Origin of the sequence: Dyadobacter frigoris, assembly GCF_005280585.1 — a bacterium.
GTDB lineage: Bacteria > Bacteroidota > Bacteroidia > Cytophagales > Spirosomataceae > Dyadobacter > Dyadobacter frigoris.
On the sequence record NZ_SZVO01000006.1, the window covers coordinates 1 to 57,671 of the forward strand.

Consider the following 57,671-nt stretch of genomic DNA (forward strand, 5'->3'; position numbering starts at 1 on the left):
CATTGCCGAACCTGTCAAAGGTGCGTGACCTTGATGGCGATATCATTAATGGGTATAAATCGTTTAATAGCATCGTTATCAGTGATATAGACAAGTCCTTGCACTTGCTTGGGTCGAAGCCCTATTCCAGTTCTGATCCACATTATAAGGTGATAGCGGGTGCAGGGTTTGATCAGGATGAGATCGTTTTGGGTCAGATCAGCGAGTGCGACCGGGCAGTCAAAGCGCAATTTGCCGGACTTCCTGTCCGTCATTTGCTGGATAGGGGTCATGACGACCAGAAACTCTTCGAACACATTAATGATTTGAGCAGTCATTTTGTTGTCCGCTTAAAGTCTTCCCGCAACTCGAACGAGTTTACATTCAACCAAAAAGGGAAGCCGCAGGCCGTCAAATTGGTCGATGCGCAATTGGAACAGGGATTTGAAGAAGTCCTGGATCGTTTTGTACGGAAGAACAAGGTGTATTCACAAGCCCGGATACACCTGGTGAAAGGCAGCTTGACACTGGGAGAAAAAACGTACACGGTCATCAGGGTTCATGTGCTTAACAGGACTCAAAATCCTGTATTCAAAGAGCCCATGATGCTGATAACCAATGAGATTGTCACTCACTTTCAGGAGGGATTTGCCATCTATCAAGCTTATCTACGACGTTCTAAAATAGAGTCCGTTTTTAATTTTTGAAAACAAATCTGGGTTGGGAGGATTTCAGGGTACGGGATTTTTATGTCATCCAGAATTTAATAGCCCTGTTTTTTTTGTGGGCGGGTATTTTTACGAAAACCAGCAAGAGATCACCAAAGACCCGCAGGCCAAGGTCATTTGCTCGCTTGCCAAAAGCAAAGGGAAGGTCACAAGGCATTTTTACCTCGAAGGATTGAAGATCATAGCAAATTTTCTACTGTTTCAGCAATTCATCAAAGATCAAAATTTAACACAACAGGATGTGGATCAGATAATTAAAACAATTTCATGACTTTTACCGAGTTTTCAATATTGTTGATATTTTGCCGTTCTGATATTAACCATGGATCAAACATTCCTCATAATTTCCGATCAAGTCAAAACGAACGCCATTATAGCAATTGTTGGGCTGGAAGTCGGGCGTTATAAGGTGTATATCCGAAGAAAAGGAAAGACCCCACCACAGCGTCGATACTGGCATAAATGCTTATCTGTAATGTGTGAAGGGACTGGTTACGAACTGATTAGTAATTTACTAGGCAATATCTTTTCCCAGCTTCCTGGGGAATCTTCCATTCTAAAGACCCCCTTGGAACCTTTATTTAATTGATGTGCCTGGGCCTCCCCAATTAGACAAAAGGCTTGATTTTACTTCTTCAATATTTCTGTGTTTGTAAATAAGGAGTATTATTTGGATATTTATATCAAAGTTCAACTAGAAAAATTTAGGTGAACAATTCGGGACTCAGGTTTTTACGATAGCTTTAAAATATTGATTTTCAGCTAGATAACAGATAGGTTCAAATCTCTTCCTGACATTCTTTGACACTGCAACATTCCCGGAAATCCCGTTCAAACTAAACGGCTATATGACAGTAACCGGAGACATAAACTTATTCATTGAAAAACAGGCAATATCAATCCGCACCTATAAAGGTTCTGAGGTCGTACACAATTCACTGATGCAGCACCTGCGCAGTTTAAAGGAAATCGTATTGAACCAATGAATAACTACCAGCGAAATATCGAAAATCGTTTGAAAATGTCATTTTGTCTAAGCTGCTGCGCAATACTTTTTTAAGTTTTACTGTATAATTCTCCCAAAATGAGACAGCAGAATCTTCTTAAAAATTAGATTACTTCTACGCTTAAAAATTTCTTACCATATCACTTTGCATAGGTAATTTAATTCCAACCTTGAATACTCCATAATATTCGTTTATTTCATTTCTCCTCAGATCAGTAAATAAATCGCTTGATCCATTTTTCTGATCTGGATAAATGATCAAACAGTCTATAACTTTATCTTTCGATACTCCGAGGAAGTCATATACTTTTCTCAAACGAGCATAACCACTCACCTGGCGAATATCTAAATGGTCTACTTTAGATGTATATCTAATTTTATATTTAGCATCAACAACCATCTTATAATCGTCAGAGTTAAGTAAAAAATCGAGCTTGTTCCCTCGGTTCCCGAATTGATAATTAATGGTGCTGACTTTTGGAAAACGATCCTTTAAAAGTCCTAACACGTAAAGCTCAAACAATTTGCTCATGTCAATCCAAAAGGGAGGAGTTCTGATTTTCTCCGATCGGTCAGTATTATTAATATTATAGCCAAATCTTTTTAGGATTAACTTTGCCAGGGAAATTGCCTGAGTGTATTCTTTGTAAAAGGCACTTATATGGCTCTGTTTTATTTCTGATAAATTTACCTCATCGCTCACTGATACAAATGCCGGCATAATGTAATTGAGCATATCGAGGGAGTACTTGTCGGTGTGCGAGATACTTAAACTCGGCAGATAACGGTTGATAAATATCAATGCTCTTTTCAATAAGCGATTTTCGAGTCCATTCACCCCGAACTCATCATACATGCAAAAAGTATGTAATGGCCTGTTTTTTAGGATATTATGTTTAACCGTTTGCCCAACCATGACTTTACCCTTTACTTTTGCTTGCAAATTATTCGATACCTTATAATACGATTTCCTTAATCCCTTTCTGGTAATCTCTTTTACAATTCGCAAAAATTGCACCACTAGTAAAGGTGTTAACAAGTCCTGTTGTTGTGAAATTTCTATGAAGGGAGAATCAAACTTAACTTCAAATAATTCTTCGGTATGTTGGGCTATATCCGGATGTTTCAATGCAGAAAAAAGCATTTTTAAATAATCTGTCTGCCCGCTTTCTTTATCAAGTTTAGGTGCAACGTACAAAGCAGTCTCGTTTTCGACAATCCAGTCTACGCCCACGAAATAAGACAACTTACAACGATGTCCTAATTGATCCTTCTCGATTGTAAAACAATTCTGATCGCCTTTCTTTTTTAAAAAATCGTATTTGTAAACTTCAGAATTAAGAAAGGGTAGTTGAATATCAACTTTTCCTTCAAAATGTTCAAAATGAGAAATGAGCCTAAACATGCAGTTCTAATATTTTATTCTCAGCGTTTGGCATAAGTAACCCATCTTTTAGATATTCTTTTAGTAAAGGGAGTATTTCATATTTAAGCCTTAACTCTAATTGCTGTCTTACCTCAAAGTCATTCTCTTTTTCAGACATAAAGTAGCTATGGCCAATCCATATATCTTCCGGCCGAAAATCCGCTGCTACGTAAATTGATCGCTCAGGTTTAGGATCATGCCAATTCACCGAATCATAGTTACTTACAAATAATTCTGAAACCGCTTTGAAAAGATCTTTGGCAACCGAATGGATATATTCCGGAGAAGGCAATACATCCACAAAAGCAAAGCGACGTCGGATTGCATAGTCAATATGTCCAACACTGCGGTCAGCAGTATTCATGGTTCCGATAATGAACAGGTTTGGTGGTAATATTAAGTTCCGATTTCCTTCCAGGTCATAAATACTTTGGACAGTTTCTCCTCGATACTCCAAAGCATAAATCAATTCTCCGAGTACTGCAGGTAGGTTAGCCCTGTTTATTTCATCAATGATAAGAACGTAGTTAAGTAGGGTTTGATCAATCGGCTTGTCTTCAAATTGAGACTTCGTTTCTAAGAATTTCCTAAACCTTAGAAGCATATCAAAAATATAGGTTGACCGGTGTTTTGCAAGACCCGATATACCTTCAACTTTTCTCACTTCCTGGCCTTTTTTAATATCACTGAAGTAGGATAGTAAAACATCAGAAAATTTAATCTTGTCTGTCCAACTCGTGCCGGAAATTTGAAAATAATCTGACCCTATTGAGATAACGGAGACTTTTTCTGTAAGGGGAAATTTGCCATCGTTATCAATTTCATGTTGAACTTCCTCGAAAAATAATTCCAGTTCCTCATTAACCCATTTCTCGAATGATAAGGTATGAATGTCTTTCTTGGAATTCTCATAATTTTCCAGGGCTTCAGTTGCAAATTCCGCTAGAATTTTGTTCTCACTTTTATATTCAACGGCAGCTCCGTTTGTTCGGGCAGTGATTCCCCGAACAAAATCTTCATAACTATAAGCAGGATGGAATTGAACAAGTTTAATTTGATCTGTTAAAATCGAATCAGTAAATCTGTTCGAAATGTATTCTGCAATTGCATCCGGATATGCATCAGAACCTTTTTTTGAAACGCTTTTGACTTTTAGACTTTTCACCACTCGGTTGTAATTCAACGATACAATTCCTTCTTTTGGTGATTTAACTGTCATTGTTTCATCTCCTAATTTCGAAATGGTCAAAAAACTTTCAGTACCGTAAGGAATGTGCTCGCCTATGTGGAGCAATGCTTTTATATTCTCAATAGTTAAAACGACCCCTTCATCATTTCTGTTCAAACCTGCCAGTTTGTTAGCAATTTTTTTTGCTGTAAATGTTTTCCCAGTCCCAGGAGGCCCCTGCAAAATAATTTGCTTTTTATATTTGAGTAAATCTATTATATCATTCATACTTTCAGATTCATTTGGAATTACAACTTGATTATTCAACTCGGCATGGAGTGAGGATAAAGAATCGATCTCCTGTAATTTTTGCCAACCAAACTCGGTAGATACTTCTTTGACAGTTCCATAAGGACCGCCAGCTATAGTATCCCCTCCAATACCGTGTAAAGGGATTCCATCCTCAACATTACCAAGATCTTGGAAAAACCATTCTTTGACATCAGTCCACAAATTCCAATCTTCGTCATCGGTCGTTCGATTTCCCAATACCTTTCCATAGGCAACCAGTTTTCTGTCAAATTTCAATAATACTATGCTGCCAGGTTTGATTTCTTCGTATACACCTTTTTGCTTCGCATCCTTGTGTAGAATAAAGGCTGAGTTTGTTACAATCCGGTCAAGATTTTGTCTCGCATAGTCTTTTGTAGGATCTCCAACACTACAGACATAGAATTTAATTGGTTGCTGCATGATTTTGAGATTCGGTAGGGTATTGTTTTCTATTGATTATTGGAGTATGAGAACGCCTTTTCCATTTCTTGCAATTCCAGCCCACCGCAGAATCCCTACAATTGGTGAGATTCTGCGGAAAACGACTTGGCCTACCTGCTTTTGAAAAACTTTCTGTCCAACATATCCCTCTATTGAATCTAAGGGCAAACCAGGATCGCCGAGCAAATTATTCATTGCACTTCCTTTCATCACTGGAATTCCGACTCCGTTTCTGATGAGTAGGTCGATTGCTGAATCGAATACTTCCCAAACCAGCACTGGGTTATTCCCAAGATTGTCAACCCTGATTCCTTCAGTTACCATACTGGCAATAAAATATTTGTTCCTTGTTATCAGCGGTATTTGCTGCTCAACACCAATGGCTCCAAATTTCTTTTTAATAATTTCAACGTATTGAAAATTTTTCATTTTGAGGAGGTTAATAATGTTACTTTTTTCTAAATTATACCGTACCTAATACCCTTTTCAACGAATCAATAAAAGCCATCTTCGTAGCATCGTCTTTTGAAATTGCCCGATATAGGTCAAGTTCATTTCGGCGCTGCTTGCCCATAACTTCTTCAAAAATTCTTCTAAAAGCAAGCTCTCGGTTTTGTAGGTCGGGATTATTTAAATATTTGTCTTCGTAGTCCGGGTGGACCTGGATGGATTTTGCCAGGCTTACAAATTTCACTCGCTGTTCTTCCGGGGTTGCTTCCCAGCCCTGAAACCAACGTTCATTAAAACTGTTGACAATAAGTTCCAACGGATCTTCCGTTGCGTCTGAATCATGAGCACCTCGTGGATTTGGATTTTGAGGATCTAATTCTGTTTCGGCAGCATCCAGGCCGATGGATGCATTCAGTTTTACACGTTCAAGGCCATAAGTGGAAAGGTCAACTGAATCCAGCAATTCGTCGTAGACCTTATCGTCACCAGTACTTATGATGAGTTTTGGAATCAAAAATTTTAGAAACCAAAATAGCTTTTCCCAGTTAACTATTTCATAAGGCAGTATGGATGCCATTTGTCCGTATATTTTAACAAATTGCTTGGCTAATATCTTGATTTGGGCTTTACCATTGTCGTCCAGTTCAAGTTCCGAATTGAATCTTTTGGCGGCAATATCAATAATAGTACTAAGTTGTTCCACGTTTACGCCCTTGAAATATTTATCAATAAAATCCTCCACTTCTGTCCATTCATATACGCCTGTTTCGTCCAATGTACTTTTGATATCATGCAGTACATTGACATCCGTCGCGGAATTGAGTGTCGTTGATGTATAAAAAGGGTCAAAAGCATCCTTAATTTCGTCGGTTGAATTGAAAAAATCTAAGACAAATAAATCCTCCGTTTTTTTACCTAGCTGGTCCGCAGAGCGGTTCAACCTGCTTAAAGCCTGTACTGCCAGAACACTCTGCAATTTTTTGTCAACATACATGGCCGAAAGTTTTGGCTGATCAAAACCAGTCAAATACTTGTTGGCTACCACCAGGATTCGATATTCATCCATGTTAAAGTACCGTGCGATTTTGTCGCTGATGTAACCCGGGTCGGCCGGTTTGGCCGTATCAAGTGTTGTGGGGAAATTGTTGATCGTGTCCTCTGTGTATTCGATACCGTCGACTAACTTCTTGCCAGAAAACGCAATGGCGATACGGAATGGATTTCCTCTATCATCTAATAATTGCTTAAGCGCAAAATAATATCTGACAGCCGACTCAATACTTTGCGTAACTACCATCGCTTTGGCTTTACCTTTCAATTTCTTGGTATTAACTACCTTCGAAATAAAATGATCCAGCATAATTTCCGCTTTGGTACCAATCGTCTGCCGGTGCTGCTCCACGAAACCTTTCAGTTTCTTCTGAGCCTTTGCCGTATCAAACATCGGATTATCTTCTATCGATTTTTCAATCTCATAATAGCTGCGATACGTCGTATAATTAGCCAGTACATCCAAAATGAAGCCTTCTTCGATGGCCTGTTTCATGGAATACAAATGGAACGGTCGGAACCCACCACCTTCTTTGGGCACGCCAAATTTTTCAAGCGTACAGTTTTTGGGTGTGGCTGTGAAAGCAAAATAGGATGCATTACCACGCATTTTTCGCGACCGCATAATTTCAATGATTTTTTCCTGAGGGTCAGGATCGTCTTCTTCATTGGCCGACGTGCCCAGCGCCTGGTTCATATTATTAGCTGCTGTTCCGCTTTGGCTTCCATGCGCTTCGTCAATTATTACAGCAAAACGTTTATCACTCAGATCAGCGATTCCATCAATAATAAATGGGAATTTCTGAATGGTCGTGATGATGATGCGCTTGCCGCTTTCCAGGCTTTCTTTGAGCTCTTTGGAAGAATAGGCTGGTGCAACGATGTTTTTCACTTCCGAAAACTCCCTGATATTTTCGCGCAGCTGCTTGTCTAACAATCGTCTGTCCGTTACTACAATCACAGAATCAAACAGCGGATTATCAATACCCTTACTACCTGGCACCTGATCGTTTTCAGGATAGGTTTCAATCAGCTGATACGCTGCCCAGGTAATAGAATTGGACTTTCCTGATCCTGCCGAATGTTGTATGAGATAGCTTTTCCCAACACCATACTGACTAACATCGGCAATCAGTTTTCGTACCACATCCATCTGATGATAACGCGGAAAGTATAATCGTTTTTTGGTTAACGGATCACTATCCTTGCCATCAAAACGAACAAAGTGCTGCATGATGTTGGCCACACTCTGCCGAGTCAGCACTTCGTTCCATAAGTAGGCAGTTTTGTGTCCGAAAAGATTTATTGGATTGCCTTTGCCAAAATCGTCCCCCAGGTTAAATGGAAGAAAGAAAGTGTTCTTTCCGTCGAGTTTTGTCGTCATATACGCTTCGTCTGTATCAACGGCGAAATGAACGATACAACGGCCAAAATTTAATAACGGCTGCGTAATGTCGCGTTCGTTTTTATATTGATTTTGCCCATGGAATTTGGCATTTTGTCCCGTCCACTGGTTTTTTAGTTCCATGGTGGCAAAGGGCAAACCATTCACAAACAACACCATGTCAATTTCCTCACCCGGTTTGGTAAGAGAATAACGTACCTGACGGGTTACACTAAACTGATTACTTTCAAAATTTTGTTTGATCGCCTCACTGCTGCTGGCAAGGGGCAACACAAATAGAAATGTAAAATGAGCATCTTCCACATCCAGCCCTTTACGCAGAATACGAATGATACCATTCTTTTTTAACATTCTGTCGAGCCGCTCCAATATTTTCAGTTTCCAGTCACTTTGTTTTTGCAACTTAGCCAGCTCATCTTTTTGTGTAGTCTCTAAAAAATCCCAAAGCCTCACCTCATCCACCGCATATCGTGCATTGAAATCACCGGGTAATCCCAAATAATATCCCTGTCCACTCCGGTACAGCGGCCTTCGTTCTTCCAGAGTAGGAAGCGCTGAAATGGGTTTCTGGTATTCTTCTAGGGATGTACCTGTTAACTTTTTTTCAATAGTGGCTTCAAGAGCGGCTTCGTTGGTTTGGCTGGGCATCAGGAGGTTTTAGAAATTACTAAAATTAGGTTATATTTGAAGCTATGAAATTATTTGAAAAATATTCCAAGCTGCGCCAGAAGGCATATGTTACATCCATGGTCACCGATATGGTGAGCGGTAGCATGGCGTTGGAAAATCAGGAAGTTCCCCAGCCACAGATACAGGCAATCGTTATAGCGCTGTTACGTGAAGCAGAATTAAAAGGCCGTGAGTTCATTAAGAATTAGGTTTGTAAGTTCCTGAATATCGCCTCCTTTGTCAGCACTTTGATTCATTTGATTTTTGTGATTGCTATGATTACCTACTGGGTTTATTTGGATTCTCTGGCTTGATCTTCTTGTTGAGTAGTCGTTTGAAATTCAAGCTGGTTTCTCCGAAGCTAATCAGTAATCCTACTTCCAGATTATACGCTTCCAGGTAATTGATCGCCTGAGCAAAATGTACGTCTTCCAGTTTCGTCAAAGCTTTAAGTTCAACGGATATTATACTCTGCACTAAAAAATCAACCCGCCTCGTACCAATATGCTGATCTCTATAATAAATCGGCATCTCAAATTCCCTGTTAAACAAAATCCCAGAAAGTTCCAATTCAATCGCTAGTGCCCGTTGCTAAATGACTTCCTGAAACCCATTCCCTAAGGCCCGATGAACTGTCATACAACAACCAATAATTTTAGAAGTCAGCTCAGAATATTTATACTGCTCATTTATCATGACTCTGATTCGTTTGATTCTTGTGATTGCCTTGATTACACCTTTTGTCTGCACGTTGATTCTTGTGATTTTTTTGATTCCACTGATGACGATCAAACGCCTATCAAATCAAACGCCACTACCCAATAAAATACAAAAAATAATAAAACAAAATCATAAAATCATAAAAATCACACAAATCACAGTTCAGACCTTTATTTTCCCCGTCACCGCACTATTAATCAAAGTTGATTTGTATTCCTTTAACTTTTCAATTTCTTTTTGTTTCAGGGAAATGGCGGTGGCGATTTTTTTACTGACGATTTCTATGAAAGAAACAATTTTTTTCTGCTCCTCAAATGGAGGGAGAATTGTTGTCAATTGTTTAAATTCATGCCAATACAATCTCTTTCTAAAATCCGTTATCCCCTTAGAAACCCGGTTCATTTCCTGAATATAAATGCTTGTTCTGTACTGATATTCAGCATAATTAGCGTCCAGTTTCTTGTTTGGCTTTGCTACAACGTAAGCCGGACTTACCATCCCATCTACACGCACAGCTCCGATAGCTCCTTGCCATGCCCGCATCATGTTAAACACAATGTCGTCAACTTCCACAAGTTTGTAGCTACTTTTGTCTTCAATTTTAACTTTGCCACGGATGTTAGATTCTTCATCCAATTCCTCAGATGAAATTGCAGTATGAATAGAAACAGATAACAACGGAAGCCCTTCTCGCCCAGGCTGATTTCTTTCAGTAAAAAGAACTCTATTTGCAAAAATCTCCCAATGCTCAGGAATCTCCCCGATCCAGCTAATACCCGAATCCTTCATCTTAAAATCCGGATCCAACCCACGAGTTACTGCATTATGAATAAGAATTTGCTTGCGTTCTTTGAGTAATTCTATTTGTTTTTCTTTGATGGAAATGGCTTGGCCAATTTGAGCCGTTTTGCGATCGAGAAAGTTGGCGATGGCGGTTTGTTCGGCGGGAGAAGGTACTGGAAAATAAAAATTCCCAAGAATATTTCTACTAATTCTCTTCATTATTGCGCCACGTGATTCTATCTCAGAAAACGAAAAGTATAGTGGGGAATTCATTAAGTAAACATAATATTTTCGATTGTAGGTGTCATCTGGTCTACAAATAACAACATCTACGGATACAATAGACGGTCGGTCAGTTTTCGGAGCTAAACAACATCTTCCGAGCGGGACGTTTAATCTTGATATTAAAATGTCATTCACTTCAACCTTTGTACATCGAAGTTTTTTAAAGGTTTCTGAGGTAATATAGCTTTGGTCAGAATCCTTGAATTGTAATTCGCCAATATTTCCAGTAGTAAAGTAATTAAAATCATATCCACCAATGTCCTTACTTTCTATCCAGTCGCCATCAATAAATAAAGATTGTTTTTCTTTAAAGAAATTTTTTAATTTTTGAATTTTCCAATTCTTAGGAACAATTCCCAGCCAATCAACACCCGAATCTTTATACTCACTGTATTTCTCAAACATCAGTTCTTTCCATTAAAACATCAGCACCTATACCTAAACCCAAAATCTCCCGAATCAACCCATCACTTTCCACTTCCAAGGCCAATATATCAGCGGCCACATCTTCAATATTTCGCAAAGGTTTGTGGCGGTAGAAATACTTATTGAAACTGATTTCATACCCAATTTTGGTAGCGTCCAGTGTAATCCAGGCTTCGGAAACGTGTGGTTTTACTTCTTTTAAAAAGTATTCGTAAATATTCTCTTTCAGTGGTACATTTTCCGTATCACGCAAATCGCTTTCTGTTTCGTACTGCAGATATTCGCCTTTTTTGCCAGTTGGAAAATAACCGTAATCGGCCAGCTGTCCTTCCTTAGAATCCAAGTAATTCAGTAGCTTTTCCAGTTTTTCGCCGGCGAATTTGGTAATTCCTTTTATTACTTTTTCAGCCGAAGCATCATACCAGCTTACGGCATTCAGGATTGCATTCTTTTCAGAGGAAGTCAGTTTGTTACTTAGTTTTTTAAGAGCCGCATCTACTTTTTCCCTAAAAATATTGAAGTCGCTAAATTCTTCGGTACCAATCATTGCCAACAGTTCCGATGCACTGTTCAACAAATCCAGCTGCTTTTGCCAGATTTCTTTGCTCGTGAGTACTTTGGCTTGTTTAGCATTCAGGTTTAGCTCATTTTTTTCGCAGTATTCCAAAATTGCTTTTTCATGAGCGGCAATATTGGTATACACTTCTTCCCCAAATTCAGTATAAGCCCAGGTCATGGGTTCGCGCAAGGATTTTTCAAAACGGAGGTCTGCTATACGCTCTTCGGTAAACTGCGCTTTCAGGCGCTTTGGCCTGTCAATGGTAACTTTGTAATAACCAAAATCAGCATTATCAAAAATCTGCGACGCAATGCCGCTTTCGCCTTCCCGCTCAATCGCTTCCAGGCTGGTATAAACTTGTACAATCTCTTTAATATGTTCAGGAGCAAATTCACAGTTTTTGTTACCAAGGTTTTTACGCAGCTTACGGTAAAGTTGCCCAGCATCAATAAGCTGCACTTTCCCCTGGCGATGTGGCGCTTTGTTATTGCTTAGAATCCAGATATAAGTCGTAATTCCGGTATTGTAAAACAAGTTATTCGGCAATTGAACAATAGCTTCAAGCCAATCGTTTTCAATAATATACCGCCGAATATTACTTTCTCCTCCACCGGCATCGCCCGTAAATAAACTGGAACCATTATGTACCGAAGCAATGCGCGAACCACTTGCGCTTTTCTCTTTTGATTTCATTTTAGAAACCATTTCCATCAGGAAAAGCAGCTGTCCGTCCGAAGAACGTGGCGTTGCATCGGCGTCATCTTCCACACCCCAGTAATCTTTCAGTCTGATCTGGAAACGCGGATCAATAATATCTTTTCCATCCTTGATATACTTCTGCTCACTCGCCCAGGACTTGCCATAAGGCGGATTGGACAGCATGAAGTCAAAACTCGTTCCGGCAAATTCATCCGTAGAAAGCGTAGAGCCCACCCGGATATTCTCCGGATTGTTGCCCTTGATCATCATATCCGACTTACAGATCGCATACGTTTCATCGTTGATTTCCTTGCCATACAGATACACATCACCTTTGGCCCGGATCCCGCCTTCTTCATCTTTGATAAAATTCTGGGATTCCGTCAGCATACCACCGCTTCCGCAAGCCGGATCATAAATTGTCATCACAGGCGGCAACTTATCTTTAATCGGATCAAAAATGATATGCGTCATCAGGTCAATTACTTCACGCGGCGTAAAGTGCTCCCCTGCTTCCTCGTTATTATCCTCGTTAAATTTCCGTATCAATTCTTCAAAAACATAACCCATTCCTAAATTAGAAAGCGGCTGTAATTTGCGGCCATCCGGATCTACTTTTTCAAAAGGTGTAAGATTGATGTAAGAAGAAGTGAATTTTTCCAGGACGTTCAGTAATACGTCCTTATTGGCCATGTGCCTAACCTGGCTTTTTAGCTTAAACTTTTCAATAATCTCTTTGACATTCGCACTGAATCCATTGAGATATTCTTCAAAATTGCCTTGTAATATTTGCTGGCTATTGGTCGCCGTGTTGTGTAGTCGCTGTAAAGTCCAGGGACTGGTATTGTAAAACACATATCCCGAAGCCTGCATCAGTCCATTTTCGTCCCATTCTGTGAAACCGGCTTCGTCTTTTTGAAATGCCAGTTCTTCCATGACAGCGTCTTTAGTAGGTTCCAGCAACGCATCTAATCGCCTTAATACCACCATCGGAAGAATTACATCCCGGTATTTTCCACGCACATATACATCACGCAGACAGTCGTCCGCGATAGACCAGATAAAAGAAACAAGTTTATTGTGTACTGAATGATTCATTGAAGTTATTTTAAAGGCAATAATTGGCCAGAGGGCACTTGAAGTAAATGTAATAGCTTTGTCCAGCTGAAAAAAGGAATAATATTAGTTTTTACATCACATTGATTCGAATCACTCTTTTCATCGCAAATCATAATCATAGCTAATGTATTTAATTCGTGGCAACTGAATTGCATTTTAGGACTCATTTGCTGACTCAATCAGCCATCTGAGATTAAATTTTCAAATTAAGGTTAATAGTGATCTAAATAATTGTCATAAGCCAAAATTTCTCTCGGGATTATTTTTAAATAAATAGCTCGGAATGGTGGTAAAGTTTTACTGGAATACGCAACGTAGCGGTAACAATAAAAAAATGAATCTTTTTGTTTTATGAATAATTGGATTAATTCTCCACGAGATTAACGCAGTGGACGATAATTATTGTTAATTAATAGCGAAGCGATTTTAGAACTAAAAATCACTCGCATTTAGATACGATGTAATCAATTTTGAGATATTGTACCTTATACACAATTTGGACTGCTTTCTCCTACTAACAATTAGTGTTATAAGTAGAAGTCTTTAATTTTTAGTACAATGAAGTATAGATAAAGGGTTAGGACCATGATATTTCGCTCTTGGTATTAAGCTCCACGAGCTTACCTTTTCTGAAAGTGTGGTTGGGAAGTTTTCCGCTAACATAATTCCCGCCTTCCTTGAAAAAAACAGCATGGGATTTTTTTTGTAAGCTTAACATTTTCATTTTTTAATGATTAAGAATAAAACTTCAACTTACAAAAAACAAGACTCTACCTAATTAAATTGATTATATTCAGTGAATTAAGAGCCTCATGATGATAATATATGTAAATTCTAACCATTCTTAAAAATTGAAAAATCCTATAAATTAATTATTTATAGGATTTTTATTATTAATGTTTTTTTCAGAACGCTTAGATCTTTAATTTTAGATATTCAGCAATCTCATTTTTGTTCTTGTCAATGTATTTAAGTCCGTAAAATGCGGAGCCTATTGCTTCATGGGTAAGTCCGGAACTTTTTATTCTATCTTCTAACTTGTCTTTTGCTATAACCACATCATTTTTATTTAGGATACCACCTTTTTCCAATTCAAGCCAGCCTCCATTACTGGTGTCCACCATTTTGATAGCAGAAGCGCGCTGCTGGTATAGTTGATTACGGGAAAGATTAGTTACAGCTGCAAAAAATAGTTGTGGTTTACCGCCCCTAGCTAATTCACGGCAGAAAGCGACAGGTTTTAGTTCAAGAATATTATTTTTAACTATTCCAACTTCTTCTTCTAATTCTGAATACATATGATTCATAAAATAATTTTCGAAATTAACTTCAACATTAGTATCGGGCCATCTGGCCGCTCCCGATGAGGTACAGTGAATTGCTTTTGGAAATACCCCAATTTTCTCTACTCGCTTTACAAAATAGGGAACTAATTTTCCACTTTCCTGATAGAATACTAAGGTAGCTATTCCAATAGTGTTGGCAAGACGGGTCTCACTAAATGGAGGAAGTTTTCTTGCATACTCTTTATCTAGAATTTTTCGTAAAGTGGGCTCATGTTGGTTGTTAGGATCAGGATGATAATCCAACACTAAATTTGAAAAAGCTTGATCATGGTAATGAGATTGTTGAATTGTTATAGATGTAGCATTCGCCGATACCTCACAGAGACGAATAATTGGTTCATTTGCTTTAAATCGTTTTTTTGCAAATAATGCATCAAACCCTTGTTTACTTAGCTGTTCCCATTCATGGCTCCCCTTAGCAAGAGAAAATGGATCAGGATTGATGGAAATTTTCATATTCTGAATTGGGTTGTTTATGGAATCTACCCAATTTGCTATTTCTTCATAAGGTATAAATGTTTTACCGTTGTGAAAACCTATGCGTTTGTCCAGAATATAGTGGTCATTTAACTCTAGGACATTGTAATTAATAAAGGGATCAGGATTGTTCTTGTAATAATCCACAATAACCTGTCTTAACTGCTTCACGACTAAAGGAACAACTTCTTTCGTCACCGCTGCAACTGTTTGTAGGGCAATATTTAATAAAACATTAATTTCTGTCATGGCCAATTGGAGACAATTAAATTCTAGGATTAATTATTTTAAAATTTTAGTGCATTTTATAAATTTAAATCCTTTTAATAGATTTTATCCTTTTTTGATGAAATCTAATTCCATTATTTAGTTTGTGGGTGATGAGAATTTAATATCAAGAAGTTAATCAAGGCAAATATAGCATTGAAGTTGTTTAGGATTTAGTAAAGGATTCCCAAAGTAATGTGAATTTTGTGGTGTCGAATCATAAAAAGCACTTACGGTGGAAATCCTGGATAAAAATACAATTGAGAAATACATACTACCAAATTTAAGTATTGGTTTGCGGGGGAAAGATTGCGAACCTGATTTTTTGCTTGAAATAATTTCTGCGATTATTTATCGCTTGAAAACCGGGTGCCAATGGAGGCAATTACCTGTAAAACAATTTTTTACTAAAAATATATTAACCTGGCAAGGCGTGTACTATCACTTCAACGAGTGGACAAAAGATGGAAGCTGGACGAAGGTTTGGACAAGTATTTTATCTTCTAATCGTCAGTATTTAGACTTACCCTGTATTCAATTAGATGGCAGTCATACACCCAGCAAGCGAGGAGGAGAAGCAGTAGGTTATCAAGGGAGGAAATCGACTAAAACAACGAATATGCTTTATTTAGCTGATAATCAAGGTCAAATGTTAGCTTGCGCAAGTCCGCAGGAAGGTCAGCATCATGACTTGTTCAACGTTCAAGAGCTTTTTGAAGAGCTTTGTCATATGCTTACAAAAGCTAATATTAATATAAAAGGACTTTTTTTGAATGCTGATTCGGGTTTTGACAGTACAGAACTTCGCCAAATCTGTAAAGACAAAGAAATTGAAGCTAATATTGATGTTAACATGCGTAAAAGCAAAACACATGAAAATCAATCTACTGAATATCAGTATTTTGACGAAGAACTATACAAAAGGCGAACTGTTATTGAACATGCTAATGCATGGATGGACAGCTTTAAAGCATTACTTATTCGGTTTGAAACCAAAGCTGCTAATTGGGTTGCTTTAATTCTTCTGGCCTTTTCAGTACGCTTTTTACTTAAAATTCAAATGAAAACTAAATCCTAAACAACTTCATTATGAGACCTGGTGTATTAAGCAAATAAGAGGCACTTAATTTGGAGAATATTATCGCCTTGCAGAATTACTCGTAAACAAAATCAGAGTGGATAGTATCAAAATGCCTGACCCTTTATGGATCATAATAAAAGAAACTCCGAAACATTTAGGCATGTTAGTCTCCAATAATATCACCAAGAGTTCCGCAAATTTATGGACGTATATTAAACCAGAAAACTAGTACTGAAAGCAGTGCGTGCGTTACGTAAGCTTAATCAAAAAATAGAACCGAAGTCAGACTACGGTGCCATCTAGTCAATTTTATTTCAATATTTACTTCTGCTTTTTCATATCCTCACTTACCTTCACATCCACGATCTTTGCAAACTACTAAGTGGTTTTCAAATGCCTTTGAACAAGAATCTTAGTCACACTTTCCATCAGAACCCCATTGGTCAGTGTGACTATTGTTGCAAAAGTGTGGCGAGCCAAATGACAAATGATCACCTTACTTATCCGACAAAGCACCGCGATCTCCTTTAAGTAAGAATTCGTTTTTTAATTAGAAAGGCCCGGAAGGAGCTGCCCTTTTATTTCGCACTGAGGATCCTTATCATATTTTTTAAGAATGGAAAGTGCCTGGGGAAGCAGCGGGATTCGCGCAGGGGAATCAGTTTTCTGTCTTTTGATCACAAGCCACTTCTCTCCGTCAATCCCGGTTATAATTTCAGACCGGCTCATTTTGTACACATCGATGTAGGCAAGTCCGGTGTAACAGCAGAAAAGGAAGATATCACGCACCTGGCTAAGCCTTTCATGATCAAATTTCTTTTTTGAAATTTTGGCTAGTTCCTCCGCGGTTAAGGCTGTTCTGTCTACTTCCCTTTTGCTCATTTTATAAGCGTGGAATGGATCTCTGGAAAGCCAGCCGTTTTTGATGCAAATGATCACGATCTTTTTAAAAGTAGCCAGATACTTAATCGCCGTATTATGGCCGATATTTCTGACGCTTTTAAGCCAGTATTCAAAATCTGTTATAAACTCGTATTTGAGTTTTAGGATGTCAAGTTCCTGGGTTTTGTATTTCCAGCGGATAAAATATCGGCTGTGATCGAGTGTTGTCTTGTAGCGCATCAGTGTTCCAGTACCGAAATCCTTATAAACAAGGTTTGCTACAACGTCATTGTGCTCCTGGTGGATATATTCATATTTAAGCAATTTGATAGTGAGGTCTCCATAACATAATAATCCTGCTAAAAATAAATTTTAACAGGATTATTTAAAGCTGCAAAAAATTTGAGATCTATTTGAAATAAAACCGTTTTTCCCGAATCGAAAGACTTTCAAATAAATCGGAATTCTACTAACCCTTTGATAGTTTATTCTTTAGTGTTTCCATGTCCTGACTTAATTTGATATCAACAACCTTGGCATATTGCTGGGTTTGCTTAATTGATTTATGTCCGAGCATTTTCGATACGCTTTCAATAGGAACATTATTTGATAGGGTAACGGTTGTGGCAAATGTATGTCTGGCAATATGATAAGTAAGTATCTTCCTTATCCCACATAAGTCAGCTATTTCCTTCAAATATGAATTCATCTTTTGATTACTTAATACCGGAAGCAGTCGATCTTCTGCTAGGCACTGCGGATGCTTTTTATACTTCTCCAATATTTTAATTGCCTGTGGAAGTAATGGAATATTAGTGGCTGTTTCAGTCTTTTGCCTATTGCTAAAAATCCAAAATGCACCATCAATACCTTTCGCTATCTGGTTTCGCGATAATTGTTTAACATCAATATAAGCCAGACCTGTGTAACAACTAAAAAGGAAAATGTCTCTCACTTGAGCAATTCTCTCAATTTCGATTTTTTTATTCTCAATTACTTTTAATTCACCAGCCGTCAGCGGCCTTCGTAAAACCTCCTTTTTCACTAATTTAAACTCCGCAAATGGATCGCTCCGAAGCCATTTTTTCTTTACACATTCCAGGACTATTTTTTTAAAATTGCCTAGATACTTTGCAGTCGTATTTTGATTACATTTTCTTATAGATTTGAACCAAAACGAGTACTCGGTAATAAAGTCATAGTCTAAATCCTTAATTGGAAGATCATCCACCTTGTACTTCCATTGAATGAAAGATCTTGTGTGACTCAAAGACGTTTCGTACCTCTTATGTGTTCCCTTGGCAAAATCTTTTCCAATAAGAGCCTCCATTTGATCATTATGATATTGGAACAAGTCTATTACCATTTTTCGATCTTCTCCTTTCCCAGTTAAAATATCCTTCATTGCCTGGGCTGTAACCTGACGATCATTATCCAAAAGTAGCCTCTTGGCCTGATATGCCTTTTCCTTATATGTATCAAGAAACGCATTTAAAGATTTAGAATCTTCTTTTTTTCCAGCAGCATTTCCCGACTCCTTCGACCATCTCAACGGATGCCACAATCTCTTCGTTGAAATTTCCTTAGAGTCCCCATCCACTGTGATTTTCAAATACACATACCGGGTTCCATCTTCATTTTCGATTTTTGGTTTTTTCAAAAAGAAAAACAATCCAAAGCTTTTTTCTAACATAACTTAATTGTTTAAGATGAACAAAATTCGAATTGCCAAGCTTAAAAATCAAGATGTAAATCCCTTTAACAGGTTATCCATAAATTAGTTACATCATTTTTTGCGCGTCTTTTCTTTAAATAAAAAGACGCTACGAATGACGCACTTTAATTTTGGGAATATTTGAATGTTTTGATGGTAAGTCCAAACAAAAAACCCTGTTTAAATGAATTAAACAGGGTTTTTTATCTTTTTAAAACGTACTCAGTGGAGACGGAGGAATTCGAACCAATCTTGTAAGTAATTAGTAATCAATTACTTACAGAGTTTATTTCCTCGAACTCTATGATTTACGCGCTGAATAATTTTCTACTTTGAAAATTACTCCCGTGGAAGCGGAGGGATTCGAACCCTCGTCCAGAACAGGGAAACCCTGCGCCTTCTACATGCTTATCCGCGATTAAATTTTCGAGCCAGACAAGGTTCACGGCGGACCCGCGTCTTGGCCTTAGGTACTTGGGTCTCGTTGGCTTTCCGTACCACTATGCCAACCAGCACTGATTTGCGACACCCCGGAGCCCAACCATCAGTGCGTAGGTTGGAGGGATGATGGCATTTGCTAGATCCTCCGGATTAAGCAGCCATGGCGTAAGTATTTTCGCCAGTTATTGTTTGAAAGGTATTATTTACGGGAGGTACCCCCAGCTCCCGACATGCTTACACACAGAATCCCAACCCGCTGTCAATTCCAGTCGCCCCCAAAAGCGGCGCAGAAAAAAACGTGTGATGAATCACCCGATTGGCTGCTGATATTAGACAAAAATCCTTTGTCAATGGTTCCGTATGAATTACAAGAAATTATATCAGCCCCTCAATATACTTTCAATTTCCAGCATAACCCTCTCGAAATCAAAACAGTTACTTCTTTAAATAATTTCCTCTCTTTTTTCAAAATTATGCAGGCTATTCAAATTTATAAATCTCCTCTGACCATTTTACCTCGCAATGACCTTTTTGACTTGTATTATTTTCCGGGATGTATTAGCTTACCTCCTAATCACATTTTATGAAAACTTATAAATTCTTCTTTTTCTTCCTGTTTCTTTTACCCTTTACTTCAATAGGGCAAAAGCAAAAAAATTTATCAGATTCTGTTCAGGTCAGGAAAATATTCGACATTGCAGAAGCTATCATAAAAGAATATGCCCCTGATAAACGGACTGCCATTTTCATGATTATGGCAGATAGTGCCGGTGATAACTATTTTGAAACAACAGAACTCAAAGCAGCTCAAAAGTTTTCGGATACGCTTATCAAGGAGGGAATCAAAATCCCGGTTCAGACGTTGCCTGCCAAAAATTTGGGAGAAAAAATCTATGCGCTCGTCAATCTTTCCGTTGTAAATATCCGGTCGAATCCAAAAAACGCTGCAGAGCTTGCCACCCAATCTTTACTTGGAACGCCCCTCGATATTTTGAAAAAGGAAGGTTATTACTATTTCGTCCGCACACCTGATGGCTATATTTCATGGCTGGATGCCGGAGCGATTTCCTTAAAATCAGCTGCTGAAATGGATAACTGGAAGCAAAAAGACAAGCTCGTTTTTATGGATGACTATGGCCATGCTTATTCCAATTCGGATCGAAAATCCCAAAGGGTATCTGATCTGGTTATGGGCGACATTCTGGTTAATGATGGCAAACAAAAAGGATTTTACAAAGTTATTTTTCCCGATGGCCGCGCCGCCTTTATCCCGCAGGAACAAATGACTGACTATAAAAACTGGATTAAAAGACCTTCACCAAACTCTGAACAGATTATCGAAATTGCCAAGACTATGATAGGAGTCCCGTATTTGTGGGGCGGTACTTCTGTGAAGGGCGTGGATTGCAGTGGATTTACCAAAACTGCATTTTTTATGAACGGGGTTATTATTCCCCGCGACGCTTCTCAGCAAGTTATGGCGGGTGAACCTGTTGCTGTATTGAAAAATGACAGATTAAATCTTCAGGAAGCATTGAAAAACTTAAAATCCGGTGATCTGATATTTTTTGCAAGCGGGAAAAATAAATCACCGGACGCCCGTGTAACGCATGTGGCCCTGTATATTGGAAACGGTGAATTTATTCATGCATCCGGAAATGTCAGAATTAGCAGTATGAAACCGGATGCTCCAAATTATGATGATTTTGAAACCCGTACGGTGGTAGCAGCACGGCGGTATCTGGGGAATGTCGGAACTACCGGCATCCAATCTGTTGCAACGCATCCTGCTTATCAAGAAAAGTGATCGTTACTTTCAAAGTTGCCAGTATCTAAACTGTCAATTTTAAAAACAGATAATCCCTCTTTCAAAATTATCGTAATTTCGCCCCGAACAATTTCAGATTTACAATGACAGTTGAAGATATAGAAGGTTTTTTCAAACAATTGCAGGATAACATTTGCGCAGGCATAGAAAATGAAGACGGCGCTGGAAAATTCGAAGAAGATCTCTGGGAGCATCATTCCGGCGGTGGCGGACGTACCAGACTAATCCAGAATGGGAATGTTATTGAAAAAGGCGGAGTGAATTTTTCCAGCGTAAAAGGTGAAGTTCATCCGCGTTTACGTCAGCAAATGCAGCTGGATGATACGGACGATTTTCACTTTACAGCTACCGGCGTATCGATTGTAATGCATCCAAAAAATCCGCTTGTACCTATCATTCACATGAATGTGCGGTATTTTGAACTGAGTGACGGGACTTGCTGGTTTGGCGGCGGTATTGATCTTACACCGCATTATGTTGTGGAAGAAGACGCAAAAATCTTCCATAACCATCTCAAAACAGCATGTGACAAACATCACCCTGATTTTTATCCAAAGTTCAAGACCTGGGCAGACGACTATTTTTTTATTCAACACAGAAACGAAACCCGTGGAATTGGAGGAGTCTTTTTTGATTATCTCAAACCGGATGAAGCAGGTTACGGAAGCAATTTATCGAAAGAAGAACTTTTTGCTTTTGTAAAAGAGGTCGGAGAAAGTTTTGCTCCTGTTTACACTTCTTTCATGAAAAAACATCGTGACGATCAGTTTACGGAACAGCAAAAACAGTGGCAATATCTTCGTCGCGGACGTTATGTCGAATTCAATCTGGTTTGGGATCGTGGAACGAAATTCGGATTGGAAACAAACGGACGAACAGAATCCATTTTGATGAGTTTGCCGCCTCAGGCGAACTGGGAATATAATTTCATTCCCGAAGCAAATTCACAAGAAGATATTACTTTGAAATGGTTAAGAAAAGGGGTTGATTGGGCGGATTGATATTCCGTTCAGTTACACAATTTGTATGTGTGAAATATGATGATAATGTTTCAACACCAGGCATTTTCATCCAAATTAATGTTCCAGGATTTTGATTTGTCATAAAACAAAAACCCATCGTCCGTTTTTAGCGGAGAGTCAATATTGTTATGATAAAGTTGGCCCGTTCCTAGCCCTTGTGGAAGCTGATTGTCAAAAGAAGCTGTAAACTGAGCAATTGCATTTAAACCGATATTGGATTCAAGTGCGGAAGTCATCCACCAGCCGATTGAAAGCCGGTTGGCAATTTCAATCCATTCTTTACAATGCTGAAAACCACCGAGAAGCGTTGGTTTCAAAATAATAAAGGGCGGCTGCGTTTTTTTCAAAAGCGCAAATTTTTTCCTGTAATCAAATATTCCGATCAACTCTTCGTCCAACGCTACCGGAATTGGCGAATTTGCACAAACTTCGGTTAACAAATCCAGCTGCCCGGCTTTTATCGGCTGCTCAATAGAATGCAGTCCAAATTCCGAAAGGCGACGCAATTTCGAGTAAACTTCCTCCGGTTTGAAGGCTCCATTGGCATCAACTCTTAACGTAATCTGATCCGCCGAAAACCGGGAACGTACCGATTCAAACACTCGACATTCCTGCTCAAAATCAATAGCGCCTACTTTCATTTTCAGCGTTGTATAACCGAGCGCCAGTTTTTCTTCAATCTGTTCTGCCATATGATCATACGATCCCATCCAGATAAGACCGTTCATCGGAATTCCTTTTTCTCCTTTTGAAAAAGCATTTTTATATTGAATCCGCTGTCCTCCATTCATAAAATCAAGCAGCGCCATTTCGATCCCGCATCTTACCGAAGGCAAATGTTCAGGAATAACCTGTTGTAAAATGATGGAAAGATTGAAGGGAAATACATCCAGATCAAGTTGATTGAAAAGTTCGCAAACCTCTGTTAACTGTTCCCTGAAATCGGGAATATCGTCAAAACTTAATCCTGGCAGCGGGCCGCATTCGCCATAACCCTCAATGCCAGGCTGTTCTATGTCCGTCACTTTCAAAAGCCAGGAAGTTTTTTGTTTCAGCACCCCGCGCGACGTACCGGCCTCCATTCGAAAATGAAGTGTATAGGGTTGAAACACAATTCTTAAAGGCATATTTTATGGTGTCAGTTTTTTTTCGGGGAACAATATTAACCAAAAAATATGTAATTATGCAGATAAGATGGCAGAACATAATTGGATAAAAATAATATTAACACCTTTTTCACGGGTATATGGTTTGATAACCTTGCTACGGAATTTCCTCTATAACGTCCATATTTTCTCCTCTCAAAAACCTCCTCAATTTACGATTTCAATCGGTAATATCACCGTGGGAGGAACAGGCAAAACACCTATGGTTGAATATCTTACAAAAAATCTGTCCTCAAAATACCAGATTGCGATTTTAAGCAGAGGTTATGGCAGAAAAACCAAAGGTTTGCTGTTTGCGGACGATACCTCCACCGCCTCAGATATCGGCGATGAGCCTTTACAATATTTTTCAAAATATGGGAAAAATATTGTTGTTGCCGTTTGTGAAAATCGCGTAAACGGTGCCTTTGCCATACATAACAAGTTTCCTGAATGTAACTTGCTCCTGCTCGACGACGCCTTTCAACACCGGGCCATTCAGCGGGATGTCAATATTTTACTGAATGATTTCAACCGTCCGTTTTATAAGGATTTACCTTTCCCGGCCGGGAGATTACGTGAGACAAGAAGCGGCGCAGAAAGAGCCGATGTTATAGTTGTCACAAAAAGTCCTGCTGATTTATATGATACTGAAAAAGAGAAAATCAGACGATCCATACAAAAATATAGTCGCCGGGAAGTTCCGGTATTTTTCGCATCAATCCGATATGCGGAGCCGGTTTCTTACAATCAGAGCCCTGTTCTGTTAAAAAATGTTATAATCGCAGCCGGTATTGCTAATCCGCTGCCCTTTACTATATATCTTCGGAGCAAGTATAACGTTGTAGAGGAAATTATTTTTCCTGACCACCACAATTACACGCCAACGGATCTGCAACATCTTATTAAGTACATAAAAAACGATACTTTTGTAGTAACTACTGAAAAGGATATGGTCAAACTTAAACCGCTTGCAGCCGAATCAGGAGTTTTAGATCATTTTACTTATTTGCCAATGGAAATGAATTTCGGAGCCGATGCCGAGCCATTTGATCACTGGATCACTAACCATACTTTGTAACCCTATCCTTAAAATCGGTGGAATTATAGAATCGTTTATGAGAATTTTATTATCTGTTGTTTTTCTTGTTTTATCCGGCTTTTTGCTTTTCCCAAATGCAGCAACCGCGCAGGTTAAACTTCCTGGTGGTATCAGTATGCCAGGCGGTGGAGGAGGTGGAGGCTCAAAAGGGGGGAAAGGCGGAGCACTTTTGGACGACAGTACAAAAACAATCTACGGGCCAAAAACCACGCTTCATTTCTACGAAAATGATATTATAAATAACCGTGATTCCGTGCGTTATCTGGTTGATACGCTTTTACCCGATTTTAACCGGTGGACTCCCGTTGACCGTTCTTATGGAAAACTGGTTGATTTGGGAAATACCGGAACTGCTACGAGAAATCTATTTTTCCAGCCACGTCAGGATATAGGTGCCCAGCTTGGTATGCGCGCCTATGATCCTTATGCGATCCAGGAAGATGAAATACAATATATTGATACACACTCTCAATATACTGACTTAACCTACCGTTCAGGTGGAAGAAAGACAACACTTGGAAAATTTGGTTATTCCCAGAATGTTAATCCCCGCTTTAATTTTGGAATGCAGGGTCAGCGCCTTACATCCAACAAACAATACGGAATTTATGGCGTCAATGCCGCAGCATTGCTTGGACAGAACTGGACTTTCCTTTTGCAGGGACATTATTTTTCCAAAGACAAAAAGTATCTTATTCTTGCTCATTACAGTCATTTGAATCAAAAAGTACGTGAACAAGGCGGAGTCATTCCAGACACCAGTTCCACCGGAGATGGAATTTATACGTATGACGGTCTGGCCAGAATAAGTGACGATGCCAATTCCTGGGAAAGGCGACACGTTTTTCACATTTACCAGCAATACAAGCTAGCAAACGGCTTTCAGGTTTTTGCTCAAACGGATTATAAAAGTACGATCAACCGATACACAGACAAGGCGGCAGAACGCGGGGTTTTATATGGTGTTTATCCGGCTTCCAGATACGACACCTCTGATATTCGCCAGGACATTTTTTACAAATTGTTTGATAATAAAATTGGTATTAAAGGGACTTTTTCCGGTTTTAATTACCGGGCTTATGTCAGGCAGCGTTTGTATGGGATGAATGTGAATGGTCAGTTGCCAAACACTACCGGTCACCTGAGTATGACCTACCGCACCGGATTTAAATTCGATAACATAGTTGGTCTTTGGCTGAGTTATTATCTGAAAGATTCAACACAACATGTAACTGCGGAGGCTGAACATTTAATTGGAAGAGATTTCAAATTAAAAGGCGAAATTGATACCAAATGGATCAAGGCTGGTTATCAAAGTATTTTCACCTCTCCTGACCTGATTGCCCAAAATTATATAGGTAATAATTTTGACTGGCAGAATAATTTCAAACTGACAGGAACAAACACTATTTACGGATCTCTTCCGCTAAAAACCAGAAATATCCAGCTGACACCAGAGGTACAATATAATCTGGTCAATAATTATGTCTACTACGATACGGCTTCAATTCCCCGTCAGCTAGGCAGTGTTTTCAATTTATTAAAACTGGGAACGACGGCCAATATTCATATGAACCGGTGGAATCTTTCCGGAATGGCATATTACACGATCAATTCAAACGAGGACATTATCAGGATACCTAAATATTTTGCCAGCGGACAGATAACTTTTGACTTTACGTACGCGAAAGTTTTATTTGTTCAGGTTGGGTTTTCGGCTATGTACCGTTCTTCATACTTTGCAGATGCATACATGCCTATTACACAGCAGTTTCATTTACAAGATTCCTTTGAAGTGAAGCAATATGTAGTAGCTGATTTATTTGCCAATATCCGGATTAAACGCATTCGCCTTGCATTTAAAATGGCTCACGTCAATCAGGGAATCGGCGGACCGAAGGGTTATTATCAAACGCCCGGATATCTTGGTATGCGACGCGCATTTTCTTTTGGGATAAACTGGCCGATGTTTGATTAAACAGGCTTTCGGCAATCGGCTTTCACACTTCGGGATTTTCCTGCACTTTGGCAGAGTATATTTTTTCTTTTATAACTGAACGCTCACTTCATTAAAAGTCGTTATTTAAAATTAACTCAAAATTTCAAGTGTCCAAGCCTACTGCTGATAGCCGACCGCCAAATTATGCCTTCATTTCTCAACAAAGTTGCCAGTCACATTTTAGAACAAAACGGTACTTTACTGGACCGGATCACGGTTGTTGTACCTACAAGGCGCGCAGCTTTTTTTGTCATGCAGGAGTTGGCCAATGAAACAACAAAGGCGGTGATGAGCCCGAAAGTGGAAGCTGTTGACGATTTTGTTGAAAGTATCTGTACCCTGGAAATTGAGGATCCCGTTCACTTGTTTTTTGAATTATACGAAACTTTCAAAACCATAGATCCGGATGTTCAGTTTGACAGGTTTATGGGTTGGGCATCGGTTTTATTAAGTGATCTTGATAAAATTGATCAGTATCTGGTGAATACAAATTATCTGTTTGACTACTTATCCGAAGCCAAAGCGCTTACCCGCTGGCAGGAAAACTTACCTGATGGAAAAACTTTAAAAAACAGCAGCGGAAGCAAACAATACTTTTCTCTTTTTGAAAATATAAAAACGGTTTACAGTACTTTTCGCGCGCGACTTTTAAAAAACGGGAAAGCGTATCGTGGCATGGCTTACCGTCAGCTGGCCGAAGATGTCGACAATCTTTTGCTGCAACGCACGGATTATGACAAGATCTATTTCGCCGGATTTAATGCATTTACGGAATCCGAAAAAAGGGTTGTAACAGCCCTGGTAAAAGCCGGCAGAGCAGAGGTGTTATGGGACACGGACGAATATTACATGTCGGAAAACACAGGCGTGGAAGCCGGAAAAAGTCTGCGTGAATACCAGAAACTGAAAATATTTGGAGACTGGAACTGGACAGAAGATAATCTGTTGTCAACAAAAAAGGCTATTACCGTTTACGGCGTTCCGAATGCAACCCTTCAGACAAAAGTAGCCGGCCAGCTTTATGCGGCTATGAAAAAGGGCGACAATCCGTCTGTGCCGATACCTACCGCCATTGTGCTTGCGGATGAAAATCTTTTGCTTCCGATGTTATATTCGTTGGATGAAGGCGTTACAGATCTCAATATTACCATGGGTTTGTCGCTGCGTAATTCAATGCTTTATACGCTTATCGACAGCGTTTTTGAGTTGCAGCAAAACGTTGTGGAATTCAGGAATAAAAGCGGGCGAAATATTCGTATTCCTAAATTCAACCACAAATCCATTAACAAAGTACTGAATCACCCTTTCATCCGGCATTACGAACACGCGGTTTTACGACCATTGCTGACAGAGAAAACAAATACCATCATTCAGGAAACGCTATGGCAGATTACGGATGGAAACAGGGTTTATTTAAGTTCGGATGAACTGATGGAATTGGGACAGGGTAATGCTTTGTTCAAAATCCTTTTCACCCATTGGCCAAAAAATAATTCAAAGTTAGTTATCCAGACATTTTATGGTCTGATCGATATTCTTCGGGAGGTTTATAAAGAATACAAAAACGCACTGGAAACGGAGTATTTGTATCTTTTCTATACATTATTAAAACAATTCGAACAAACACTGGAAGACCGGCCGGAAGTGATTACACTGAAAACGCTGCGTTCTTTTATGTTTGAACTGATCCGTCAGACAAGAATTCCATTTAGCGGCGAGCCTATAAGTTCCCTGCAAATTCTTGGTATGCTGGAAACCCGTGCGCTGGATTTTGAAAGAATTATTATTCTTTCCGTTAACGAAGGCATACTTCCGCAAGCCAAACGCCAGAATTCACTTATTCCTTTTGATGCCGCACAAACCGTTGGTTTGCCTACGCACCAGCATCAGGAAGCTGTGATGTCTTATCATTTTTACAGATTATTGCAGCGCGCCTCAGAAATCCATATGCTTTATACAAGCACCAATGATGCGCCAGGCGGAGGAGAAAAAAGTCGTTTCATACAGCAAGTGGAGTTTGAACTGGCTCAGTATAATCCTGATATCATGATTGAAAACAAAACAGTTTCCTTTCAAACCGTTGCAAGTGAAAACCTTAACGAAGATGTTCCGAAAGATGCTGCGATGCTTCTTGCAATCCGAAATTATCTTTCTGGCAAAGGCCTCTATCCTACCCATTTAAATGAGCTGATCCGCTGTTCCATGCAGTTTTATCTCAAACATATTGTTGGCGTTCAGGAAGCTGAGGATGTGGAAGAAGAGCTTGGCATGGACAAAATCGGGACATGGCTTCATGCCAGTCTGGAAAACCTGGATCAGGCATTTTTTCTGGAAGGGAAAGATCCTTCGAACGATCAGATTAAATTGGTTTTGAGAGAAGAATTTGACCGGTTATTCAAAGGTTATATCACAGATCTTGGATTGAACAAAATCTATTACGAAGTTGGTGAACAGCAGATTCTTACCTTTCTAAATCATCAGATAAAACAAACGCCAAGAAAGAAAATACTGGCAGCGGAACAACCGTTACGCACTGAACTTAATCTGGTTCTGCAAAATGAAAATACGCTGGTTCGTATTGGGGGCAAAATTGACCGGATTGAGCTCGATGAAAATGAGCGCACGCTTTATGTGATGGACTACAAAACCGGCAGTGTAGAACTTACCGGAAAACAAAAAGTGGCTGATCCGTTACGAAAAGAGGAAATTATCCTGGCCGATCCTGACCGGAAGGCTGGCTACGTGCGCCAACTCTGGATGTATGAATACCTGATGTATCGCAAAATGCAGGATGAAAAAGGACTGAATATCGGTGGCAAAATATATGAGTTTGGCCAATATCTGATAAAATCCGGATTTTATTCCTTCCGTGACCCTACTAACCTGATTGCTAATCCGCTGGAGTTGACAGAAGGTTTGGATGCTATTCATTTTATCCAGAAATCGGAGCGGATTCTGACTGAAATATTGAACAATCTTCTTGACCCGGCAATTCCTTTCAAAAAAACGGAAGATTTAAATGTTTGTACTTATTGTGATTTTGTAGGTATCTGCGGAAGATAAAACGTTTCAGGATTTAACTGGTTCCGGCTCGTTGTCAAGTAGATATCGTCTGCGAATGTCGTTAATAAGAAATTTTTTCTGAGCTGTAAAACTATCAGGATGCATGGTCTGGAAAATGCTTTCCCATTCCAGAAACCGCGTCTGATCCGCCTTTTTAAAAGCGGCACTATCAATTTTTTTTACTTTCAGATATTCTTCAAATTCCATTTACGATCTCCCGGATATATTATTTATGAGGCAAGTTCAGAATTTAAAGATACAGAAAATTGATCTGAAACCGGTTTAGCAATTGAATTTTTCTTAGTATCGGATTGACTTTAATTTTTGCCTCCCTCGCTCCTTCTCATAGGCATGGCGTCAATTTTTCCAAATAAATCCTGACGAGAAACGAAATTTCCAGACCGATATTTTTCACCTCCATCGCGCCCTATCAAGATAAAAGTATAAGGATCCGATTCTTTAATTTTCCATTTTTTGAACTGATCCGCATTTTCAGCAGATTGTTTAAAAAACAAAAACTTGATATCCGGTTCCTTCATTCCCACTTCATTTTTATCAAATTCAGACAACTGCTTTTGAAGAAGAACTTTACTATCCTCTTTGTAAAAAAGTAATACTTGTCTGGGCTGAACAGTAGTCATGAATAGGAAAATTAGTTGGAAGAGGAGTAGCATGGCTGGGATTAGGTTTTTCTTTTGAAATAGAAAATATCATTCCAACGATATTCATTTCAATGTCAATTACTTCTCAGCACGTCGCCGAGAAAAGCCCTGTATCTTTTCAATCTATTTATAACTGCCTCTTTGTCAATAATAGAATCACTTGGCCCAAGCCAAGTCTCACTTTCGATAACAGCAACCGTCATTGCATTACCAATTCCCAGAGATTTTGGTTTTTGAATTTCATTTATTTTCAGAATTTCTGCTTTATCAAAAATTATCTTACCTAACGCATTTCGAAGAAATTTCAACTTGGTTCTGTCCTTTTCGCTATCGTCTGTATTAATTTTAAAGCAAAGCCTACCCTGTTCAATTTGTAAGTAAACCGAATGGCCATTCCATCTGTCGTTAATAGCAGGTATAAAATAGGCGTTCCAAAAACCTGATCCATCTCGACGATTCACAAAGCTCCAATTTAAATCTGAAAATTGAGTTTCTAAAAATTCATAAAATCCAATCCAATAATCTTCAGTCCAGGAATAAATTATTGAGCTATTGAAAGCTTTATATCCGTCGTCCAATCTAATTAATCTCGATTTGAAGTCAAGAAATATATTGTTTGAAATATTTTCATGTCTTTTAAAAATATTGATAAAATCCTTTCTTATAAAACTTTTAAAGTTAGAAAGTCCAGAGTTCATCTCAATAATGGACTCACTTCCTGTTTTAAGATATATATAAATTGACTTAAACTTTGTTTCTAGTGCATGCAACTCTCCATGTTCTTCATATTTTACTAATTGTTTCCCATGCTGTTTTGAGAAAATCTTATCTTCAATAATAATAAAGTAGCTATTTTCAGTGGTAGAAACCTCAGCCCAAATATCAATGTTATCCTTCTGCCTTCCAGCTTTAACTTTCTCAATTGAAGAAATTGAATCCTGACTTTGCTTTGCAATAAGTTGTTTAACAAAATCCTGTCCGCAAGCGCAAAGTAACGGGTCGTATTTTTTATTTTCAGGATCTGCCCATTTAAGAAGCCAAACTATAAAAGCATCCTGGTGTAATTCCTTCGTAGCAATGTCAAAAATATTAGGTATCATATTTAAGGAGAGTTAGTATCAAACACATAAACGATATGTAGCCAAGTTCTCCTTATCCCAAGGAAAATTTGTTTTACATTAAATCAATAAACAGATTTTATAACCACAAAAAAAGCCCGGCAGAAATTCCACCAGGCTCCAAATTTATCTTCAATAAACTACTATTTTTTCTTAAATTCAAGATAAGCTTCTTCCTTAACACCAGTCGACGAAGTTGTGTAATCAAGTGTAATATTAAGCTGAGCTTTTCCAGCTGCGTTTGTAACTTTTGTGGCTACTCCCTGAAGACGTTGCCTTAATGCATTTTGAGTTGTTTGCTGAACATCTACCACCTCATCAATGGTAAAGCTATCTTCCGCAGTCGCTTTCACATTTACCAAAGGAAAAATCTGAACTGCTGTTATTACGGTTCCGGATACTGCCACTTTTATACTTTTTGTATAATTAATCGCTAAGATATTTTTTTCTGTTGTAGTAATGTCCCAATCCTGAACTGTTGTTGTAATCCCATCCACGGTTGTTGTATTATAACTTCCAACAAATCCAGGAGCAAAATCCGGATCAACAGCAGCATCCTTGTCCTTATCCTTACAGGAAACCAGAAATACGATCAGACATAAAACAAGTAATTTTCTCATGCTCAAAATTTAGTATAGTTTATGATGCAAATGTAAATACACAGTTATAACATTCCACATATAACGGTAATATTATCAAATATGCATAAGCATTAAAATAATTTTATTATTCCAAATTCAAATATTATCATTAAAAGGGTAATTTGCCCAAATCCACATTTCCACCTGAAATGATGATTCCCACCTTTTTACCCTTAAAAATTTCCGGGTTTTTAAATACTGCTGCCAACACAACCGCGCCGGAAGGCTCTACAACAATCTTCATCCGCTCCCACATCAATTGCATCGCTGCAATAATCTCCTCATCAGAAACGGTAAAAATATCTTTCACATATTTCCGGATAATTTCCAGCGTCTTATCTCCCAAAGGGGTTAGTAAACCATCTGCGATCGTTTTTACAAAAGGTGCTTTTTCTATTTTTCCACTTTTAAACGAAAGAATTGCGTCGGCTGCTCCTTCCGGTTCTCCGGCAAAAACTTCTGTACCCGGAGAAAAATAATGTGCAGACAAAGATGTCCCGCTTAGCAAACCGCCGCCGCCAACGGGCGCGATGATTGCATCAAGTTTAAAATCCAAATCTTCAATAAGTTCTTTGGAAGAAGTTGCCTGGCCGGCTATTACCTCGTAATTGTTGAAAGGATGAATGAAAGTCGCTCCGGTATTTTCGACAATTTTATCCACCGCTCCCTGACGTTCCTCCGGCGTATTCTTACAAAAAGTAACTTCTGCACCGTAACCCTTTACCGCATTTATCTTAACCGAAGGCGAATTTTCAGGCATAACGATATATGCTTTCGCCCCAACCTTCGCCGCTGCAAAAGCTATGGCCTGTGCATGATTTCCGGATGAATGCGTAGTAACGCCATTTTTCAATTGTTCTGAAGAAAGTGACAAAATAGCATTAAGTCCACCACGTGCCTTAAAAGCGCCGATTTTTTGAAAGTTTTCACATTTAAAATAAAGCTCCGCTCCTGATAGCTGATTGAGAAATTGTGATGTCAGAATAGGTGTTCTGTGAATATATGGCGTAATGAGTGTGTGAGCCTTTTCGATTACTTCTTTTCCCGGAATACTTTCGCTCATAATATGGTTAATGTTACGTTTTTTCTTTTATTTTTACAATTATCAATAAAGCTCAAATCAGAATTTGAAACAATACTTATTCTGATTTGTACCCGACAAGTAACTCTTAGCGAATATTTACGGACACAGGCCTTAAAAGTACCAAAATTATGATTCAAACCCGATTAATACCGCGTACTTCCTCTGCATACGATTCTCCATTGCTGATAAAAACTTTGCTTGCCCAAACTTTAAAATACAATCCGCAAAGGGAAATTATATACCGGAACATTTTCCGAATGAATTATTTTGAATTTAACTGTCGTGTCCGCCGACTTGCTAACCTGTTTTCAAATCTTGGTATTAAACCCGGCGATATGATTGGTGTGATGGACTGGGATTCGCACCGGTATCTTGAATGCTTTTTCGCAGTCCCGGCTTACGGAGCTATTCTGCACACGATTAATGTCCGGCTTTCTCCCGCCCAGATTTTATATACGATCAATCATGCCGAGGATAAAATCATTCTTGTGCACGAAGATTTTGCGCCCATACTTGAAGCAATCAAAGATAAAATCACAGCCGATACCAAATTTATCATCCTCAGCGATAAAGTTTATGAGGATAAGAATGCTGAAATTATAAAAACCGGTTTTCCAAGTGAAGGCGAATATGAAAATCTGCTTTCCCGCCAAAGTGAATTGTATGAATTTCCTGATTTTGACGAAAATACCTGGGCTACCACATTTTATACCACAGGTACAACCGGCGAACCCAAAGGTGTTTATTTCTCGCATCGACAATTGTTCATGCACACGATGGGATTAATTTCCTATTTCTGCGGGTACCGCGCACTTCCCTTTTCTGATCAGGATGTGTATATGCCGCTGACACCACTTTTTCATGTTCATGCCTGGGGATTTCCGTTCGTGGCTACTATGTTGAACAACAAACAGGTTTATCCCGGCCGTTATGAACCGGATATGCTGGCGAAATTACTTTCAGAACATCAGGTTACGCTTTCACACTGTGTGCCGACAATCCTGAATATGGTTATTAATTGTGAAACTGCGAAGGTGACGGATCTTTCAAAATGGAAAGTTTTAATCGGAGGTTCTGCGCTTACAACCGGTTTGGCAAAAGCAGCAAGAACCATGGGAATAACCGTCTCAGCTGGTTATGGAATGTCCGAAACCGCTCCAGTATTATCCGTAGCGCACCTGAATGACGCGCAGCAAAACCTTTCCGAAGAAGAAGAATTGAGTTACCGGATCAAAGCCGGAAGAATTACGCCATTTGTTGAATTACGGATTATCGATGACGCAGGTAACTTCCTTCCGCATGACGGAAAATCCGTAGGCGAAATTGTGGGCCGGGGTCCATGGATGACACAGGGTTATTTCAAAGATCCTGAAAACTCAGAGAAACTTTGGGGTAACGGTTGGTTACATACGGGCGATGTCGGGTCCATTGATGAGGAATATTATCTGACAATTTCTGACCGGGTAAAGGATGTTATTAAAACAGGCGGCGAGTGGGTTTCTTCACTTGATATTGAAAATTTATTGTCGCAGATTGAAGGTGTAGGAGAAGTTGCCGTAGTAGGTTTGCCGGATGTGCGCTGGGGAGAAAGACCGCAGGCTCTTATCGTGCTGAAACCTGCTTTCCTAAATATTCTGACGCCCGAAATGATCAAAAATAAAATGCAAAAGGATGTAGAATCCGGAAAGATCAAAAAATGGTACGTCCCCGACAAGATTATTTTTGTAACCGAAATCCCTAAAACAAGCGTTGGGAAAATTGATAAGAAAAAGATAAGGAAAGAATTAAGTGAATAAAACAAAGAAAACCTAAGAAAAATCAATACCAGGATTTTGTCGAAATTAACCTGTTTCCGACAAAATCCTGATTATAATAATTGACCACTAAATGACTATTCCCTGACAATTAAATGACCACTTTTTGCCAATAACTGACAACCAAATGAACGCCTCCTGACAAAACCTGACTCAAATTCAGGCCACAACTCATTCCACAACCGCCTGATAAACAAGAACTTTAAATTTATCCTGCATTTCTCCCCAAACGGAGCTTGGATATTTCTGCGTCATAAGTAAAGCCACGATTTTATCTTTTGGATCTGCCCAATATGTAGTACCAAAGATTCCTCCCCAGTCAAAAGCTCCTACTGAAACCGGGATTCGGGCCGCTTCTTTTTCTGTTGCGATAGAAAATCCAAGACCGAATTTATTTTTACCAACGTTCAAATCACCGATCTGGTTTTGTGTCATTAAATGTACAGTAGCAGGACTTAAAATTCGTTTCCCGTTGTATTGACCTCCATTTACAAAACTTTGCAGAAAGATAGCGTAGTCATAAGCCGTAGAAGTTAGACCCGCTCCTCCTGCATAAAACGTCCCGTTTTCATTTGGATAATCGTTATTAAAACCAGGTTTGTTTTCCGCCTTGATCGTTTTCCCTTCCTTGTCCTGCGTGTACAATTTTGCCAAACGGTTTTTCTTATTTTCCGGTAAATAAAAATACGTGTCTTTCATGCCCAAAGGCTCAAAAATCCGTTCTTTGAAAAAGTCATTCAACGATTTTCCCGACAATATTTCTACCAGATAACCAAGCACATCTGAATTCAGTCCATACGTCCAGCGCTCACCGGGTTCATGCACAAGCGGCATTTTACCAAGTTTAGTAATTACTTCTGAGAGTTTGTAATTGGGTGTTCCAATGCCGCTTGGGATATCATTTTTTGCATAAATGGCAACTGCTTCCTTTGAGCCGATACTTGGATAACTAATTCCTGATGTGTGCGTTAACAACTGACGAATTGTAATTTCATTTTTCGCCGGTTTGGTGGTATAACTGGAATCCTTTTCATTGAATTTGTCAATAATCTGAGGATTTTTAAACGAAGAAATATATTTTGAAACCGGGTCGTCCAGTAAAAATTTCCCCTCTTCAAATAAAATCATGGCTGCTGTACTCGTAATCGCTTTTGTCTGGGAAGCAATCCGGAAAATGGCGTCCTTTTTTAGTGGTGCTTTGGTATCCCAGTCATCGGACCCAAATCCTTTGTAATAAACGATTTTTCCATTCTTAACGATAATCGCAACAGAACCCGCAACCTGTTGTTTATCAACATATTCCTGCAAAACTTTATCAATTCTTTTAAGTCTCTCGCTGCTTATACCCACACTTTCCGCCGTCGCTTCGGCAAGTTGCTGGGCCAGAACCAGTTGGGCAGAAATCAGAAAAAGGAAAACAGTGGTTTTCCAATGGGTAACAGAAAAAATCCGGAGCATAGAAGTTAAAATCTTTTGGTGAACTGGATAGCAAAATAGCACAAATTATTCATAGTTAAGACAAAAAAGAAGCCCGTCAGAATCTGACGGGCTATAAATCTTTTAAAATTTGAATTTGATTATTTACCTGCGTTTGGCGTGTACAGGTTAAAGAATTGATCCAATTTAGGCGTTATGATAATTTCAGTACGACGGTTCAAGCTGCGGTTTGAAGGAGAATCGTTTGCCACCTTAGGAAGATATTCTCCACGGCCGCCAGCGATCAAACGAACCGGTTCAACACCATATTTCTTTTGAAGTGTACGAGCAACAGAAGTTGCACGCAAAACGCTCAAATCCCAGTTATCAGAGAATTTGTCAGTTGCGATAGGCACATTATCCGTGTGACCTTCAATAAGGATTTCAATTTCCTTGTAATCGTTAAGAATCTTGGCAACTTTGGCAAGTACTGTTTCAGCTTGGGTGTTGATCTGAGCACTTCCCGATTTGAAAAGCATTTTGTCAGAAAGTGATACATAAACCACTCCTTTTTTCACTTCGATCTGAACATCTTCATCGCTAACATCCTGCAATGACCGTTTCAGGTTCAAAACAAGCGCCATGTTAAGTGAATCTTTACGCTGGATGCTTGAATTCAAATCGCGGATCTGGCCACCCTGAACATTCATCATTTCCAAAGATTTTTTGATACTTTCAGAACCTTCTTTGCTGATTACAGAAAGATCCGACATACGGTCAAGAAGACTGTTGTTGTTCTTTTTCAGGAAATCAACCTGATCCTGCAATTCTTTCAATTTACTATTTTTAGCAGTAAGATCGTCGTTTTTAAGTTTCAAATCATTGTTCAAACTTGCAGTTCTGCTATCGCAATCGTTAAGATCAGCTCTTGCTTTATCCAATTGAATCTGAATTTCATTTGCCTTATTTTGAACGGCAAGCATTTTTTTCTTACTGGCGCAAGAGCCCAGTACAAACAGCATAGCAACAGCTAAAAGCGTTTTTTTCATAATTATCAAGGGTTATACTAAAATTTAAAATTTGTTAAGTTCAACATAGTTTAAAGAAGTGAGTAAAGAAACCATGCCACAGATCGTTTGGAACTTTTCTCGTACATAGATTACTTTGGATTTTCAAAAAAGACCATTTGTAACATAAAAAAAGCATTATCTCTTATTGCGAAGAGATAATGCTGAGTATTTCAGTCCTTTACCTGTCCTTTCAGACCGCAAAGGTATAAAAACAAAAAATTAATCCATGCGTAATAATTATTTTTTATTCCGGTAATTAAGAAACGTTAACAAAATCGTTAGTAAGACATCGACCAGTATGGATTCCGATGTGCTTTGACACTGTCTTTGATATGAGTTGCGACCAGCGTATTATATTGAGCTTCGGTCACTTTTTTTCCTTTAAGTTTTTTAGGAACATTTAAGTCTTCTGTTATGGCTTTCATTTCAATCTTCTTTGCAGTAATGACAAGGTCCCCGTCATTAATGTCAAGTTCCAGGATCAAGCCTGGCAAACCGCCATATAATTCGGGCCCGATTGATACCGGGAGATTGTCCGCAAACCAGGCTGTAATCTGCTGACCTTTAATCGTATCCTCGGTTACAGCCATCATACACATATAGCCGTTAATTTCCTTTATCTTGTTCATAACCTTCCACTTAGGAGCTCTTGTCGAATCTTCAACAATAAAAACCTTCCCAAGCATTTCGATAATATCCGTACGTTTTTCATTTTCAAGGTCACGGTATACCTTGTATTCCCGCTCGTTCCATGAATAACCTCCTTCATTTTCCTGTTTTTTGTAATAAGAATAATAACTTTTCTGTTCGTTGAAGAAAAGCTTCATTTCTTGTTTTTGCTCGTCATCATTTCCCCAGGTCATTTTCATTCTGTCCTTTTCCTCAGTACTCAGATAGCTCGCGCGGGAATATATTTTTGTCCAGTGATATACTTTCTCATACGTAATTTCACCTTCCATTTTTTGGGCTTTGGAGGTAAAAGAAATTGTAGAGATTAGTAGAAGTAAGATTGTAATCAGTCTCATAAAATCAGTTTTGGGGCTATGGCTTGATAAAACTCAGCGTCATCCACCAAATCGGCAGATGACGCAAAAATGTTTTTTTAGAATCCGTTACTACGTTTTACCGATGCTGACATTCCCCGCATATTGTAGGTAAAACTCAGCATATAATATCGCGATAATGTCCTGACTCTGGTTTCCGAATAATAATTTGATGTTGCGTTTTGTGTTATTCCAAGATTCCTCTTGAACACATCATTAGCAGTAAAACGAATTTCTCCTCTTTTGTTTTTCAGCACGATTCTGGCAACGGAAAGATTTAGTATCGGCTGTTTCTGGCTAAAACCAAACTGGTTGTTTGCATAAGTATTGAAGTTCAACTTGGCATTAAAATAAATTTCCTTTGGCAGTTTGATGTTCATATCTCCACTATAATTTGCACTAAGTACTTTTTGATTCTGACTGGTATTGATGGAATAACTGGTATTTGCAATGTTCCAGTAGGCGTTGGTATAAAATGTAAAAATGTCGCTTGGAGTAAAATCAAGACGGGTACCAAAATTATAAGAGTCCGTTTTTGTCTTGTTGATCACATTGTTTATATAAATAGGGTTTTGGCTCAAATTAAATCCTGTGTTCAGGCCCATGGTCAATTTTGTCTTAATGAGCGGATATGAAACACCAATACTGGAACCATAATTAAAACCACCGGTCACATTCATCGGTTTGGTCGTTGTAACCAGATTGGCATCAATCGTTTTATTGTAAACAATCTGATCTACATAATAATTGTACTGCGCATTCACAAACAGATAGGTAAAACTTGCAGGATTGAAAAACTGATAACCACCGTAAATGTTGTGTCTCAACTCCGGAGTCAGGTTTGGATTGCCGACAACAATATTCAAAGGATTACTATTGTCGACCACCGGTTGCAAATCCTTGATGGAAGGCTCCTGAATACCTTGCATATATTCCATATACAAATACCGGTTTCTTTTCAAATCATAATTCAGCGAGACACTCGGTACCACTTTGAAATATGTCCGGTTCACTTTGGTAATGTCAACAGAAGTTTGATCCTGAGCAAACTTCCCTTTCAGATCAAACTGCTGTGCGGCCCCACCAATAGATATATTCAGACCATTATTAGAATATCTCACACTAGTTCCGATCCGGTTGTAGTTGATTTCATTTGTATAATACCTTGTTAAGAGCTGGTTCGGTTCCAGTCCGCTGTCTTTAACATCGAATACATTTCTGTCCACTTTGTCTTTCCTCAGACTGAAATTGTAAAACGTTTCCCAGGAAAATTTCTTAGCAAACGGCTCTATATAAGACAAACTTCCTTTCAGCTGATTCCGGTCGCTCTTCGTTTTGTTTTGCTGACGAATTGTACTGTTTTGCGTCGGGTCAAGAAAAAATTCATTCATCGAATTCTGGTTCGAACTTCCATCCGAATTATTGATATTGTAACCAATACTTGCAGCAAAATTCCTTCCTTTTTTCTTAAACTTATGACGATACAAAAGCAGATTCGACATCGCAAACGAATTATACAAACTACTATTGTTTATCGTTGAGCGGTTTGACAAAGTATCCCCACTCCGGTAATATTGCTGAAAACTATCATAATCACTATCGCCATTATTAATCCTGGAATTACTGATCAAAACAATGGTATTCAATGAATCCAGTACTTTTTCAATCCGCAGACTTGGTCTGTGATTTCCACTGAAAGCACTTGTTTTGTTGACATCCGTAGATTTGTAGGTTGTATTATTTAAAAAGTTATCTCTGCTCGACATCACATTTGTCAACGCATCCGTTGAGTTATAGAAATAACTCGCACTTACTTTTGTCTTTTTTGTATCAAAATTATAGTTTCCGCCACCTGCCCAGTTTTTTGTAAATCCCTGAGAATTATTGCCGCCCCAATTGGGCTGAATTGTGATCGACTCTCCATCCGAACTAAAACGGTTTCCGCCACCAAACCCAAAATCACCATCATCTCCCCAGTTGAACGACTGGCTGCCTTTAAAATCCTGATAATCATTTCGGGCAATTCCGGATTGATTGGTATTATTTCCAAAACCCAAAACCGAAAACTGCTGCTTATCATCAAAACGGTTATAACTGACTTTTCCTTCCAGCCTGGAATCTGAACCAACTCCCGCGATGGCTTTTCCAAAACCACCTTTTTTATGACTGTCTTTTAGTTCAAGGTTGACAGTTTTTTCTCTTTTCCCGTCATCCACACCGGTAGCTTTTGCCTGCTCGGTTTTGCCATTAAATACCTGGACTTTGTTAATCGCTTCCGCCGGAAGGTTTTTAGTCGCCATTTTTGGGTCATCGCCAAAAAACCGCTTACCATCTACTGTTACACGTTTGACCGTTTCGCCCTGCGCCTTGATATTTCCGTCGGCATCAACCTGCATCCCCGGAAGCTTGCGAAGCAGATCTTCAACTGTTGCCCCAGGCGGTACTTTAAATGCTCTGGGATCATATTCAACGGTATCTCCACGAATACTCAGCGGAGCCCTGGCCGTTTTGATAACGACCTCGTACAGATCCTGATTCAGAAACTTCATCCCCAGCTTGCCAAGATTAGTAACCTCGCCATCGTTAGGGATAACCTGGTGTTGATAAGGAAGATAGCCAACGTAAGAAATTTTCAGAAGGTAAGAAATCCTTTTCAGGTTCTTAAATTCAAATGAACCGTCTTTGGCAGCTCTTCCAAAATTTATAAGAGAAGAATCTTTTGGCAACAGCAGCATCACGGTGGCTTCGGGCAATCCGTTGCCGGACGTATCCGTGACAATACCTTTCATCGAGAAGCGTCCTGTACTTTGCGCAAACGTGGCGTAAGTAATAAGACTGCAACATAGCAGCAGTAAGATTTTTTTCAAGGCTAAGTAGTTTTATTTAATGTGAGTATGTAAAGGAAAGCTATATAAAAATTGGGTTGCACAATATTATAAAATCAAGATATATTTTACAACTAAAAGATTAGTTTTTAACAAAATTTGTTACCGATATTTTACTATTTAACCTTTATTAAGAATTAAGGTTATTTTAAATAAACCAAATCGAAAAATCGGTTACATAAAAATTATTAAAATAATAATTCCTTAATTTGCAGACTTTTTCTGCCTGGGCCAAATTTTTTGTTTTTAAGAGTTCTTAAGAATGGCTGGTTAGAAAATGTGTAAGTGTGGTTTTACATTATCATTCAAAAGACGCGTTCCGTTTACAATTAATAATAAATGAAAAGTATAGGTTTGCTTTCTGACACACATGGATATCTGGATCCTCGCATTCTGGATTATTTTTCCAATTGCGATGAAATATGGCATGCAGGAGATATTGGATCGGTGGAAATTATTGACCAGCTGGAAGCCTTTAAACCTGTCAGGATTGTTTATGGCAATATTGATAATAAAGCCATTCAAGTGCGTTGTCAGGAAAATTTACATTTTGAACTGGAAGGATTCCGCATCTGGATGACACATATCGGCGGAGCGCCGCCGCGGTATAACCCAACCGTTCTGCCAACTTTAAGAGCTGAAACACCGGATATTTTTATCTGCGGACATTCGCATATCCTCCGGGTTATCCGGGATAAAGAATTAAAAAATATGCTTTACATCAATCCCGGGGCAGCAGGAAGAGAAGGTTTTCACAAGATCAGAACGTTGCTTCGTTTCAATCTTCACGAAGGTTTGATAAGCCAGATGGAGGTAATCGAGCTAGGGAAACGGGGCGCTATTGAAGGTTAATTTTTTATTATATTGATAAAAAAAGAGAAGCCAACAGAAACACACTGTTGACTTCTCAAATAAAATCCTGAAAATCAGGAAAATCCCGAAAATCAAGATCAAAATATGACCTTAACCACCTTCGTTTCCGTTCCGCGCAAAAATTCCGCTTCAACCTGCTCCCCCTTTTCATGATCGCCGAGTACATCCATATAATCGTAAATAGTGTTGATCGTTTTACCGGCAAGTTTGGTAATCACATCGCCAGCCTGGATTCCTGCAATTTCCGCCGGACGTGCTTTTGAAACAGCATCAATTTTCAATCCCTTGCCGGAAAAACTATAATCCGGCATTACGCCTAATGTTACTTTGAAATTAGAGGTTGTCGCACCTGCATGTGGATTTCCGGCAGGCAAAAACCCCGGATCCTGTTTTTCATTATCCAGCTTTTCCAAAACGCCCGCAATCAATTTCAGGATATTTGCCTCTCCTTCGGCATTGATTTTATCAGAATCGTCACTCGTTTTATGATAGTCGCTGTGGGTTCCGGTGAAAAATTGCAGTACCGGAATATCTTTCAGATAAAATGAAGTATGATCCGAAGCACCCACACCCGACGAATCAATCGTGTATTTCATATTCTGTTTTTTGGCAAGATCAGGAATGATTTCCCCCCAGGCAGCGCTGGTTCCCCAGCCGGAAATTATCAAACCTTTATCCGGATTATAGCGTCCGATCATATCCATATTGATCATCGCCGAAATGGATTTGAGCGGAATTGTCGGCGATTCCGTATAATATTTAGAACCCAGCAGCCCAAGTTCTTCACCGGAAAATCCGATAAAAAGAAAATTGTGTTTTTCTTTGACAGAATTTCCGGCAAAATATTTCGCCAGTTCGATCACACCCGTCGTCCCGGATGCGTTATCATCGGCGCCATTGTGAATCAAATTTTTACTATCCGGAGAAAGTGATCCGCTTTGATAACCTTTTCCCAAATGATCATAATGCCCGCCAACCACAATCGTTTTTTCGGCTCCATTATCCAGAAAACCAATTACATTCCGGGCTATCATTTGGTGTGGAAAACCATCTATGCCAATGGTTACCTGAAAAGGCTGAAAATAAGTGCCATTCGTTCCGGCAGCTTTCAATCCTGCACTTTTGAAAAGATCAGCTAAATAATTCGCTGCTTTTATTTCTCCCAAAGTAGCCGTTCCTCTTCCTTCAAAAGCATCCGACGCCAAGAGATCCACATGCTTTTTAATATCCGAAGCACTGAAAATCTGTGCCGCACTCCATTGGCACGAAGTACTAAAAAGTACCAATAAAAAAAATAATTTTTTCATTCCAATTTTTAAAAACCATCAATAAAAAATCTTAAAGATTATCTCTTAACTCGGCCAGGAATTGTCTCACCCGGCTAAGTTTGTAAATCATGAGCTGCGCGTCTTCTTTTCTACGCAGCTGTTCCCTTGCACCTTTTATCGTTCTCCCCTGCTTACCGGTTTGGTGCATTATTTTTTTAACTATTTCAATATCACTTTCCGTGTACCGTCTTCGGTTCCGCGCATCACGTTTGGGATTCAGCTGAGGAAATTTTGTTTCCCAAAAACGCAAGGCAGAAGCTTCACAGCCCACTATTTCAGCTACTTCATTGGTATCATAATAAAGTTTTGTATTTGGTTTTGTATCCATAATCAGAGTCTGAGGTTGTAGCTGGCTAAGTTAGTTAATTATAATAGTTCTAAACAAATTGTTCATGTAAATCCCGTAATTATTTTGGAAGAATCAGTAGCGAATAGTAAGTTTCAATAGAACTTATACGTGTGATTTTTCATTTTTTTCTGAATTCATTTCGAGTAAAATTTGAAAAGAATCTGATAAAATTAACGCGCTTAAAAACCCGTTTAGTGCAGAAGATCAATTTTGAATGTAATTTGCCGTATGGAAAGCACGGCCAATATTTCTGTATTATTAATTTACACGCTCGCTATATTACTGACGATCAGTGCAATAATTATCATATATTTGATATTGAGATTAAAAAAAGAAGCTGAACAAAACCGGCAATTCATTCAAAAATCGAAGGAAACAGATTCGAGAAAAGAAAACTTTGAGCTTGAAACGATTAAATCAAAACTCAATCCGCATCTTTTTAAAAACGTACTGAATTCCATCCAGTCACATGCTTACCAGAGTTATTATGCGCTCGACAAGCTTTCCAACGTTCTGGATTACATCTTGTATGAAAGCGATTGTGAATATGTCTCTTTACAGGAAGAAACCGATTTCGCCCTGAGTCTTATTGAAATTAACCGGTTAAAAGTCAGCCCGTTATTTGATTTAAGAATTAAAAATAAAATAGACAAAGACGATTCTCTTTTCGATGAAAAACTGGTAGCACCGCTTATTACGATTGACCTGATCGAAAATGCTTTCAAACATGCCGATATTCAAAATCAGGATGCGTTTATTTCCATCGTTTTTGATTTAAACGAAACCACATTTTCACTTACAGTTACCAACAAAATCAGCGCAAACCCTACCCTGAAAAAGGAGAAAAGTGGTTTCGGAAAGGATAATCTGCGAAAAAGGCTTGCTCTGGTTTACCATGAAAATTATTCACTCGAACACAAAAGGGAAAACGATATTTACATTGCTCACCTGAAAATCAATCTGCTTGAACACAAAGCTAAAATGTCTTCTGCTGGATGACGAACTGCCCGGGCTGACTTATCTGTGCATGTTGTGCGAGCAAATTCCCGGGCTTGAAGTAGTCAAAGCATTTAACAATCCCGTCAAATTAATGAAGGCGTCCGAAATTCTGGATTTTGATCTGTGTATTCTGGATATTGAAATGCCTGGCCTGAACGGACTGGAAGTGGCTCAACTTTTAAAAGGAAAACCTGTGATTTTCATTACGGCTTATAAGGAATTTGCTGCGGAAGCTTTCGATCTGGATGCGGTGGATTATATCCGTAAACCAATTCAGAAAGAGCGTCTGGAAAAAGCGGTTTTAAAAGCTGCAAAACTCATAGAAAAAGGAAAAACGGAGAAGCAATTTATGCAGCTTAATACCAACAAAGGAAAAGCACTTGTTGCCTTTGACCAGCTTTTACTCATTACCTCAGCCGAAAAAGAGAAGCGTGATAAAGTGGCTTATCTTGAAAATGGCATTGAAATAACATTGAAAAATATTTCTTTCGAACAGCTCCTGGCTTTGTTGCCAGCAGAAAACTTCTGCCGGATCAGTAAAAAAGATATTATTGCGTTAAAAGCAGTTCGTTTTTTCACGCACCAGGACGTAACGACAACCATAATTCCCGAAAATTCGGAAAGAGAGCTCGTCATTACACTCGGGGATAATTTCCGGAAAGAATTTTTGGAAAAAGTTTCAAGTTGAAATCTTCGTTATAATTGAAAATTTCCATTTTGAATCAATAAGAATTCACATCTCTTCCACAGCCGCTTTGATAATTGCGTTGAGACATACTTCCTGTCCATTTTCATGTGAATGAATCTTCGTCCATAGGTTTCATTACAGAATACTTCCCGTTTGTTACATATTAGTTGCCTCCCAACTTCCACAGGTGCATATTCGCGGCTTGAACTGGTAAATTTACTTTCGCTGGTTTAAAATAAAATACAAGAATAATTCCTGAACCTTTAACATAAAACGCTACCGAATGAAGAATATACGAAATCTGATTTTCTATGCCCTTACCATTGGCGTGTTTTCAGGCCTGATGTATTTTCTGATCCTGAAAGGACAGGTGCTTGAAATTAATAAGGTAACGATCACAAAAGATCCTTTGACCACTTCTTCCTGGTTTCAGTTTATTGATACCTACAAGCAAAATATCACCAGTCCGCTCGCCATCCTGCTTTTGCAGATTATAACGATTATCCTCGTCGCACGGACATTCGGTTATGTTTGTAAAAAAATCAAACAGCCCACAGTGATCGGCGAAATTGCTGCCGGGATTTTCCTTGGGCCATCCTTTATAGGTATGTATTATCCTGAATTTTCAGGCTTTTTATTTCCCGCCAAATCATTACCAAATCTTCAATTTTTAAGTCAGATAGGACTTATACTTTTCATGTTTGTGATTGGTATGGAACTGGATCTTAAAGTACTGAAAAACAAAGCACAGGAAGCCATTGTAGTTAGCCATGCCAGTATTATTTTCCCATTTGCCCTGGGTATCGGACTTGCATTTTTTGTCTATGAGCGTTTCGCCCCTGCTCAGGTCAGCTTTCTGTCCTTCTCGCTTTTTACGGGTATTGCATTAAGTATTACTGCATTTCCGGTTCTTGCGCGTATTGTTCAGGAAAGGGGTCTATCAAAAACCAGGCTTGGCGCTATGGCAATTACCTGCGCTGCCACGGACGATATCACTGCCTGGTGTATTCTGGCTGCCGTTATTGCCATCGTAAAAGCAGGTTCGTTTGTCAGCTCCATATATACGATGCTTCTGGCGGCTGCTTATGTGGCTGTCATGCTCAGGCTGGTAAGACCTTTTCTTAAAAAAATGGGTGATATTTATTCTACCAAAGAAGGATTGACGAAACCGGTTGTAGCTGTTTTTTTTATCATTTTGCTGGTATCTTCCTATGCCACCGAAATTATTGGTATTCATGCACTTTTCGGTGCGTTTATGGCGGGCGTGATTATGCCGGCGAATCTTAATTTCAGGAACATTTTCATAGAAAAAGTTGAAGACGTAGCACTTGTTTTATTACTGCCCCTGTTTTTTGTGTTCACCGGTTTAAGAACACAAATCGGTCTTTTGAATGATCCCTATTTGTGGGAAATTACGGGATTGATCATCGCCGTAGCCGTTATCGGAAAGTTTGCCGGAAGTTCGCTGGCTGCGAAATTTGTCGGGCAAAACTGGCGTGACAGCCTTATCATCGGCGCTTTGATGAATACGCGTGGACTGATGGAACTGGTCGTGCTCAATATCGGCTATGACCTGGGCGTGCTGACACCGGAAATATTTGCGATGATGGTGATTATGGCGCTGGTAACAACCTGCATGACGGGCCCGGCGCTGGATGTTATAAACCGGTATTTCCCTGAAAAAAATGTGGAACTTCCGGAGTCAGTCATTGAAACAGGAAAATATACTATCCTGGTTTCTTTCGGCAGTCCGGAGCGCGGACAAACCATGCTGCGGCTTGCGAATAGTTTTGTAAAAAAAGCACCTTCCAATTCAATTATTACGGCTTTGCATTTATCTCCAAGTAATGATTTAAATCAGTTTAATTCGGAAGAATATGAACAGGAAAGTTTCGCGCCGATTCACGAGGAAGCGAAAAAACTGAATCTTCCGGTTGTTACTTTATTCAAGCCTTCACAAAATATTGACCGTGATATTATTGAAACGGCAAATCTTGGGAACTTCGATCTACTTTTGGTAGGAATTGGACGTTCGGTTTTTGAGGGAACAATCCTGGGTAAAGTTCTGGGTTTTACTACCAAAATTATCAGCCCGGAGAGACTTTACGATACTATTACAGGTAAAGAGAAGTTTTTTGATTACAGCATTTTTGACGACCGCACCAAACATATCATCAAGGCCGTAAAAGGCCCGGTTGGGGTTTTGGTAGAAAAGAATTTAACCAAAATTGAAAAAATATTCATTCCGATATTTTCTTTGAGCGACAGCTTTTTACTGGTTTTTGCGCAGAAACTGATTCATCATAGCGATGCCCGGATCATTATTCTGGATGCCAGCGGCGTCATTCGTCAGAATCCGGAATTAAAGGAAACGATTTCAGCAATTGAGCAAATTGCCCCTAATCACATTGCTTTATATCACGATAAAAAAATAGAAAAGGAATTTCTTGAACAGCAGGATTTAATGCTGATCAGTCTGGATAGCTGGAAAAAAGCAGTGGAAACCCATAGTTTATGGCTGTCAAATTCGCCAAGTGTTTTGATGATCCGTTCGTAACAGATTTTTTAATTCATTGAAAAGTAGAAATTCAGGTAATTCATTTTAGTGATTATATACGAAACCGGAACAACGTTTTTTTTCCTAAATTTACTTTTCTCACTAATCCCGAAAAATCAATGGATCAGCGCATTATTAATCTTTTCGACGAATACACGCATAAACCGCTAACACGGGATAACTTTTTAAAAAGACTTGCAAAACTAGCCGGAAGCACGTCCGCAGCACTTGCGTTGCTACCGCTTTTGGAAGTAAATTATGCCAACGCGGCGACAGTGGCAGAAAATGATGACGACATTATTACCGAAGATATTCATTACGATGGCGACGGATCTACCATGGGCGGCTATCTGGCCAGACCCAAAAAAGCCGGAAAATATGGATCCGTTTTAGTGATTCATGAAAATCGCGGACTGAACCCGCATACCAAAGATATTGCACGGCGTATTGCCAAAGCCGGATACATCGCTTTGGCCGCCGATGCGCTTGCGCCTTTTGGAGGAACGCCCGCAAATGAAGACGAAGCGAGAGCGGCTTTTGCCAAAATTGATGCACAAAAAAACCTGAATAATTTCCTGAAAGGGCTGGATTATCTCAAAGCAAGGCCTGACAGTAATGGTAAAACCGGCTGCGTAGGATTTTGCTGGGGCGGCGGATTGGCAAATCAGCTGGCTGTAAATTCGCCAACTTTGAAAGTTGCCGTTGCGTATTACGGACGTCAGCCGGAAGTGGCGGATATTCCGAAAATTAAATCTTTTGTGCAATTACATTATGGCGGCCTTGATGAAAGGATCAATGCCGGAATTCCTGCTTATGAAGAAGCATTAAAAGCAGCCGGTATAAAATATGAATTATACGTTTACGAAGGGGCTCAACATGCTTTCCTGAACGACACAGCTCCTACCCGTTACAATCCGGAAGCGGCAAAACTTGCCTGGGAAAGAACGATGAAAATATTCAAAGAGAAAATCGCCTGAGGAATGGGAATCTCATAAAAACTCCTGTTTGAAAGGTATTCCAAACAGGAGTTTTTTATTGATAATTTTTAAGTATCCCGATTTTTTCAACCGGTAAGATCTGCCAGCCTTCGGGCACGGCAAGCTGCGTATCATCAGGAATAAAATGGCGGCTGTCCATCATTTTCCAATTGTAAGGATAAATGTCACTTACCTTATTATTTTCTGACCAGATAAACCAGCCGTCTTCCCCTTTCCTTGTTGTTTTTATTCTGACAAAAACGTTGTTATCAAAAACCAGTCTTTTGGGTATAGCCGGATTGTCTTTCCAGTAATTTACCAGTTCCGGATATCTTATGGCATAAGGCGGTTGATTGAATTTAACGACTTTGAGACGTTTGTCAATAACGCCATCTTTGTCAAGAGAATTTTTTGACCAGTTTTGAAAACGATTGTCTACATGAATTCCCAATGGACTGTCAATGAACAAATTGTTCTTATAGGAAATGTCCTGTCCTCCGCCGATCAGTATCGGAATTGTACCTGCTTTAAAAAATATATTCCCAAAAACTTCCATTCCACAGGCACCGTCATCATGATAAATTGCCGTGGTCCGGTTGGCATTTCCCAGATGATGGAAATAGTTGAACCTTACTTTGTGCCCTCTTTCCGAAGCGTCTCTCCCATAATAAAATGCTCCCTGATCATCAACTTCCCGGCAAACATCATAAATCGTTGAGTATTCCAGAATATGGTCATTTCCGTGTAATAAAATGGCCATACTCGGCGCGTTGTAAATTTCGCAATTAGCAATTCTATTTCCGACGCCGTCAATATTAATGGCAGGGCGATAGGATTTTTCAATACGGTTAAAATCGTGTATCCGGCAATTTTCAACACTGTTTCCCGCTGGCGTCAATGTTAACCGGTCGCCTCCACCAAGGCTAACCCCGCCTGCCCCGGTATTGTAAATATGACAATTTACGATCCTGTTATTTTCCCCTCCCTGTCGGTTGAAAGTTGTATTTTCATAAAGATGCTGATCCAGACTACCCAAAACCCGTGAAGATTCCTCGCCGCTGCCTTCATGTTTTTGGGTTTTAAATGGCATAATTCCTTTGCCAATAGTGACCGCCAAAGATCCAAGATTCCTGAAAACACAATTGGAAATTGTACAGGATTGCGACCGCTCCATGTAAATGCCCATACCTCGTGAAACTTCAAGAGAAATGTTTCTAATAGCAATATTTTGCGATCCTTCGAGCACAATTAATGGGTCTTGGAGCATGGATAAATCCAGTTTGGTAACGATAGAAGGCAGATAAAAAAACAGCAGTCCTCTTTCGCGGTCAAGGTAATATTCACCATTCTGGTCAATTTCTTCCGGAATATTATAGGCATACCAGCGGTTCCAGTTTTTACCAGAATCAAAACCATAAATATGTGGCTGAGCTGTTGTGAAAGTTTTGGCGACTGTATCTATCGCAGCCAGTTTTATTGCATCTTCGGCATAGCCATAGTTGAAATAACCTGATATCCAGACCTCTTTTGATTTTTTCCAACCCGCCGGACGGTCGGAGCCATAAACAAACTTCCCTCCGCGATTACTATTGTCGCCATTTCTTGGCACAGAACCTTTGTCGATAACCTGCCCCATCGCTATGGTTGAATCATTCGGCCATCTAGCCAGTTGTCCTGGTTTATCGTTGATAAACAATTCCATCCAGGATGGCTGATACGGCCTTGAAAATCCTACACTGTGCAATTGACCGTAATCCGAAATATTGAGTTCACGGAGGTTCAGAACACCAATTTTCTTTCTGGCATCTTCTGCAAATTCATTGGCATAGGCAGTCTGATCGAGCCGCTTTACTTTCGATGGGTTAATTGAAATCCCTCCTGAAAATATAACCGGTTCATTCCCCCAGGGCATCAGCACGATATTTTTATCGTTTACGCCAAATTCAAGTGTATTTTTAAAAACGTAAGTACCGCCACGCAGGTAAATAATGGCTGGTTCTCTGTTCCCGGGTAACTTTCTTACAACATCCTGTGCTTTTGAAATGGTACCAAAAGGCTTGTCTTTCGTTCCCGGATTATTATCATTGCCATCCAAAGAGACGAAAAAAGTATCAGCACTTTTACATACTGAAAAATTCAGTACCAGTAAAAAAACAAATGCGGTTTTATGAACGAACATACTGATACTGCTTTGCATAAAATGATTTTTTTATTCTGAAACGGTGTTAAGAAATTCATACTCCGGGATGTAAAATTCAACTTCCTGAACCGTTTCTGCAACTTTCACGTATTTATTCTTCTGACTGGCCTGAAAATTTATAACACAAATAATCATTTAACTGATAACAGACTTCATTTATTAACTTTTTTAAAATATATGTCAAAGCTTTTTTCCCCTCTTGAAATTAAGAGCGTAAAATTTAAGAACAGGATCATTGTTTCACCCATGTGCCAGTATTCCTCCGTTGATGGATTTGCTAATGACTGGCATCTGGTACATTTAGGAAGTCGCGCCGTCGGCGGAGCTTCTCTGATTATTTCAGAAGCTACCGCGGTGTCAGCGGAAGGACGAATTTCTCCCGATGATCTTGGTATCTGGAAAGACGATCATATTGAAAAACTGCAACAGATTACGTCTTTTATCAAAGCACAACAATCTGTGGCCGGTATTCAACTTGCTCACGCGGGCAGAAAAGCCAGTACTTCTGTGCCTTGGAAAGGTAAGGACAAAGTAAATATTGAAGACGGCGGCTGGACTACCTTTTCCGCTTCTCCCATTGCTTTTGCAGAAAATTACCCGATGCCGGAAGAGCTCGATCAGCAAGGAATTGATAAAGTAGTTGCTGATTTTGCTGCTGCCGCAAAACGTGCATTAACCGCCGGATTTGAGGTTATAGAAATTCATGCCGCGCATGGTTATCTTGTTCATCAGTTTTTGTCTCCGCTTAGCAATAAGCGCACGGATGAGTATGGTGGAAATTTTGAAAATCGTATCCGCTTATTGCTGCAGATTATTGAAGCAATAAAATTGGTCTGGCCAGCTGATTTACCGCTTTTTACCAGAATCTCTGCAACGGACTGGGCTGAGGGTGGCTGGAGCCTGGAAGAGTCTGTAAAACTTGCATCAATATTAAAAGGAAAAGGAATTGACCTGATTGATGTTTCGACAGGCGGATTGGTCGCTCCCGTTAAAATACCTGTGGGTCCGGCGTACCAGCTTCCTTTTGCATCCGCAATAAAAAAGCAAACTGGTATCCTTACCGGAACAGTCGGAATGATCACGGATTCGGTTCAGGCCGAAACTATACTTGTAAATGGAGACGCCGACATGATTATTATGGCCAGAGAAATATTACGTAATCCCTATTTCCCGTTACTGGCAGCAAAAGAAGTGCATGACGAAACAGCCTGGCCGGTGCAATATGAGCGGGCTAAACCTTAAAACTCCAAATTCCTGTCCGTTTTCACGGACAGGAATTTATCAATTATTTACATTTTTCTTAATCGTCGAATCACCTTTTGAACTTTGGTCGTTCTGATAGTACAGATATCCTTCTGTCTTGTTTTCCGTAGTTTTTATTTTTTTGCTTTTTTGATCCATCTGGCGGCTGCAAGATGTTAGTAAAGTAACAGCCATCAGTGAATTGATCAAAAATATTGCGATTATCCTTTTCATGGTCGGATCCGTTAAGTTGATGAATTTCTACTTTGATTGTAGACTAATTAACCATTCACAAAAAAGATACCAACCCTACAAGCCTCTGAGAGCAAGAATGATGGGGAATGCTATGCCCGAAGAACACAGGTACAGTTTTTTTTATATTCAGTAAAAACAGAATAATTATACTTCATCAATAACCGTTATGGCAGAGTTAATCACATTTATACAAGTGCTTGGAAATCTTTTTCTTGCAGCTTTAATCCTTTCAGCCCTGATTTTCACTACATTTTATTATGTTTTGGGCCACATGTTAAAAGAAATAAAACTGACACCGTTACTTAGAAAAGGTGTCAGTTTCAGAAGAAAATCCTATTAGTCCGGACATGTTTATTGAGGTATCTGCCGGCATGAACATATCAGGATATCAGTTTTTGCCTCAATAAAAATTCAAGTTGATTATTTGCATCAATCAGCTTCTCCAGCAATTCTCTGTTTTTCTCCCTCAGACTGAAAATTTCATACGCATTTTTGATAATAATCCGCAGTTGCTGCTCGTCCCATGGCTTATTAAGATAGTAATAAATATGGCCTTTGTTAACAGCATCAATTACAGCATTGATATCTGAATATCCGGTGAGTAATATACGAATAGGGTCCGTGTACTCTTTTAAAACTTCAATTAAAAAATCTACACCGGTCATTTCCGGCATTCTCTGATCGGTAATAATAACATGTACCTTATTGGATTTCAACACTTCCAATCCCTCCTTTCCGGATGTAACAGTCAGGACGTTAAAATCTCTTCTGAAGGCGGCTTTAAAAGAATTTAAATTATTTAATTCATCATCCACATAAAGGATACTTATTTTCTCGGGGCTTTCCATTTCATTGATTGTAAACTCTGAACTAATCTTATAAATTCATGTTTCTAAAAATACTAGATTTATTTCAAAAAAGGTAATAATATTTGGACTGGAATTTGTTCTGTCCTTGCAAATATAGATGTTTGAACATAAATTAACATATTCTTAAAACAATAAGATAGTTTACTTTGAAATTAAGAATTTGAAAAAAATTGGATTTCATTTGCTTAATTTTGTCAGACCAGTCTACGCTAAACAAATACGCCGAAAATTATCAATTAAGATAACTGACTGGATTTATTATCGTTCTTGTAAAATTATGTTTAGATTGTAAAATTGAATCAAAACCTGGGAAATCCAGATAATAATAACGCTCAACGCCAGGAAAAATGGATAAAATAGAGTTCGATCAAATTTTTTTGCCTGTTATTTTCAAATTAAACCAGAACGCTGACAGAGAAAAATTTGACGAGATTACTTCTGCAAGTGACAATATAGTTCTTAATTTATTTCAATCTCAAAAAAGCGAACTTTTCAAAATAAGAAGTCCTCAAAAAAGATTTAGCGCCGCTGACTGTCAAAATTTATACAACGAGTGGGTAAAAGATAAAGTCACGGATGAGGAAGGAGTTTGGGTATACTATCCCTGGGCTAAAAGAATTCTTCATATTCTGGACAAAGACGAATTTGTTGAAGTAAGGACGAGCAGAAACAAACACAAAATAACTACAAGAGAACAGAATACCCTTTTTAGTAAGAAAATTGGTGTTGTAGGATTGTCAGTCGGTAATGCGGTTGCGTTAACGTTGGCTACTGAACGCGTTTGCGGACATATAAAGCTGGCGGATTTTGATACGTTGGAATTGAGCAATATGAACCGCATTAAAACCGGTTTACATAATATCGGGATTAATAAAGCGATTATTACAGCCCGGGAAATTGCAGAAATTGATCCCTTTATCAGGGTTGAATGTTATCTTGACGGAATTACAGAACAAAATATCTCAGGATTTCTTACAGAAGATGGCAACCTGGATCTGCTCGTAGAAGAATGTGATGAGCTCGATATCAAGATATTATGCAGAAATGAAGCGAAAAAATATAGTATTCCGGTCGTGATGGAAACAAGTGACAAAGGGATGCTGGATGTTGAAAGGTTCGACCTTGAACCCGATCGTCCGATTTTCCATGGACTGATCGGAAATATTGATCCGTCCAAACTTAAAAACCTCACCAACGAAGAAAAAGTACCGCTGATAATAAGAATTGTAGATGCCAAAAACAGCTCACTACGGGGAAAGGTTTCTTTACTTGAAGTTGGCCAATCCATTGGAACGTGGCCTCAGCTTGCCAGCGCTGTCACACTTGGAGCGGGCGTAACAACGGATGTTGTACGTCGGATCCTTTTGAATCAATTCCACGACTCAGGCCGGTATTATGTTGATTCGGAGGGATTAATTGGAAATAAAAATATCAGTGACATCGTCACATTTAACAATCCATTTGCGCCGTTCGACTTAGACTCAGCAAAAGAAAACGCTTCCCGCTTTGACGATCAGCCTGTTACGTATATTCCTGATGTTACGATAGTTGAAACGATTGTTAAAGCTGCCTGCCAGGCGCCTTCTACCGGTAATGACCAGCCCTGGAAATGGCTTTATCAAAATGGAAAACTATTTTTGTTTCATGATGAGCACAGAGCTTATTCATTCGGAAACTTCGACAATATTGCCTCTAACCTTTCCTTTGGTGCTGCTTTTGAAAATCTTACACTTCAAAGTTATGAAGCCGGACTTTTCATAAAGAAAAATTTATTTCCTCTCGGCAGCTCCTCTCCGCTTGTTGCAATCATTGAATTTAGTCTGACAGAAGATGCCGGTTTTGAAAAAGTTTTTTCCCCGGAATCGGTAAGTGTAATTTACGACCGGACTACAAACCGCAATCCTTCGCAGGCCGTTGATATTCCAAATCCTGAACTGGAAATGTTAAAAGAAGCGGCCGAAAGTATTGACGGGGCCAAATTGTTGATGATTCAGGATAAAGAGCAGATGCGCCTCGTTGCCGAAATCATCGGAGGCTGCGACCGGATAAGGCTGCTGAATGAAGAAGGACATAAAGACTTTGTGTTCCGGGAAATGAAATGGACCAAAGAAGATGCCGAAAAATCCGCAGATGGAATTGATGTCCAGACACTTGGAATGAGTCCTGCGCAATTGGCGGCCATGTCACTCATCAAGGATCACAAAATTGCCAGAGTACTGAAGGAAATTGATGGCGGCAATGCACTTATAGATGTTAGCAGAAAACTGATTGAATCCGCTTCCGCATTGGGCATTATCACACTTCCAAAATACAATGCCGAAAACTTTTTTAAGGGCGGTATTTCTTTGGAGCGTCTTTGGTTAAAAGCCGAGTTGCTGGGCTATGCCATTCATCCTCTGATATCTCCTTTTTATCTGTTTCCAAGAGTTTTACACGGTCAAAATTCCGGAGTTGATGAAGGAGAAAGTGAAAAGCTCCACGCCCTTCGCCAGAGGTTTATAAATCTGGTACCCCTAAAAAATGATATGGCAGAAGTATTTTTGTTTAAAATAGCAAAAGCTGAAACACCAGCCATCAAATCATTGCGATTACCCTTACACGATACATTTTTTGCAGGTGACATGACAAACAAATGATAGCCAGAATCAGAGCATATAGTGCACCCGAAGATATTGAAAATAACCTCAGATATATTGACGGACATAAGAAAGTACTCGAATCTTACGGAGTAAAACAAGTGACGTCAGCGAGCCATACCTGGTTGCATGACCCCAATACCTACATGATCATTGTAGAGTCAGAGGATGGGGAGAAAATATATGGTGGAGGTAGAATACAAGTCCGCTCGGCAAATTTAAAGATGCCGATGGAGGACGCGATTGCCAAAATTGATGATTCAATATATTCCTATGTTGATAAGTTAGGAGACATTAAAATTGCGGAATTTTGTGGCTTGTTTAATTCAAAAGAAGTAGCAGGATACGGGATCGGAAGTATATTTCTTGGCAGGATTGGCGTGGCGATATCCTCTCAGATCGGTGTAAAATATCTCATGGCCTTATGTTCCCCGGCAACACTGAGAAATTGCACGCGGGTCGGCTTTGAGATTGTGCGTGACTTAGGCAAAAACGGAACTTTTTATTATCCAAAAGAAGGCCTGATTGCCACAGCGTTACTGATCAAGGATCTTGATACCCTGCCCCTTGCAAATGCGGAAGAAAGGGAGAGAATTATGGACTTACGATTAAATCCTCTTCAACATACTTTTGAGACAGGACCAAAGGGCGAGATGAATATTTTTTACGAGACAAAAATCAATCCGATTTACATTAATATTTAGAAAATAAATATGATAATTTTAAGTTTTTTGTCAAAAAATAATTTCCCATAAATGAACGCTCTAAGAATAATACTTTTCTTAACAGTACTATTGCCATTCACCATGTGCTATGGTACGAATGTAGACTTTTATGGAAAAAAAACAGTAGCAGGAAAATTCATTGAGATCTATGAGGACGGAAGTAACAAAAAGACTTTATCCGAGATCGATTCGTCTCAGTTTGTCAGGAGCTCTGTAGATACCCCAAATTTCGGCCTGAGCAAGTCCGCGTTCTGGGTCAAGCTGAGTATTAAAAATCATACAAAAGAAGAAATTATTTTGCTCGAACTGGCATCTCCAATGATTGATTTGTGCCAGTTGTATTCAGGAGAAACCAGAAAGTTATTGCAAAGCAACTCTGAAAATTTACCATTCAGACAAAGAAAAATCAACGATCCTAATCTCATTTTTGAATTAAAGGTATCACCGGGAGAAACTAAAACCTTCTTCCTGAAAATCCTGGCTTCGGAGCAGCTCATCCTTCCTCTTATCATCAATTCACCAAAAGAATTCTATCAGGATTCTCTGAATAAAGAAATCCTGGCAGGCATCCAAATCGGCATTCTGCTGGTGATGATTTTATATAATCTGTTTATCTATTTCTCAGTA

45 protein-coding genes and 1 other RNA gene (1 of these 46 running past the window's edge) are annotated in these 57,671 nt (G+C 39.2%); 20 read left to right on the forward strand and 26 right to left on the reverse strand.

Annotation, left to right across the window (positions count from 1 at the left end):
- The coding region (locus tag FDK13_RS13540) for a hypothetical protein (protein WP_170982796.1) at window positions 1-686 on the forward strand (686 nt) is incomplete at its 5' end.
- An 812-nt stretch (window positions 687-1,498) separates the two neighbouring features.
- The gene (locus tag FDK13_RS36625) at window positions 1,499-1,693 is read left to right on the forward strand and encodes a DUF6965 family protein (RefSeq protein WP_374756101.1); all 195 of its coding nucleotides are present in this window, start codon (window positions 1,499-1,501) and stop codon (window positions 1,691-1,693) included.
- Between the two features lie 141 nt (window positions 1,694-1,834).
- Here FDK13_RS36625 and FDK13_RS13545 read toward each other — a convergent pair whose 3' ends face one another.
- The 4 genes from FDK13_RS13545 to FDK13_RS13565 are packed head-to-tail and all read right to left on the reverse strand — an operon-like array spanning window position 1,835 to window position 8,634.
- Window positions 1,835-3,118 carry a 5-methylcytosine restriction system specificity protein McrC gene (locus FDK13_RS13545; protein WP_137340546.1) on the reverse strand — a complete coding sequence of 428 codons (1,284 nt, stop codon included), beginning with the start codon at window positions 3,116-3,118 and terminating at the stop codon, window positions 1,835-1,837.
- Complete coding sequence (locus FDK13_RS35825) at window positions 3,111-5,060, reverse strand: AAA family ATPase (protein ID WP_220417368.1); 1,950 nt, start codon at window positions 5,058-5,060, stop codon at window positions 3,111-3,113. The genes FDK13_RS13545 and FDK13_RS35825 overlap by 8 nt, the downstream gene beginning before the upstream one ends.
- A gap of 36 nt (window positions 5,061-5,096) precedes the next feature.
- A complete protein-coding gene (locus tag FDK13_RS13560; protein WP_137340547.1) occupies window positions 5,097-5,510 on the reverse strand; it encodes a hypothetical protein in 414 nt (137 codons plus the stop codon).
- A gap of 34 nt (window positions 5,511-5,544) precedes the next feature.
- On the reverse strand, window positions 5,545-8,634 hold the full coding sequence (locus tag FDK13_RS13565) for a type I restriction endonuclease subunit R (protein ID WP_137340548.1): 3,090 nt from the start codon (window positions 8,632-8,634) through the stop codon (window positions 5,545-5,547).
- Between the two features lie 44 nt (window positions 8,635-8,678).
- Here FDK13_RS13565 and FDK13_RS13570 point away from each other — a divergent pair, with 44 nt between their 5' ends.
- Window positions 8,679-8,864, forward strand: coding sequence for a hypothetical protein (locus FDK13_RS13570; protein WP_137340549.1), 186 nt, complete (start codon window positions 8,679-8,681; stop codon window positions 8,862-8,864).
- Window positions 8,865-8,934: 70 nt separating this feature from the next.
- Here the strand turns inward: FDK13_RS13570 and FDK13_RS13575 are convergent, their stop codons facing one another.
- The 4 genes from FDK13_RS13575 to FDK13_RS13590 all read right to left on the reverse strand — a co-directional run bounded on the left by FDK13_RS13575 (window position 8,935) and on the right by FDK13_RS13590 (window position 15,318).
- On the reverse strand, window positions 8,935-9,186 hold the full coding sequence (locus tag FDK13_RS13575; RefSeq protein WP_374756099.1) for a GxxExxY protein: 252 nt from the start codon (window positions 9,184-9,186) through the stop codon (window positions 8,935-8,937).
- 351 nt (window positions 9,187-9,537) lie between these two features.
- Complete coding sequence (locus FDK13_RS13580; protein WP_137340550.1) at window positions 9,538-10,848, reverse strand: restriction endonuclease subunit S; 1,311 nt, start codon at window positions 10,846-10,848, stop codon at window positions 9,538-9,540.
- The gene (locus FDK13_RS13585; RefSeq protein ID WP_137340551.1) at window positions 10,841-13,225 is read right to left on the reverse strand and encodes a type I restriction-modification system subunit M; all 2,385 of its coding nucleotides are present in this window, start codon (window positions 13,223-13,225) and stop codon (window positions 10,841-10,843) included. The genes FDK13_RS13580 and FDK13_RS13585 overlap by 8 nt, the downstream gene beginning before the upstream one ends.
- Window positions 13,226-14,160: 935 nt before the next feature.
- Complete coding sequence (locus FDK13_RS13590; RefSeq protein ID WP_137340552.1) at window positions 14,161-15,318, reverse strand: hypothetical protein; 1,158 nt, start codon at window positions 15,316-15,318, stop codon at window positions 14,161-14,163.
- 253 nt (window positions 15,319-15,571) lie between these two features.
- On the opposite strand from FDK13_RS13590, the gene FDK13_RS13595 reads away from it, so the two are divergent.
- Window positions 15,572-16,414: an IS5 family transposase gene (locus FDK13_RS13595; protein WP_137340553.1), complete on the forward strand. Its 843-nt coding sequence runs from the start codon at window positions 15,572-15,574 to the stop codon at window positions 16,412-16,414.
- A 549-nt stretch (window positions 16,415-16,963) separates the two neighbouring features.
- On the opposite strand, the gene FDK13_RS13600 is transcribed toward FDK13_RS13595, so the two are convergent.
- The 3 genes from FDK13_RS13600 to ssrA all read right to left on the reverse strand — a co-directional run bounded on the left by FDK13_RS13600 (window position 16,964) and on the right by ssrA (window position 19,731).
- Window positions 16,964-17,623, reverse strand: coding sequence for a site-specific integrase (locus FDK13_RS13600; RefSeq protein ID WP_137340554.1), 660 nt, complete (start codon window positions 17,621-17,623; stop codon window positions 16,964-16,966).
- A 145-nt stretch (window positions 17,624-17,768) separates the two neighbouring features.
- Window positions 17,769-18,992, reverse strand: a complete 1,224-nt coding sequence (locus FDK13_RS13605; protein ID WP_137340555.1) for a site-specific integrase — start codon at window positions 18,990-18,992, stop codon at window positions 17,769-17,771.
- A gap of 366 nt (window positions 18,993-19,358) precedes the next feature.
- Window positions 19,359-19,731: a transfer-messenger RNA gene (gene ssrA / locus FDK13_RS13610) on the reverse strand.
- 306 nt (window positions 19,732-20,037) lie between these two features.
- Between ssrA and FDK13_RS13615 the strand changes: the two genes are divergently transcribed.
- Both FDK13_RS13615 and hemF read left to right on the forward strand, forming a co-directional pair.
- A complete protein-coding gene (locus FDK13_RS13615; protein WP_137340556.1) occupies window positions 20,038-21,261 on the forward strand; it encodes a C40 family peptidase in 1,224 nt (407 codons plus the stop codon).
- A gap of 104 nt (window positions 21,262-21,365) precedes the next feature.
- Window positions 21,366-22,283 (forward strand): oxygen-dependent coproporphyrinogen oxidase, encoded by a 918-nt coding sequence (gene hemF, locus FDK13_RS13620; protein ID WP_137340557.1) that lies wholly within the window; start codon window positions 21,366-21,368, stop codon window positions 22,281-22,283.
- A 50-nt stretch (window positions 22,284-22,333) separates the two neighbouring features.
- Here hemF and FDK13_RS13625 read toward each other — a convergent pair whose 3' ends face one another.
- Window positions 22,334-23,431, reverse strand: a complete 1,098-nt coding sequence (locus FDK13_RS13625; protein ID WP_137340558.1) for an o-succinylbenzoate synthase — start codon at window positions 23,429-23,431, stop codon at window positions 22,334-22,336.
- 67 nt (window positions 23,432-23,498) lie between these two features.
- Here FDK13_RS13625 and lpxK point away from each other — a divergent pair, with 67 nt between their 5' ends.
- The 3 genes from lpxK to FDK13_RS13640 all read left to right on the forward strand — a co-directional run bounded on the left by lpxK (window position 23,499) and on the right by FDK13_RS13640 (window position 29,613).
- Window positions 23,499-24,530 carry a tetraacyldisaccharide 4'-kinase gene (lpxK, locus tag FDK13_RS13630; protein ID WP_137340559.1) on the forward strand — a complete coding sequence of 344 codons (1,032 nt, stop codon included), beginning with the start codon at window positions 23,499-23,501 and terminating at the stop codon, window positions 24,528-24,530.
- A 37-nt stretch (window positions 24,531-24,567) separates the two neighbouring features.
- The gene (locus FDK13_RS13635) at window positions 24,568-26,529 is read left to right on the forward strand and encodes a putative porin (RefSeq protein ID WP_137340560.1); all 1,962 of its coding nucleotides are present in this window, start codon (window positions 24,568-24,570) and stop codon (window positions 26,527-26,529) included.
- A gap of 165 nt (window positions 26,530-26,694) precedes the next feature.
- On the forward strand, window positions 26,695-29,613 hold the full coding sequence (locus FDK13_RS13640; protein WP_137340561.1) for a PD-(D/E)XK nuclease family protein: 2,919 nt from the start codon (window positions 26,695-26,697) through the stop codon (window positions 29,611-29,613).
- A 6-nt stretch (window positions 29,614-29,619) separates the two neighbouring features.
- Here FDK13_RS13640 and FDK13_RS13645 read toward each other — a convergent pair whose 3' ends face one another.
- From FDK13_RS13645 to FDK13_RS13665, 5 genes are all read right to left on the reverse strand, one after another.
- A complete protein-coding gene (locus FDK13_RS13645; RefSeq protein WP_137340562.1) occupies window positions 29,620-29,820 on the reverse strand; it encodes a hypothetical protein in 201 nt (66 codons plus the stop codon).
- 110 nt (window positions 29,821-29,930) lie between these two features.
- Window positions 29,931-30,254 carry a DUF4174 domain-containing protein gene (locus FDK13_RS13650; RefSeq protein WP_170982797.1) on the reverse strand — a complete coding sequence of 108 codons (324 nt, stop codon included), beginning with the start codon at window positions 30,252-30,254 and terminating at the stop codon, window positions 29,931-29,933.
- A gap of 95 nt (window positions 30,255-30,349) precedes the next feature.
- Complete coding sequence (locus FDK13_RS13655) at window positions 30,350-31,375, reverse strand: PD-(D/E)XK nuclease family protein (protein WP_137340564.1); 1,026 nt, start codon at window positions 31,373-31,375, stop codon at window positions 30,350-30,352.
- Window positions 31,376-31,536: 161 nt separating this feature from the next.
- On the reverse strand, window positions 31,537-32,013 hold the full coding sequence (locus tag FDK13_RS13660) for a hypothetical protein (RefSeq protein ID WP_229216036.1): 477 nt from the start codon (window positions 32,011-32,013) through the stop codon (window positions 31,537-31,539).
- A 130-nt stretch (window positions 32,014-32,143) separates the two neighbouring features.
- Window positions 32,144-33,097 carry a threonine ammonia-lyase gene (locus tag FDK13_RS13665; protein WP_137340565.1) on the reverse strand — a complete coding sequence of 318 codons (954 nt, stop codon included), beginning with the start codon at window positions 33,095-33,097 and terminating at the stop codon, window positions 32,144-32,146.
- Window positions 33,098-33,246: 149 nt separating this feature from the next.
- Here FDK13_RS13665 and FDK13_RS13670 point away from each other — a divergent pair, with 149 nt between their 5' ends.
- Window positions 33,247-34,914, forward strand: a complete 1,668-nt coding sequence (locus FDK13_RS13670; RefSeq protein ID WP_137340566.1) for a fatty acid--CoA ligase — start codon at window positions 33,247-33,249, stop codon at window positions 34,912-34,914.
- A gap of 189 nt (window positions 34,915-35,103) precedes the next feature.
- On the opposite strand, the gene FDK13_RS13675 is transcribed toward FDK13_RS13670, so the two are convergent.
- The 4 genes from FDK13_RS13675 to FDK13_RS13690 form a co-directional block, all read right to left on the reverse strand.
- On the reverse strand, window positions 35,104-36,390 hold the full coding sequence (locus FDK13_RS13675) for a serine hydrolase domain-containing protein (RefSeq protein WP_137340567.1): 1,287 nt from the start codon (window positions 36,388-36,390) through the stop codon (window positions 35,104-35,106).
- 119 nt (window positions 36,391-36,509) lie between these two features.
- Window positions 36,510-37,397, reverse strand: coding sequence for an OmpA family protein (locus FDK13_RS13680; protein WP_137340568.1), 888 nt, complete (start codon window positions 37,395-37,397; stop codon window positions 36,510-36,512).
- 299 nt (window positions 37,398-37,696) lie between these two features.
- A complete protein-coding gene (locus FDK13_RS13685) occupies window positions 37,697-38,443 on the reverse strand; it encodes a GLPGLI family protein (RefSeq protein ID WP_137340569.1) in 747 nt (248 codons plus the stop codon).
- Between the two features lie 77 nt (window positions 38,444-38,520).
- Window positions 38,521-41,328, reverse strand: coding sequence for a TonB-dependent receptor domain-containing protein (locus FDK13_RS13690; protein WP_310588077.1), 2,808 nt, complete (start codon window positions 41,326-41,328; stop codon window positions 38,521-38,523).
- Between the two features lie 357 nt (window positions 41,329-41,685).
- On the opposite strand from FDK13_RS13690, the gene FDK13_RS13695 reads away from it, so the two are divergent.
- The gene (locus FDK13_RS13695) at window positions 41,686-42,198 is read left to right on the forward strand and encodes a metallophosphoesterase family protein (RefSeq protein WP_137340570.1); all 513 of its coding nucleotides are present in this window, start codon (window positions 41,686-41,688) and stop codon (window positions 42,196-42,198) included.
- A 98-nt stretch (window positions 42,199-42,296) separates the two neighbouring features.
- Here FDK13_RS13695 and FDK13_RS13700 read toward each other — a convergent pair whose 3' ends face one another.
- Both FDK13_RS13700 and FDK13_RS13705 read right to left on the reverse strand, forming a co-directional pair.
- Window positions 42,297-43,526, reverse strand: a complete 1,230-nt coding sequence (locus FDK13_RS13700) for a M20/M25/M40 family metallo-hydrolase (RefSeq protein ID WP_137340571.1) — start codon at window positions 43,524-43,526, stop codon at window positions 42,297-42,299.
- A 31-nt stretch (window positions 43,527-43,557) separates the two neighbouring features.
- The gene (locus tag FDK13_RS13705) at window positions 43,558-43,875 is read right to left on the reverse strand and encodes a MerR family transcriptional regulator (RefSeq protein WP_137340572.1); all 318 of its coding nucleotides are present in this window, start codon (window positions 43,873-43,875) and stop codon (window positions 43,558-43,560) included.
- A gap of 249 nt (window positions 43,876-44,124) precedes the next feature.
- Between FDK13_RS13705 and FDK13_RS13710 the strand changes: the two genes are divergently transcribed.
- From FDK13_RS13710 to FDK13_RS13725, 4 genes are all read left to right on the forward strand, one after another.
- Window positions 44,125-44,895, forward strand: a complete 771-nt coding sequence (locus FDK13_RS13710) for a sensor histidine kinase (RefSeq protein WP_137340573.1) — start codon at window positions 44,125-44,127, stop codon at window positions 44,893-44,895.
- The gene (locus tag FDK13_RS13715; RefSeq protein WP_137340574.1) at window positions 44,861-45,583 is read left to right on the forward strand and encodes a LytR/AlgR family response regulator transcription factor; all 723 of its coding nucleotides are present in this window, start codon (window positions 44,861-44,863) and stop codon (window positions 45,581-45,583) included. The genes FDK13_RS13710 and FDK13_RS13715 overlap by 35 nt, the downstream gene beginning before the upstream one ends.
- 283 nt (window positions 45,584-45,866) lie before the next feature.
- On the forward strand, window positions 45,867-48,140 hold the full coding sequence (locus FDK13_RS13720; RefSeq protein WP_137340575.1) for a cation:proton antiporter domain-containing protein: 2,274 nt from the start codon (window positions 45,867-45,869) through the stop codon (window positions 48,138-48,140).
- A gap of 119 nt (window positions 48,141-48,259) precedes the next feature.
- A complete protein-coding gene (locus FDK13_RS13725) occupies window positions 48,260-49,117 on the forward strand; it encodes a dienelactone hydrolase family protein (RefSeq protein WP_137340576.1) in 858 nt (285 codons plus the stop codon).
- A gap of 55 nt (window positions 49,118-49,172) precedes the next feature.
- Here FDK13_RS13725 and FDK13_RS13730 read toward each other — a convergent pair whose 3' ends face one another.
- A complete protein-coding gene (locus FDK13_RS13730; RefSeq protein WP_137340577.1) occupies window positions 49,173-51,314 on the reverse strand; it encodes a right-handed parallel beta-helix repeat-containing protein in 2,142 nt (713 codons plus the stop codon).
- Window positions 51,315-51,494: 180 nt separating this feature from the next.
- On the opposite strand from FDK13_RS13730, the gene FDK13_RS13735 reads away from it, so the two are divergent.
- Window positions 51,495-52,559, forward strand: a complete 1,065-nt coding sequence (locus tag FDK13_RS13735; protein ID WP_137340578.1) for an NADH:flavin oxidoreductase/NADH oxidase — start codon at window positions 51,495-51,497, stop codon at window positions 52,557-52,559.
- A 39-nt stretch (window positions 52,560-52,598) separates the two neighbouring features.
- On the opposite strand, the gene FDK13_RS13740 is transcribed toward FDK13_RS13735, so the two are convergent.
- Window positions 52,599-52,793 (reverse strand): hypothetical protein, encoded by a 195-nt coding sequence (locus FDK13_RS13740; protein WP_137340579.1) that lies wholly within the window; start codon window positions 52,791-52,793, stop codon window positions 52,599-52,601.
- A 187-nt stretch (window positions 52,794-52,980) separates the two neighbouring features.
- Between FDK13_RS13740 and FDK13_RS35405 the strand changes: the two genes are divergently transcribed.
- Window positions 52,981-53,154 carry a hypothetical protein gene (locus tag FDK13_RS35405; protein ID WP_170982798.1) on the forward strand — a complete coding sequence of 58 codons (174 nt, stop codon included), beginning with the start codon at window positions 52,981-52,983 and terminating at the stop codon, window positions 53,152-53,154.
- Between the two features lie 40 nt (window positions 53,155-53,194).
- On the opposite strand, the gene FDK13_RS13745 is transcribed toward FDK13_RS35405, so the two are convergent.
- Window positions 53,195-53,662, reverse strand: a complete 468-nt coding sequence (locus tag FDK13_RS13745; protein WP_137340580.1) for a response regulator — start codon at window positions 53,660-53,662, stop codon at window positions 53,195-53,197.
- 368 nt (window positions 53,663-54,030) lie between these two features.
- Between FDK13_RS13745 and FDK13_RS13750 the strand changes: the two genes are divergently transcribed.
- The 3 genes in view from FDK13_RS13750 to FDK13_RS13760 are tightly spaced (at most 51 nt apart) and all read left to right on the forward strand, a layout consistent with a single transcriptional unit that may run on beyond the window.
- Window positions 54,031-56,319 (forward strand): Rv1355c family protein, encoded by a 2,289-nt coding sequence (locus FDK13_RS13750; RefSeq protein WP_137340581.1) that lies wholly within the window; start codon window positions 54,031-54,033, stop codon window positions 56,317-56,319.
- Window positions 56,316-57,023 carry a hypothetical protein gene (locus FDK13_RS13755; protein WP_137340582.1) on the forward strand — a complete coding sequence of 236 codons (708 nt, stop codon included), beginning with the start codon at window positions 56,316-56,318 and terminating at the stop codon, window positions 57,021-57,023. The genes FDK13_RS13750 and FDK13_RS13755 overlap by 4 nt, the downstream gene beginning before the upstream one ends.
- Before the next feature lie 51 nt (window positions 57,024-57,074).
- Window positions 57,075-57,671 carry the 5' portion of a sensor histidine kinase gene (locus tag FDK13_RS13760; protein ID WP_137340583.1) on the forward strand. 1,557 nt of this gene lie beyond the right edge of the window, so the window shows 597 of its 2,154 coding nt (coding positions 1-597); the start codon lies at window positions 57,075-57,077; its stop codon lies off the right edge, out of view.

What these genes read in the sequence shown, in the direction of transcription:
- FDK13_RS13745 (WP_137340580.1), bottom strand. Translation starts at nt 53,662, where the DNA reads ATGGAAAGCCCCGAGAAAATAAGTATCCTTTATGTGGATGATGAATTA.
- FDK13_RS35825 (WP_220417368.1), bottom strand. Translation starts at nt 5,060, where the DNA reads ATGCAGCAACCAATTAAATTCTATGTCTGTAGTGTTGGAGATCCTACA.
- FDK13_RS13720 (WP_137340575.1), top strand. Translation starts at nt 45,867, where the DNA reads ATGAAGAATATACGAAATCTGATTTTCTATGCCCTTACCATTGGCGTG.
- FDK13_RS13735 (WP_137340578.1), top strand. Translation starts at nt 51,495, where the DNA reads ATGTCAAAGCTTTTTTCCCCTCTTGAAATTAAGAGCGTAAAATTTAAG.
- FDK13_RS35405 (WP_170982798.1), top strand. Translation starts at nt 52,981, where the DNA reads ATGGCAGAGTTAATCACATTTATACAAGTGCTTGGAAATCTTTTTCTT.
- FDK13_RS13590 (WP_137340552.1), bottom strand. Translation starts at nt 15,318, where the DNA reads ATGACAGAAATTAATGTTTTATTAAATATTGCCCTACAAACAGTTGCA.
- FDK13_RS13675 (WP_137340567.1), bottom strand. Translation starts at nt 36,390, where the DNA reads ATGCTCCGGATTTTTTCTGTTACCCATTGGAAAACCACTGTTTTCCTT.
- FDK13_RS13685 (WP_137340569.1), bottom strand. Translation starts at nt 38,443, where the DNA reads ATGAGACTGATTACAATCTTACTTCTACTAATCTCTACAATTTCTTTT.
- FDK13_RS13650 (WP_170982797.1), bottom strand. Translation starts at nt 30,254, where the DNA reads ATGACTACTGTTCAGCCCAGACAAGTATTACTTTTTTACAAAGAGGAT.
- FDK13_RS13755 (WP_137340582.1), top strand. Translation starts at nt 56,316, where the DNA reads ATGATAGCCAGAATCAGAGCATATAGTGCACCCGAAGATATTGAAAAT.
- FDK13_RS13700 (WP_137340571.1), bottom strand. Translation starts at nt 43,526, where the DNA reads ATGAAAAAATTATTTTTTTTATTGGTACTTTTTAGTACTTCGTGCCAA.
- FDK13_RS13695 (WP_137340570.1), top strand. Translation starts at nt 41,686, where the DNA reads ATGAAAAGTATAGGTTTGCTTTCTGACACACATGGATATCTGGATCCT.
- FDK13_RS13710 (WP_137340573.1), top strand. Translation starts at nt 44,125, where the DNA reads ATGGAAAGCACGGCCAATATTTCTGTATTATTAATTTACACGCTCGCT.
- FDK13_RS13565 (WP_137340548.1), bottom strand. Translation starts at nt 8,634, where the DNA reads ATGCCCAGCCAAACCAACGAAGCCGCTCTTGAAGCCACTATTGAAAAA.
- FDK13_RS13725 (WP_137340576.1), top strand. Translation starts at nt 48,260, where the DNA reads ATGGATCAGCGCATTATTAATCTTTTCGACGAATACACGCATAAACCG.
- FDK13_RS13750 (WP_137340581.1), top strand. Translation starts at nt 54,031, where the DNA reads ATGGATAAAATAGAGTTCGATCAAATTTTTTTGCCTGTTATTTTCAAA.
- FDK13_RS13640 (WP_137340561.1), top strand. Translation starts at nt 26,695, where the DNA reads ATGCCTTCATTTCTCAACAAAGTTGCCAGTCACATTTTAGAACAAAAC.
- FDK13_RS13575 (WP_374756099.1), bottom strand. Translation starts at nt 9,186, where the DNA reads ATGCCGATTTATTATAGAGATCAGCATATTGGTACGAGGCGGGTTGAT.
- FDK13_RS13635 (WP_137340560.1), top strand. Translation starts at nt 24,568, where the DNA reads ATGAGAATTTTATTATCTGTTGTTTTTCTTGTTTTATCCGGCTTTTTG.
- FDK13_RS13680 (WP_137340568.1), bottom strand. Translation starts at nt 37,397, where the DNA reads ATGAAAAAAACGCTTTTAGCTGTTGCTATGCTGTTTGTACTGGGCTCT.
- FDK13_RS13545 (WP_137340546.1), bottom strand. Translation starts at nt 3,118, where the DNA reads ATGTTTAGGCTCATTTCTCATTTTGAACATTTTGAAGGAAAAGTTGAT.
- FDK13_RS13670 (WP_137340566.1), top strand. Translation starts at nt 33,247, where the DNA reads ATGATTCAAACCCGATTAATACCGCGTACTTCCTCTGCATACGATTCT.
- hemF (WP_137340557.1), top strand. Translation starts at nt 21,366, where the DNA reads ATGACAGTTGAAGATATAGAAGGTTTTTTCAAACAATTGCAGGATAAC.
- FDK13_RS13655 (WP_137340564.1), bottom strand. Translation starts at nt 31,375, where the DNA reads ATGATACCTAATATTTTTGACATTGCTACGAAGGAATTACACCAGGAT.
- FDK13_RS13645 (WP_137340562.1), bottom strand. Translation starts at nt 29,820, where the DNA reads ATGGAATTTGAAGAATATCTGAAAGTAAAAAAAATTGATAGTGCCGCT.
- FDK13_RS13570 (WP_137340549.1), top strand. Translation starts at nt 8,679, where the DNA reads ATGAAATTATTTGAAAAATATTCCAAGCTGCGCCAGAAGGCATATGTT.
- FDK13_RS13605 (WP_137340555.1), bottom strand. Translation starts at nt 18,992, where the DNA reads ATGTTAGAAAAAAGCTTTGGATTGTTTTTCTTTTTGAAAAAACCAAAA.
- FDK13_RS13705 (WP_137340572.1), bottom strand. Translation starts at nt 43,875, where the DNA reads ATGGATACAAAACCAAATACAAAACTTTATTATGATACCAATGAAGTA.
- FDK13_RS13740 (WP_137340579.1), bottom strand. Translation starts at nt 52,793, where the DNA reads ATGAAAAGGATAATCGCAATATTTTTGATCAATTCACTGATGGCTGTT.
- FDK13_RS13585 (WP_137340551.1), bottom strand. Translation starts at nt 13,225, where the DNA reads ATGAATCATTCAGTACACAATAAACTTGTTTCTTTTATCTGGTCTATC.
- FDK13_RS13625 (WP_137340558.1), bottom strand. Translation starts at nt 23,431, where the DNA reads ATGCCTTTAAGAATTGTGTTTCAACCCTATACACTTCATTTTCGAATG.
- FDK13_RS13730 (WP_137340577.1), bottom strand. Translation starts at nt 51,314, where the DNA reads ATGCAAAGCAGTATCAGTATGTTCGTTCATAAAACCGCATTTGTTTTT.
- FDK13_RS13560 (WP_137340547.1), bottom strand. Translation starts at nt 5,510, where the DNA reads ATGAAAAATTTTCAATACGTTGAAATTATTAAAAAGAAATTTGGAGCC.
- FDK13_RS13665 (WP_137340565.1), bottom strand. Translation starts at nt 33,097, where the DNA reads ATGAGCGAAAGTATTCCGGGAAAAGAAGTAATCGAAAAGGCTCACACA.
- FDK13_RS13660 (WP_229216036.1), bottom strand. Translation starts at nt 32,013, where the DNA reads ATGAGAAAATTACTTGTTTTATGTCTGATCGTATTTCTGGTTTCCTGT.
- lpxK (WP_137340559.1), top strand. Translation starts at nt 23,499, where the DNA reads ATGGCAGAACATAATTGGATAAAAATAATATTAACACCTTTTTCACGG.
- FDK13_RS13615 (WP_137340556.1), top strand. Translation starts at nt 20,038, where the DNA reads ATGAAAACTTATAAATTCTTCTTTTTCTTCCTGTTTCTTTTACCCTTT.
- FDK13_RS13580 (WP_137340550.1), bottom strand. Translation starts at nt 10,848, where the DNA reads ATGTTTGAGAAATACAGTGAGTATAAAGATTCGGGTGTTGATTGGCTG.